Source organism: Paractinoplanes aksuensis (assembly GCF_024137025.1).
Classification (GTDB): Bacteria; Actinomycetota; Actinomycetes; order Mycobacteriales; family Micromonosporaceae; genus Actinoplanes; species Actinoplanes aksuensis.
On the sequence record NZ_JAMYJR010000023.1, the window covers coordinates 171,858 to 229,528 of the forward strand.

45 protein-coding genes, 1 pseudogene and 1 riboswitch (2 of these 47 cut by a window edge) are annotated in these 57,671 nt (G+C 72.1%); of the genes and pseudogenes, 17 read left to right on the plus strand and 29 right to left on the minus strand.

The annotated features are described in order from the left end of the window. On the minus strand, positions 1-554 hold the 5' portion of the coding sequence (locus M1L60_RS21625) for a ribose-phosphate diphosphokinase (protein WP_253239274.1). The gene continues 391 nt to the left of window position 1, outside the view; only the first 554 of its 945 coding nucleotides appear in the window; the start codon lies at positions 552-554; its stop codon lies off the left edge, out of view. Between the two features lie 67 nt (positions 555-621). Between M1L60_RS21625 and M1L60_RS21630 the strand changes: the two genes are divergently transcribed. From M1L60_RS21630 to M1L60_RS21640, 3 genes and pseudogenes are all read left to right on the plus strand, one after another. Further along, the gene (locus M1L60_RS21630; protein ID WP_253239275.1) at positions 622-1,464 is read left to right on the plus strand and encodes an ABC transporter ATP-binding protein; all 843 of its coding nucleotides are present in this window, start codon (positions 622-624) and stop codon (positions 1,462-1,464) included. 2 nt (positions 1,465-1,466) lie between these two features. Next, a pseudogene (locus M1L60_RS21635) lies at positions 1,467-1,744 on the plus strand (ATP-binding cassette domain-containing protein); the annotation flags it as partial. Between the two features lie 61 nt (positions 1,745-1,805). After that, a complete protein-coding gene (locus M1L60_RS21640; RefSeq protein WP_253239276.1) occupies positions 1,806-2,651 on the plus strand; it encodes a hypothetical protein in 846 nt (281 codons plus the stop codon). A 455-nt stretch (positions 2,652-3,106) separates the two neighbouring features. On the opposite strand, the gene M1L60_RS21645 is transcribed toward M1L60_RS21640, so the two are convergent. From M1L60_RS21645 to M1L60_RS21660, 4 genes are read right to left on the minus strand one after another with little or no spacing between them, the layout of a single operon-like run. Next, a complete protein-coding gene (locus tag M1L60_RS21645; RefSeq protein ID WP_253239277.1) occupies positions 3,107-3,760 on the minus strand; it encodes an ABC transporter ATP-binding protein in 654 nt (217 codons plus the stop codon). An 11-nt stretch (positions 3,761-3,771) separates the two neighbouring features. Beyond that, on the minus strand, positions 3,772-6,741 hold the full coding sequence (locus M1L60_RS21650; protein WP_253239278.1) for an ABC transporter permease family protein: 2,970 nt from the start codon (positions 6,739-6,741) through the stop codon (positions 3,772-3,774). Next, complete coding sequence (locus tag M1L60_RS21655; protein WP_253239279.1) at positions 6,738-9,758, minus strand: FtsX-like permease family protein; 3,021 nt, start codon at positions 9,756-9,758, stop codon at positions 6,738-6,740. Before M1L60_RS21655 ends, M1L60_RS21650 begins: the two co-directional genes overlap by 4 nt. A gap of 45 nt (positions 9,759-9,803) precedes the next feature. Beyond that, complete coding sequence (locus tag M1L60_RS21660) at positions 9,804-10,799, minus strand: magnesium transporter CorA family protein (RefSeq protein ID WP_253239280.1); 996 nt, start codon at positions 10,797-10,799, stop codon at positions 9,804-9,806. A gap of 40 nt (positions 10,800-10,839) precedes the next feature. Between M1L60_RS21660 and M1L60_RS21665 the strand changes: the two genes are divergently transcribed. Next, entirely contained in the window at positions 10,840-11,574 is a 735-nt protein-coding gene (locus M1L60_RS21665; RefSeq protein ID WP_253239281.1) for a nicotinamide mononucleotide transporter family protein, read from the plus strand. On the opposite strand, the gene M1L60_RS21670 is transcribed toward M1L60_RS21665, so the two are convergent. Beyond that, the gene (locus M1L60_RS21670; protein WP_253239282.1) at positions 11,550-11,798 is read right to left on the minus strand and encodes an SCO4226 family nickel-binding protein; all 249 of its coding nucleotides are present in this window, start codon (positions 11,796-11,798) and stop codon (positions 11,550-11,552) included. The genes M1L60_RS21665 and M1L60_RS21670 overlap by 25 nt on opposite strands. 84 nt (positions 11,799-11,882) lie before the next feature. Between M1L60_RS21670 and M1L60_RS21675 the strand changes: the two genes are divergently transcribed. After that, positions 11,883-14,690: an ATP-binding protein gene (locus M1L60_RS21675; RefSeq protein ID WP_253239283.1), complete on the plus strand. Its 2,808-nt coding sequence runs from the start codon at positions 11,883-11,885 to the stop codon at positions 14,688-14,690. Between the two features lie 339 nt (positions 14,691-15,029). On the opposite strand, the gene thrS is transcribed toward M1L60_RS21675, so the two are convergent. From thrS to M1L60_RS21700, 5 genes are all read right to left on the minus strand, one after another. Then, entirely contained in the window at positions 15,030-17,039 is a 2,010-nt protein-coding gene (gene thrS / locus M1L60_RS21680) for a threonine--tRNA ligase (protein WP_253239284.1), read from the minus strand. A gap of 89 nt (positions 17,040-17,128) precedes the next feature. After that, the gene (locus tag M1L60_RS21685) at positions 17,129-18,016 is read right to left on the minus strand and encodes a hypothetical protein (protein WP_253239285.1); all 888 of its coding nucleotides are present in this window, start codon (positions 18,014-18,016) and stop codon (positions 17,129-17,131) included. A gap of 4 nt (positions 18,017-18,020) precedes the next feature. Then, positions 18,021-18,335 carry a hypothetical protein gene (locus tag M1L60_RS21690; protein ID WP_253239286.1) on the minus strand — a complete coding sequence of 105 codons (315 nt, stop codon included), beginning with the start codon at positions 18,333-18,335 and terminating at the stop codon, positions 18,021-18,023. Between the two features lie 391 nt (positions 18,336-18,726). Beyond that, positions 18,727-20,124, minus strand: coding sequence for a gamma-glutamyltransferase (locus M1L60_RS21695; RefSeq protein ID WP_253239287.1), 1,398 nt, complete (start codon positions 20,122-20,124; stop codon positions 18,727-18,729). 9 nt (positions 20,125-20,133) lie between these two features. Next, positions 20,134-20,343, minus strand: a complete 210-nt coding sequence (locus tag M1L60_RS21700) for a hypothetical protein (protein ID WP_253239288.1) — start codon at positions 20,341-20,343, stop codon at positions 20,134-20,136. Positions 20,344-20,462: 119 nt separating this feature from the next. Here M1L60_RS21700 and M1L60_RS21705 point away from each other — a divergent pair, with 119 nt between their 5' ends. Further along, positions 20,463-20,987: a GNAT family N-acetyltransferase gene (locus M1L60_RS21705; RefSeq protein WP_253239289.1), complete on the plus strand. Its 525-nt coding sequence runs from the start codon at positions 20,463-20,465 to the stop codon at positions 20,985-20,987. Here M1L60_RS21705 and M1L60_RS21710 read toward each other — a convergent pair. The 4 genes from M1L60_RS21710 to M1L60_RS21725 all read right to left on the minus strand — a co-directional run bounded on the left by M1L60_RS21710 (position 20,977) and on the right by M1L60_RS21725 (position 25,480). Continuing rightward, positions 20,977-21,936 carry an NAD-dependent epimerase/dehydratase family protein gene (locus M1L60_RS21710; protein ID WP_253239290.1) on the minus strand — a complete coding sequence of 320 codons (960 nt, stop codon included), beginning with the start codon at positions 21,934-21,936 and terminating at the stop codon, positions 20,977-20,979. The two genes, M1L60_RS21705 and M1L60_RS21710, sit on opposite strands and share 11 nt — an antisense overlap. A 32-nt stretch (positions 21,937-21,968) precedes the next feature. Further along, positions 21,969-23,672 (minus strand): poly-gamma-glutamate hydrolase family protein, encoded by a 1,704-nt coding sequence (locus tag M1L60_RS21715; RefSeq protein WP_253239291.1) that lies wholly within the window; start codon positions 23,670-23,672, stop codon positions 21,969-21,971. A 4-nt stretch (positions 23,673-23,676) separates the two neighbouring features. Further along, positions 23,677-24,243, minus strand: a complete 567-nt coding sequence (locus M1L60_RS21720; RefSeq protein WP_253239292.1) for an HdeD family acid-resistance protein — start codon at positions 24,241-24,243, stop codon at positions 23,677-23,679. A 61-nt stretch (positions 24,244-24,304) separates the two neighbouring features. Continuing rightward, positions 24,305-25,480: an aminotransferase class V-fold PLP-dependent enzyme gene (locus M1L60_RS21725; RefSeq protein WP_253239293.1), complete on the minus strand. Its 1,176-nt coding sequence runs from the start codon at positions 25,478-25,480 to the stop codon at positions 24,305-24,307. Positions 25,481-25,496: 16 nt separating this feature from the next. Next, positions 25,497-25,613, minus strand: a riboswitch (SAM riboswitch). A gap of 60 nt (positions 25,614-25,673) precedes the next feature. Between M1L60_RS21725 and M1L60_RS21730 the strand changes: the two genes are divergently transcribed. From M1L60_RS21730 to M1L60_RS21745, 4 genes are read left to right on the plus strand one after another with little or no spacing between them, the layout of a single operon-like run. After that, positions 25,674-26,462: a DUF1684 domain-containing protein gene (locus tag M1L60_RS21730; RefSeq protein WP_253239294.1), complete on the plus strand. Its 789-nt coding sequence runs from the start codon at positions 25,674-25,676 to the stop codon at positions 26,460-26,462. Next, complete coding sequence (locus M1L60_RS21735; RefSeq protein ID WP_253239295.1) at positions 26,459-27,259, plus strand: LLM class flavin-dependent oxidoreductase; 801 nt, start codon at positions 26,459-26,461, stop codon at positions 27,257-27,259. The genes M1L60_RS21730 and M1L60_RS21735 overlap by 4 nt, the downstream gene beginning before the upstream one ends. Positions 27,260-27,261: 2 nt before the next feature. Continuing rightward, a complete protein-coding gene (locus M1L60_RS21740; protein WP_253239296.1) occupies positions 27,262-28,497 on the plus strand; it encodes an LLM class flavin-dependent oxidoreductase in 1,236 nt (411 codons plus the stop codon). Continuing rightward, entirely contained in the window at positions 28,494-29,564 is a 1,071-nt protein-coding gene (locus M1L60_RS21745) for an FAD-dependent oxidoreductase (protein ID WP_256516806.1), read from the plus strand. Before M1L60_RS21740 ends, M1L60_RS21745 begins: the two co-directional genes overlap by 4 nt. Here M1L60_RS21745 and M1L60_RS21750 read toward each other — a convergent pair. Further along, positions 29,542-30,384, minus strand: coding sequence for an NAD-dependent epimerase/dehydratase family protein (locus tag M1L60_RS21750; protein ID WP_253239297.1), 843 nt, complete (start codon positions 30,382-30,384; stop codon positions 29,542-29,544). The genes M1L60_RS21745 and M1L60_RS21750 overlap by 23 nt on opposite strands. Positions 30,385-30,394: 10 nt before the next feature. Continuing rightward, on the minus strand, positions 30,395-30,853 hold the full coding sequence (locus M1L60_RS21755) for a MarR family winged helix-turn-helix transcriptional regulator (RefSeq protein WP_253239298.1): 459 nt from the start codon (positions 30,851-30,853) through the stop codon (positions 30,395-30,397). Positions 30,854-30,926: 73 nt separating this feature from the next. Here M1L60_RS21755 and M1L60_RS21760 point away from each other — a divergent pair, with 73 nt between their 5' ends. Genes M1L60_RS21760 through M1L60_RS21770 form a run of 3 tightly spaced genes read left to right on the plus strand, consistent with a single transcriptional unit; the run spans position 30,927 to position 34,621 of the window. Continuing rightward, the gene (locus M1L60_RS21760; RefSeq protein ID WP_253239299.1) at positions 30,927-31,961 is read left to right on the plus strand and encodes an LLM class flavin-dependent oxidoreductase; all 1,035 of its coding nucleotides are present in this window, start codon (positions 30,927-30,929) and stop codon (positions 31,959-31,961) included. Next, positions 31,958-32,644 (plus strand): NADPH-dependent F420 reductase, encoded by a 687-nt coding sequence (locus M1L60_RS21765; RefSeq protein WP_253239300.1) that lies wholly within the window; start codon positions 31,958-31,960, stop codon positions 32,642-32,644. Before M1L60_RS21760 ends, M1L60_RS21765 begins: the two co-directional genes overlap by 4 nt. Positions 32,645-32,701: 57 nt before the next feature. Beyond that, the gene (locus M1L60_RS21770; protein ID WP_253239301.1) at positions 32,702-34,621 is read left to right on the plus strand and encodes a potassium transporter Kup; all 1,920 of its coding nucleotides are present in this window, start codon (positions 32,702-32,704) and stop codon (positions 34,619-34,621) included. Here the strand turns inward: M1L60_RS21770 and M1L60_RS21775 are convergent. From M1L60_RS21775 to M1L60_RS21800, 6 genes are all read right to left on the minus strand, one after another. Beyond that, complete coding sequence (locus M1L60_RS21775; RefSeq protein WP_253239302.1) at positions 34,596-35,207, minus strand: hypothetical protein; 612 nt, start codon at positions 35,205-35,207, stop codon at positions 34,596-34,598. The genes M1L60_RS21770 and M1L60_RS21775 overlap by 26 nt on opposite strands. A gap of 450 nt (positions 35,208-35,657) precedes the next feature. Continuing rightward, entirely contained in the window at positions 35,658-37,637 is a 1,980-nt protein-coding gene (locus M1L60_RS21780; RefSeq protein WP_253239303.1) for an SWIM zinc finger family protein, read from the minus strand. A gap of 212 nt (positions 37,638-37,849) precedes the next feature. Further along, on the minus strand, positions 37,850-41,362 hold the full coding sequence (locus M1L60_RS21785) for a DUF5682 family protein (protein WP_253239304.1): 3,513 nt from the start codon (positions 41,360-41,362) through the stop codon (positions 37,850-37,852). Next, positions 41,355-42,461, minus strand: coding sequence for an ATP-binding protein (locus M1L60_RS21790; protein WP_253239305.1), 1,107 nt, complete (start codon positions 42,459-42,461; stop codon positions 41,355-41,357). Before M1L60_RS21790 ends, M1L60_RS21785 begins: the two co-directional genes overlap by 8 nt. Beyond that, positions 42,458-47,164 carry a hypothetical protein gene (locus M1L60_RS21795; RefSeq protein ID WP_253239306.1) on the minus strand — a complete coding sequence of 1,569 codons (4,707 nt, stop codon included), beginning with the start codon at positions 47,162-47,164 and terminating at the stop codon, positions 42,458-42,460. The genes M1L60_RS21790 and M1L60_RS21795 overlap by 4 nt, the downstream gene beginning before the upstream one ends. Beyond that, a complete protein-coding gene (locus tag M1L60_RS21800) occupies positions 47,161-48,027 on the minus strand; it encodes a DUF4132 domain-containing protein (protein WP_253239307.1) in 867 nt (288 codons plus the stop codon). The genes M1L60_RS21795 and M1L60_RS21800 overlap by 4 nt, the downstream gene beginning before the upstream one ends. A gap of 168 nt (positions 48,028-48,195) precedes the next feature. On the opposite strand from M1L60_RS21800, the gene M1L60_RS21805 reads away from it, so the two are divergent. Then, positions 48,196-48,816: a hypothetical protein gene (locus M1L60_RS21805; protein ID WP_253239308.1), complete on the plus strand. Its 621-nt coding sequence runs from the start codon at positions 48,196-48,198 to the stop codon at positions 48,814-48,816. Beyond that, complete coding sequence (locus M1L60_RS21810) at positions 48,816-50,330, plus strand: glycosyltransferase family 2 protein (RefSeq protein ID WP_253239309.1); 1,515 nt, start codon at positions 48,816-48,818, stop codon at positions 50,328-50,330. The genes M1L60_RS21805 and M1L60_RS21810 overlap by 1 nt, the downstream gene beginning before the upstream one ends. Positions 50,331-50,381: 51 nt before the next feature. Here M1L60_RS21810 and M1L60_RS21815 read toward each other — a convergent pair whose 3' ends face one another. From M1L60_RS21815 to M1L60_RS21825, 3 genes are read right to left on the minus strand one after another with little or no spacing between them, the layout of a single operon-like run. Then, on the minus strand, positions 50,382-50,744 hold the full coding sequence (locus tag M1L60_RS21815; protein WP_253239310.1) for a hypothetical protein: 363 nt from the start codon (positions 50,742-50,744) through the stop codon (positions 50,382-50,384). A 9-nt stretch (positions 50,745-50,753) separates the two neighbouring features. Next, on the minus strand, positions 50,754-51,437 hold the full coding sequence (locus tag M1L60_RS21820; RefSeq protein ID WP_253239311.1) for a S1C family serine protease: 684 nt from the start codon (positions 51,435-51,437) through the stop codon (positions 50,754-50,756). A gap of 46 nt (positions 51,438-51,483) precedes the next feature. Next, positions 51,484-51,816 (minus strand): hypothetical protein, encoded by a 333-nt coding sequence (locus M1L60_RS21825; protein WP_253239312.1) that lies wholly within the window; start codon positions 51,814-51,816, stop codon positions 51,484-51,486. A gap of 181 nt (positions 51,817-51,997) precedes the next feature. Here M1L60_RS21825 and M1L60_RS21830 point away from each other — a divergent pair, with 181 nt between their 5' ends. Beyond that, on the plus strand, positions 51,998-52,627 hold the full coding sequence (locus tag M1L60_RS21830; RefSeq protein WP_253239313.1) for a DUF5701 family protein: 630 nt from the start codon (positions 51,998-52,000) through the stop codon (positions 52,625-52,627). Between the two features lie 27 nt (positions 52,628-52,654). Here M1L60_RS21830 and M1L60_RS21835 read toward each other — a convergent pair whose 3' ends face one another. The 3 genes from M1L60_RS21835 to M1L60_RS21845 all read right to left on the minus strand — a co-directional run bounded on the left by M1L60_RS21835 (position 52,655) and on the right by M1L60_RS21845 (position 55,415). After that, positions 52,655-53,464 (minus strand): hypothetical protein, encoded by an 810-nt coding sequence (locus M1L60_RS21835; protein ID WP_253239314.1) that lies wholly within the window; start codon positions 53,462-53,464, stop codon positions 52,655-52,657. Between the two features lie 283 nt (positions 53,465-53,747). Further along, positions 53,748-54,785: a helix-turn-helix transcriptional regulator gene (locus M1L60_RS21840; RefSeq protein WP_253239315.1), complete on the minus strand. Its 1,038-nt coding sequence runs from the start codon at positions 54,783-54,785 to the stop codon at positions 53,748-53,750. A gap of 72 nt (positions 54,786-54,857) precedes the next feature. Then, on the minus strand, positions 54,858-55,415 hold the full coding sequence (locus M1L60_RS21845) for a hypothetical protein (RefSeq protein ID WP_253239316.1): 558 nt from the start codon (positions 55,413-55,415) through the stop codon (positions 54,858-54,860). A 101-nt stretch (positions 55,416-55,516) separates the two neighbouring features. On the opposite strand from M1L60_RS21845, the gene M1L60_RS21850 reads away from it, so the two are divergent. Then, positions 55,517-57,671, plus strand: the 5' portion of a protein-coding gene (locus tag M1L60_RS21850; protein ID WP_253239317.1) for an ATP-binding protein. 512 nt of this gene lie beyond the right edge of the window; 2,155 of the gene's 2,667 nt are visible here — the first part of the coding sequence; it begins with the start codon at positions 55,517-55,519; its stop codon lies off the right edge, out of view.

The window sequence follows — 57,671 nt, forward strand, 5'->3', positions numbered from 1 at the left end:
ATGCCGAGCAGCCGGGCGAACGCCGCCGCCTCCTTGGCGTTGCCCAGGTCGGGTGAGACGACCACGGCGTTGCTCAGGTCGTAGCGGCGGAAGTGGCGGGCCAGCTCTTGCAGCGCGTGCAGGTGGTCGACCGGGATGTTGAAGAAGCCGTGCACCTGCGGCGAGTGCAGCGTCATGGCCAGCACCCGGTCGGCGCCGGCCGTGGTCAGCAGGTCGGCCACCAGGCGCCCGCCGATGCTGATGCGCGGCGCGTCCTTCTTGTCACTGCGGGCGTACGCGTAATGCGGCAGCACCACCGTGATGCGCCCGGCCGAAGCGCCGCGGGCCGCGTTCAGCATGAACAGCAGTTCGACCAGGTTCTCTTGCACGGGTGGGACGAGCGGCTGGATCAGGTAGACGTCCCGTTCGCGGCAGTTGGCCTGCAGTTGCACCTCGATGCAGTCGTTGGCGAAGCGGGAGGTGCGGATCGGCAGCAGCGGCACTCCGAGGTGGTCGCAGATCTCGGCGGCCAGGGCAGGATGGGCGGATCCGGAGAAAACGGCGATGTCGCGCACGGTCACACCCTAAAATGCCCGGCCCACGGGGACGAAACGCGGCCCCGGGAAACGCTAGGTTGGCACCATGAACGGACTCGCTGTCGCCTGCCGGCGCGTGGTGCACATCTACCGGGCCGAGGCGGGCGATGTGGTCGCGCTGGCCGGGGTCGACCTGTCGATCGCTCCGGGTGAGACCATCGCGCTGGTCGGCCCGTCCGGGTCGGGCAAGTCGACGCTGATCGCGTTGCTGGCCGGGCTGATGCGCCCGTCGGCCGGGCGGATCAACATCGGCACCTACGACATGGGCAAGCTCTCCGACGGCGAGATCTCCCGCCTGCGGGGTACGGAGATCGGGGTCGTCCTGCAGGGGGCGGCCCGCAACCTGCTGCCGTACGCGTCGCTGCACCGCAACATCTGGCTGGCCCAGCGCCGGGCGGCCCACACCCGCGGCATCACCCTCGATGACCCCGACCGCATCCTCGACCTGGTCGGCCTGCCCGGTCAGGGCCGTCAGCGCCTGGCCGACCTCACCCCCGGCGGCCGTCAGCGGGCCGCGCTGGCCGTCGGCATCGCCACCGGCCCCGGCCTGCTGCTGGTCGACGAGCCGACGAGCCGTCTCGACACCGCCGGCCGCGACGAGGTCCTCGCGGCGATGGAGACGGTCAACGCCGAACGCCAGACCACGATCGTGGTCGTCACCCACGACAACGAGGTCGGCGCCCGGCTGGGCCGCGCGGTGACCATCCGCGACGGCCGGGTCGGCGCCGAGGGCCGCGACGGGCAGGACTTCGCCGTGGTCGCCGGTGACGGCACTGTGCAGCTGCCGCCCGAAGTGCTCGGCTCGTACCCGCCGGGCACGCTGTTCACCGTGCAGCACATCGACGGCGAGGTCACCCTGGTGCCGGGCGGAACGGAATCCGTGGTCTGACCATGACGCCCGCCCTGCGCCTGACCGGCCTGCGCAAGGCCTTCGGCGACAGGGTCGCGGTCGACGACGTCGACCTGGTCGTGCCGCCGGGCTCGTTCTTCGGGCTGGTCGGGCCGAACGGCGCGGGCAAGACGACGGCCCTGTCGATGGCGGTGGGCCTGCTCCGCCCCGGCGGCGGCCGGTCCGAGGTGTACGGGCACGACGTGTGGTCCGATCCGGTCGGGCCAAGGCGTTGCTGGGTGTGCTGCCCGACGGCCTGGCCCTGCCCGAACGGCTCACTCGCTCGAGGCGACCTTCGTCCGGCTGGCCGGCGGTGACGCGCACACCCGGACGGGTCTGTCGTGGCTCTCGTCCTGATCCGGATGAAGCTGGCCGTCCTGAGCAACTCGATGACCGGCGGCCAGGCGGCCTGGATGGTCGTGGGCGCGGTCCTGGGCCTGGCCGCGGCGGCGGCGACGATCGGGCTGGCCTTCGCCGGTGACGCGGGCGATCTGCTGGCCGGCGCCGCAGTCTTGTGGCTGCTCGGCTGGGTCGCCTGCCCGCTGCTGGGCGGCTCGGCGGTGTTGCGCCCCGGCCATTTCGCCCTGCTGCCACTACCCCGGCGACGGCTGGCGGCCGGGCTGCTCGCGGTGGCCCTCGTCGGTGTCCCCGGGGTGGTCACGGCCGTCGCTTTCCTCGGCCTGGTCCCGTACGGGCTGAGGCTCGGGCCGGGGGCCGGGCTCACCGCCGTGCCGGCCGCGGCGCTCACGCTGATCCTCGTGGCGCTCGCATGGTGGCTGGGCCGCGCCGCCCACACCCGCCTCACCGCCCGTGGCCCCGAAATGCTGACCCACTTGCGTACGGGCAAAGCCCCCACCCCCACCACAGCGACGCCCCCGCCCGACACCCGCCCGTGGCCCCAGATCATCGTTTACCTGACCCTCGGCACGATCCTGCTGTTCCCGCAGGGCCTGGTGCCCACCATCTTCCTACTCACCGGAGTAGAAGCCCGAGTCTGGTTCCTGGCCATGTACCTGCCCACCGGCTGGGGCACCCCGGTCGCCGCCCTCTTCGTCGTGACCGGCGCCCTGATCTGGCTCAAGCCTTCCGCACAGCCCGAAGTTGAGGCATCCGACGCCGACGCAGCTCAGCCGATCGCGTGCTCGAGTTGCTGCGCCGGATCAGAGCGGCCGGCCCAGGACCTCTGACCGCTCCGATTGAGCGAGCAGACCCAGCATGGGTGAAACCTCGCGCATCTCGATCGCGTCGACGTTCAGACCAGTCAGGACTCGATGCAGTCCCGGCACGTCGCCGTCGTCGGTCAGGCGTTGCCAGCGGTCCAGATTTCGCGCGTGAGGCTGCCCACGCACGGCTTTCCGCAGGCGTGTTCCACCTCTTCCGTCCCGGACGTCACGCGGTCGGGCCCGGCCACGGAACAGATGAGGGCTGCCCCCGGCTCGCAGGCGCTATGAGTGGTCCGGGATCGGCCGATCGCGGCGATCCGAGGTCGAGTCCGCTGATGGAGGTCCGTCTCCCGGAGGCGGCGGCCACATCTCACCCCAATCCGGTGCGCGGGGTGGGGTTGATCGCGCTGGAAGCTCCAAGTCCACTCCGCCCAGCTGCGAGAACCGCTCGGCCAGCGCGGCGAACAGCTCGGGCCGCGTCACGGGCGGACCCAGGTGGCTTCGCCGTCGCCCAGGTGTAGTTCGCGGTCGCAGGCCGCTGCCGCTTCCGGGTCGTGGGTGGCGAAGACGACGGCGGCGCCGCGGGTCGCTTCGGCTCGTAGCAGTTCCATGACCTTCTGGCGGTTGGCTGCGTCGAGTTCGCTCGTGATCTCGTCGGCCAGCAGGATGTCGCCCTGCAGGGCCAGGCCGCGGGCGATCGCCGTGCGCTGCTGCTGGCCGCCCGACAGTTCCTCGATCAGCTGATTGGCCTGGCCGGACAGGCCCAGCGGTTCCAGCGCCTCGGCCGTGCGCCGCCGGGCCTCGGCCGCGGTGCCGCCGGTCGCGATGACCGCGACCGAGATGTTCTCGGCCGCGGTCAGGATCGCCGCCAGGCCGTTGTCTTGCGGGATCAGCACCACGCCCAGCTTCACCGCCTGGTCGCGGTCGGTCAGCTTCTCGCCGTCGACCAGCACCTCGCCCCGGGCCGGGGTGAGCAGGCCGGCCATCGCGCTGAGCAGCGTGGTCTTGCCCGCGCCGGACGTGCCGGTGACAGCCAGGATCTGGCCCGGCCGGGCCTCGACGGTGACGCCGCGCAGCACCGTCAGGTCGGCGTCCCAGGCCAGGTCGGCGTCCACAACGCTGAGTGTCTTCATGTGGTGATCCTTCATCGGGGCGTGATGCGACGGCGGAGGTCCCGGCCCGTGGCCAGGGCCACCGTGGCCAACAGTAGGAGGACGAGCACTGTCGTGCCGATCAGGACCAGCACCCGGGGCCAGGCCGGCAACGGCAGGTCGGCCGGGTTGACGCCGGCCAGCGGCAGCGCCCACCCGGTGGCCGCCCAGCCGACTACCGCGGTGGCCATGCCGGTGACGGCCGCGATGCCGACCAGGGCCGGATAGGTCCACAGGGTGGCCCGGCTCGTCGCCGCGCGGCGCAGGCCCTGCACGCGCAGGGCCGACAGGTCCTCGACCCGGCGGCTCCGGTCGACCGCGGCCGCCAGCACCAGCGCGAACGCGCCCAGCAGCACGGCCAGGCCGCCCGCGATCAGGTGGAACCACAGCGACAGAGCCGGGCCCTGCTCGTCGAGCTGGCGCCGCACCTGGTCGGCCCGGGAGTCGGCCCGGATGGTCAGGCCCTCGGCGGTCAGCCGCTCGGCGATGTCGGCGGGGGCGCGGTCGTTGAGCCACACCTCGGGCACCAGGGCCGGAGCGCCGTCGATGGCGAACCGGTCGGCGTATTCGAGGTCGACCAGCGTGGCGTTGCGCCCGACCCGCGGCACGGCGGGCAGCCCTTCGACCTCGGTCACCGACATGGGCTTGCCGTCGAGACCGGTGAGCACGGCCCCGGGCGAGGAGCTCCCGGCGTACGCGATGGGAAGGGGGTAGGGCGTGTCGAGCGGGTGGAGCCAGGCGCCCTCGGGCAAGCCGTTCGGCGCGTCCAGGGTGATGCGCAGGCCGTCGGGCGCCGAGCTGACCGTGCCGTACCGGGGCATGCGCCACAGGGTCGCGCCCAGCGACGAGACCGTTATCGAGCTCGTCACGCCGGTCACGTTGCCGTTGACCATCAGCTGCAAGCCGTTGATGCGGCAGCCCTCGGCGCATGCGGGGACCTTCTGCACGTAGTCGTGCCGGCCCTCCCCCAGGTCGCCCAGCTGCACCAGCGTGTCGCCGCGCCCGCCCAGCGACGACAGCGCAACGTTGAGCCGCACCTCCTTGCCCTTCACGACGCCGGTCGCGGTGGCCCGGACGGCCAGCTCCGACCCCTTGATCACCGGGGCCGGCGGCGCCTCGGGGCGCAGCGCCCGCACCACCGCAGCGACCGGCGGGGCGTCGTCGGGCCAGGTCGCGACGGCCGCGAGCCGGGTCGTGTCGGCGGCCAGGCCGAGCGGTTCGAGGCCGGTGCTGTTGCGCAGCCGCACGGTGGCCATCGCGAACTCGCCCTCGGGATCGACCTGCCGGACCACGTGCAGCAGGCGGCTGCGGTGGACCGGGGACACCTCGAGCACCCGGGCCGCGCCGACGCCGAGCTCGGCCTGCACGACCCGGCCCCGGGCGGCCACGTCGATCGCGCAGGCCGCGTAGCCGGCCACGGCCACGGTCGCGACCAGCAGGGCGAACAGCCGCTGGGCGCCGGGACGGCGGGAGAGCTGGAAGCCGGCCAGCGCCGGGGCGAGCCGGCCCGCGGCCAGGGCCCGGGACGCGTACCGGGTGACCAGCGGCAGCAAAGCGCGCGCGGCCAGCAGGGCGAGGGCGAGCATGACGAACGCGGGTGCGAGCAGGCCGACGCCGCTGAGCGATCCCCCCGAGACGGCCAGCTGCACCGCCGCCACGACGGCCAGCAGGATCACCACGGCCTCGACGGCGAGCGCGCGCGGCCCGTTGGCGGCCACCGGGTTGCGCCGCAGCAGGGTGGCGACCGGGCTGAGCAGCTGGCGGCGCTGGGCCAGCACGGCCGCACCGACGGCGGCCAGCGCGGCGAAGGGCGCGTACCGCAGGGAGGCCCAGCCCTCCTCGATGCCGACGCCGGGGAAGCGGGCCGCGGCCACCGCGTTGACCAGCAGTTGCCCGGCCAGGCAGCCGGCCACCGCACCGGCCAGGATGGCCACCAGGCTCTCGCCGGTCGCCAGCCACCAGCGGTTCCACCACCGCGAGCCGCGCAGGGCCACGATCGCGAGCTCGGACTGGCGGCCCTGGGTGCCGTAGCCGACGGCCAGGAAGATACTGAAGCAGGCCAGCAGCACCAGCGGCACCGCGAGCACCGGCACCAGCAGGTGGGCGGCCGCGCGGCCCGACTCGATCCGGTCGAGCAGGGCCGGGATGGCCGTGTCGACCTGCAGATTGGGGCCGATCTCGGTGGCCTTGCGGGTGAGCGCGAGCAGGCCGGTGCGCAACTCGTCGAGCCGGTCGGGGTTGAGCGCGCCCGGCCCGGCCAGCCCGTCGATGGACAGGTCGGTCAGCCCGTGCTCGATCGTCTCGAACGTGTTGGCGTCGGTGAAGACCGGCTCGGCCGGCCCCAGCCCGGCCAGCGACGTGAAGTAGCCGTGCGTGCCCCAGTAGACGTCAGCCGGGTCGTCGACCTCGTAGACGCCGGCCACGACCAGTCGCTCAGGGGCGCCGTCCTTCTTCCAGTACGGGTCGACCGGGTCGTCCTCCATCACCGCGTTCATCAGCGTGACCGGGTCGCCCGCCCGCACCCCGGCCCGCTCGGCCGTCCGCGCCCCGACGATGACGTCGTCCTCGCCGACCAGGCAGCGGCCGCTGACGATCCGCACGTGGGCGCAGACGTCCTGCCGGAACACGACCCGGCTGGGATAGGCGACGCTCTTCTCGAGCCCGATGACCGGGTACGACGAGCTGTAGACGTAGCTGAAGCCGGGCAGCTCGACCAGGGCCGCGCCGACGTCGGCGAAGCCGGGCCCGCCGGTCTGGATCCGGGCGTCCTGGGCGCCGGCGATGACCAGGCTGCGCTCGCCGGGAGTGGCCGTCTCGATCTGGCCCGCCGCGATGGCCCGGTCGGTCGCGGTCAGGTAGGCCGGCGAGGCGACGGCCGCGGCCACCGCGAACATCGCCAGCAGCGCGAGCGTGACGGCCTGCCCGCGCCTGGTCCACACCATGGCCAGCACCAGCGACATCATCGGGCGCTCACCCCGTCGCGCAGCCGGCGCACCAGCGGGAGCACCGAGAGCCAGCCGACCAGCCCGAGCACGATCAGCGCGACCAGCCCGGCCAGCCCGACCGCGGTCCAGCCCAGAGCGCCCGGCGGCGGCAGCACGTCCCACTTGTCGGTGAACCCGCGCACGGCCACCCGGGCCACCGGATTCGCGATCGCCGCCGCCATCAACCCGACGGCCGGCCCGGTCAGGATCAAGACCCAGGTTCCCGCGTACGCCGTCCCGACCGCAGCCTTCAGCGGCAGCCCCTGCAACCGCAGCGCCCGCAGTTGCTCGAGCCGCGCGCGCCGGTCGACGGCGCCCGCCACGGCGACGGTCGCGGCCGCCAGCAGCAGCCCGACCACGCCGCCGAGCAGCCCGAAGCGGGCGATCGCCGAGGGCGCCTGCTCGGCCAGCCGGGCCGATCGGCGGGCCGCGGAGTCCTCCCCGCTGACGACCAGCCCGGCCCCCCGCAGCGCGGTCACCACCTCGGGTCCGGCCTCGGGGGCCAGCCAGACCTGGAACTCGCCGGGCTGGTTGACGTCGCCGCCGATCCGGCGCGCGGTCTCGAGGTCGACGAGCACCCCGGCCCGGCCGATCACCGGCAGCACCGCGGTGGCGCCGTCGACCCGCACCGGGACCGGCTGACCGTCGAACGTGGTCAGCGCGGGCTCGCCGAACCGCCAGCCGGTCGGCGGCGACCCGGCCAGCACGACCGGCGGTGGCAGGGCGCTGTCCACGGCGTACACCTGGATGCCGATGTCGGGGGTGCCGGCCCTGTTCTCGTCGCGCGCGATGCGCAGGGCGCCGTCGGCGGCGACGATGTCGAGCGCCGCGCCGGTGGTCTCGGGCCGCCAGCGGGCGATGTCGCCGAGCTCGTCCGGCCCGAGCACGGCGGCCGCCGGGCTCTGCTGGGTCAGCCCGCGCAGGGTCACCGCGCTGCCGGCGTCGGCCGGGGGCAGGTAGCCGTTCGGCGCGGGCGGGCTGCTCAGCTGCCAGCGCAGGATGCGGCAGCCGGGTGCCTCGCTGCACCCGGTGACCGGCGCGGTGACGGTCTGCTCGCCCGCGCGCAACGGGCCGAACCGCACCTGGACCGGGGCGCCCGTGCCCTCGTGCTGCAGAGTTAGCCCGACCGCGACCGGGCGCCGGCTCTCGTTGCCCAGCCGCAGGCTGAGCCGCTCGCCGGTGATCGCGGGCGCGGGCTTCGGACCGGGGCTCTCGGCGGTGGCGGCGGCGAGCAACCCCACCGGCCCGTACGCGGGCTGCCAGCGCGCCACCGCGGCCAGCCGCGCGCTGTCGACCGCGAGCACGGGCGGATCACTCGACCGGTCGACGACCACGGCCATGGCCCGGCGGCCCTCGGGATCGGCCCGGCGGACGGCCGCGAGCAGCGTGGTGCGGTTGGCCGCCTGCACGCTGAGCACCCGCTCGGCCCCCAGCTCGGCCGTGCTGCGCTCGTTCCGGGCCCGGTTGTCGCCCAGGGTCAGGCCCAGGGTCGTGGTGAACAGGGCCACCGCCACCACGACCAGCGCGAACACCCGGTCGCTGCCGGGCTGCCGGGACACCTGCACCGCCGTGAGGCCGAGCCGCAACCGGCCCGTACGCAGGGCGGCACCCCCACCCCGGTCGGCCACCCGCCCCAGCAGCCGGGCCAGCAGCACCGCCACGGCCAGCGCGACCAGGGCCGGCGCGGCCGCCGCGAGTCCGCTGCCCGGGGCGCTCGACCGGGCCTGATAGACGGCGGCCACCGCGACCGCGATCAGCAGCAGGTCGGTCAGCCCGGCCCGCCAGTCCCCGCGGCCGGCGCCGACCGCGCGCAGCAACTCGGCCACCGGTCGGCGCAGGGCCACGGCCTCGATCGCGGCCAGCACGGCCAGCCCGCCCAGCAGCACCGCCCCGGCCGCCGCCAGCGACAACAGCAACGCCTCGCGCTGTTGCCCCTCGGCCTCGACCGGACCGGCCAGCCACCGGGCCAGCAGATACCCCGACGGCAGCCCGATCAGCGCGCCCACGGTCAACGGCAGCAGATGCTGGCCCCAGGCCAGGCGCAACATGGCGAACCGGGTGCTGCCGCGGAGCTTGAGCAGGGCGGCGTCGCCGCGCCGGTCGCGCCCGGTGTACCGGCCGGCCAGCCCGATCGCGAACCACGTCAGCACCAGCGTCTGCCCCATCGCCAGCACCACGCCGAGCCGGATCTCGGTGCGGTCGCGCTCGATGGCCGCCAGCAGCGGACCGGACGCGTTGACCAGGCGCAGGCCCGAGGCCGCGGCCTTGTATTGCGCCTCGCGCAGCACCGCGCCGAGCGGGAAACCGCCCTCGCCGCGCAGCAACTCGTCGGGCAGGATCAGGTCGAAGGTGGCGGTCGGCCGGGCCAGCGCCGCGGTCTCGAACGTCGCGAGCGGGGTGAAGGCCGGGTCGAGCCCGCGGTCGGCCCGGAAGAGCGCGTTGCTCCAGTACAGGCTGCTCGGGTCGGCGTACGTGAACAGCGCGACCACGGTCAGCGTCACCGGCGGCGAGTTCGGGGAATCGCGCAGGGTCAACCGGTCGCCGGGCCGCACACCGAGCTGCTCGGCCGCCGTGACGCTGATCGCGGTCTGCCCGGCCGTCGCGGGGCAGGGGCCGTCGAGGCGTACGTGGGCACAGAAGTCGTCGCGGAAGGCCACGCTCATGGTCGTGGCGACGCCGTCGGTGTCGACGGCGAGCGGCAGCGCGAGCCCGGTGACCGGGTCACCGACCGGCAGGGACAACTGGCCCCGCATCACCGCTTCGAGCTCGGCCAGGGCGCCCTGCGGGTCGCCGTCGGTGTCCGAGATCTGCTGCGCCGACACGGTGCGCTGGAAGGCCGGGGCGGCGGCCACGTCGGCCGCGGCGGCCCGGTTGATGCTCGCGTAGGCGAACCACGGCCCGGCCGCGGCCACCGCCGAGGCCAGCACGGTGAGCACCAGGACGGTCAGCACCTGGGCGGTGCGCGTCCGCACCGCACCCCAGATGAGCCCGATCATGCCGGGAGGTTACGCCATCGGCGGAGCCGCGCGATGCCCCGCCGGTCAGAGCCAGCCGCGTCGTTTCAGGTAGAGGTAGAGAAGTGCCGAGATCGCGAGGATGGCCGCGGTGCTGACGACGAAACCGGAGAACTTCTCGAAGCCCGGGTACGGCAGGTTCTGCCCGAAGTAACCGGTGATCGCGGTCGGCACGGCGACGATGGCGGCCCACGCGGCCAGCTTGCGGGTGGTGTCGTTGAGCACGTTGCCCTGCTCGGCCAGATCGGCCTGCAGCAGCGCGTCGATCCGGTCGCGCAGATGCTCGACCTCGTCGACGGTGTGGGTCGCGTGGTCCTCGACGTCGCGGTAGTAGGGACGCAGCTTCGCGTCGACCAGGCCGAGGTCGGCCCGCATGGCCTGGCCGACCAGTTCGGGCATGGGCCCGACGGCCCGCCGCAGCGCCGCCAGCAGCTTGCGCTGCTCGACGCCCTTCATGCGGACCGAGCGCGGCGCCCCGCCCTCCTCCAGCAGCTTGTCCTCGACCTTGTCCATCGCCGCGTCGAGCCGCTGGGCGACCGCGTACTGCCCGTCGACGACCACGTCGAGCAGCCCGTACAGCAGGAAGCCGACGCCGCCGCCGTCGAGCTGGGCGTCGACGTCCCAGCGTTCGACGAACTTGCTGGTGTCGCTGGGCGACTTGCGCACCGTGATCAGGGCCCGCGGCGTCACGAAGACACTGATCTCGGTCTTGCCGAACTTGGTGTGCGAGTCCTCGGTGGCGATGTCGACCGCGTACACGTTGAGGAAGACGTGGTGGGGGTAGCGGTCGAGCTTGGGGCGCTCGTGGTCGACCGTCGCGTCCTCGACGGCCAGCGGGTGCAGCTGGAACTCCCGGGCGACCAGGGTCAGGTCGTCCGCCGTGGGATGGAACAGGTCGAGCCAGAGCACCGCGCCGGGGTGCTGCTCGAGCAGGGGGGCCACCTGGTCGTACGGGAAATCCTGGGCGATCGCCTTCCCGTTCTCATAGAGGCGGGTCTCGATCGGGCAGGTGGGTTCGGTCACGGGAACCACTATGCCCCTCGGCCGCGCCCTACGATGAGTCGTGACCTGGGCCGACCAACTACTCTCCGCGTTCTACCACGCCAAGTGGCAGGTCACGGCCGACCAGGCGATCTATTACCGCGAGATCGTCGGCAACGCCTTCGGGCTGGGGTCAGCCCTGTTCGGCATGCGCCGCAACGTCTGGGCGTGGCCGGTCGGCATCGTCGGCAACGTGCTGCTGTTCACCGTCTTCGCCGGCCAGGCCATCGGCAACGACCAGGGCACGCCGCTGTTCGGGCAGGCCGCGCGCCAGGTCTTCTTCGTCGTGGCCAGCGTGTACGGCTGGTGGCGCTGGAACCAGAACCGCAAACGCAGCTCCGCCGGCGTGGCTGTCCAGCCGCACTGGGCCACCGCCCGCCAGCGCATCGTCTACGGCAGCCTGGCCCTGTTCGCGGTGGTCCTCTGCTTCTACGTGTTCCGGGCCGTCGGCGCCGGCTTCCCCGTCCCGTGGTGGTACTACCTGGCCGACTCCTGGATCTTCGTCGGCTCCATGCTGGCCACGTACGCGCTGGCCCGGGGCTGGGTCGAGTTCTGGCTCTGCTGGATAGCCGTCGACCTGGTCGGCGTGCCCGAACTGCTGCACTTCCGCTACTACCCGTCGGCCGTCCTCTACGGCGTCTACGCGGTGTTCGTCATCTGGGGCTTCGTGGTGTGGCTGCGCATCTCCCGAGCCGAATCGGGGCCGCCCGACGAACAGGCGGCCCCGGCCGCTCAGACCTCGGCCGTCAACTCGTAGATCTCGGTCGTGGGGTGACCCGCGCGCTCGTGGATCCGCATCACGGCCTCCTTGCTCGGCCCAGAACTGAGGCAGAACACCTTGCCCGACTCGGGGTCGAGCCACGCCCGCTCGAAGTGCACCCCCTCCTCGCCCTCGATCTTCAGATCGGCGTCGTGCGCGTCGGCCAGCTGCTCCGGGGTGACGCCGTGGAATCCGCTGTGTACGTCCATGAATTTCGCCATGACCCCAGCCTGGCCGCCGGGCTTGCGTCGGACATCGGTCAGAGCACCTACGGAGGCGCGCCGGGCTGACCTAAAGTCGCGGACGTGGTGCTGGGGTCTGTCCGGCCGTTGACGTGGGAGCGAGGCGAGGTCCAGATGGTGGCCAGCCCTGTTCTGGTCGGCCGCGAGGACCTGCTCGCCCTGGCCGACCGCCGTCTGAGTGCGCCCACCGGCGAGGCGCTGTTCCTCGCCGGCGAAGCCGGCATCGGCAAGACCCGTCTGCTCGGCGAGATCGTGGGCCGGGCCCGCTCATTGGGGTACGAGGTGCTGGCCGCGGGCGCCTCGCCCGGTGACACCGAGGTCGCGGGTGGACCGCTGGCCGACCTCGGGACTCAATTGCGCCGCCACCCCGGCACCGCCGCGGCCGGTGAACGCCTCGGCCAGCGCCTGCGCGAGCTCACCGACGGCGACGCCGCCAGCCAACGCCGCCTGCTCGTCGCCGACCTGACCGACCTGCTGGCCCACTCGTACGACCCGGCCCGGCCGCTGTTGATCACCATGGAAGACCTGCACTGGGCCGACGACCTCACCCTCGACGTGCTGGCCCGGCTCGCCCAGCACGCCCGGACGATCCGGCTCCTGGTGATCGGCACCTACCGCAGCGACGAGCTCTACCCGCGCATCCCGATGCGGCAGTGGCGCACCCGCCTGCTCACCCAGCGATTGGCCGAAGAAGTGCGGCTCCCCCGGCTGCGGCCGGACGAAACGGCAGTGATGGCCGCTGCCATCACCGGGGCCAGCCTGCCCACCGCGGCCTCCGAGGCGCTGCACGCCCGCAGCGACGGCATTCCGCTGCACGTGGAGGAGTTCCTGGCGACCCCGGCCGACCCGATGCTGGGCGCCGAGGGCGACCAGGTTCCGGACACACTGGCCGAGGCTGTACTCGCCCGCGCCGCCACGCTGACCACCCCGACGCGTGCCCTGGCCGAGGTGGCGTCGGTGCTGGGCCGCTCGTTCGACCTCGACCTGCTCACCACGATGACCGGTGACGAGCCGGCCGCCGTGGACGAGGCGCTGCGCGAGCTCACCGAGCAGTTCTTCGTGCGGCCCAGCCCCGACGGCGCCGGCTACACCTTCCGGCACGCGTTGATCCGCGACGCGCTGTACTCCGGAATCACCCCGCTGCGGCGGCGCGCCCTGCACGCCCGGGCTGCCGGCACCGGACTGCCCGACGCACTGGCCAGCGACCACTACGAGCGCGCGGGCCGGTTCGACGAGGCGTTCCGGCACGCCCGGGCCGCAGCCCGGGAGGCGTCGGCGCTGTCCGCGCACCGGGAAGCGGCCGAGCTCTACCGCCGGGCCCGGCGCACCTGGCCGTCCCGGCTGCCCCGCTCCGACTGGGCCGGGCTGCTCACCGCCCTGGCCTGCGAGCTGACCTCGATCGACGAGAACGAGGAGGCCGCGGCCTGCTACGCCGAGGCCTACGACGTACGGCTGGAACTGGACGACAAAGCGGGCGCGGCCGCCCTCGTCGGGGACTGGGTGGCCGTGCGCCACCTGCTCGGGGCCGATCTCGAGACCCGCACGGAAGCGCTGCGGGCGGCCCTGCCCCTGGCCGCCGACCACCCGCGCACGTGCGCCGAGCTGCACGCCGAACTGGCCGCCGCGTACATGCTCGACCGTCGCCTCGACGAAGCCCTGGCCAGCGGCGAACAGGCCCGGGCGCTGGGTGTGGAGGACCGCGCGCTCTGCCACGTCGACGCCACGGTCGGCTCGGTGCTGTTGTTCGCCGGCCGCACCGAGGAGGGCACCCGCCTGCTGCGCGACGCGATCACCCGCGCGACCGGTCTGCGGTACGAGGTCCAGGCCGCCCGGTCGTACCGGATGCTCGGCACGTCGATGTCGGTGCTGGTCGAATACGACGAGGCGGAACGGACGCTGCGCCCCGGCATCGCCTACGCCCAGCAGGTCGAGCTGTTCAACGACCGGCACTACATGGCGGCCCACCTGGCCCACGTCCAATGGGCCACCGGCGACTGGACGGCCGCCACCACGACGGCCCGCCAGGCGCTGGCCGACGGCGGCGGCATCACCACCGAGATCACCGCGCGGCATGTGCTCGGCTTTCTGGCGCTGGGCCGGGGTTCGTACGAGGAAGCCCTCGACCAACTCACCCGGGCCGAACGCCTCGGCTCGGGCATGCGCGAGCTGCAACGCCTCTCCCCCGCCTGGTGGGGCCTGGCCGAACTGGCCCTGGCCACCGGCGACACCGCCACGGCGATCGCCCGCTGCGACCAGGGCTTCGCCGCCTCGGCCGCGGTCGGCGACGCCGCCTACCTTTTTCCGTACGTGGTGACGGGCACCCGAGCCCATCTCGCGGCAACCGGCCCGACGGCGGCCCGGGCGTGGCTCACGCGCACCACGGATCTGCTGCGGTCGCGGGGCATTCCCGGAACGATGGGCGCACTCGACCACGCCAGGGGCTTGATCCAGCTACAAGAGGGACGGACCGGCAAAGCGCGGGACTCGCTGGCGGTCGCGGCCGCTTTCTGGAGGTCGCGGCGCCGCTTCTGGGAGGGCGCAGCCGTGCTTGTCGATCAGGCACGCTGCGCCCGCCGGTCGCGCCGCCCTGGGGAGTCCGCGGCGTTTGTGGAGGAAGCGACCCGGATGTATTCGGCCGCGGGCGCACCGACCCCGGCGGAAGTGCGGTCCGACGGAACTCCGGCACTGCTGTCCGCTCGGGAGATCGAGGTGGCACGACTGATCGCCGCCGGCCTGACCAATCGCGAGATCGCGGTGGCTTTGACCATCGCGCCCAAGACCGCCGCCGCTCACGCCGAACACATCCGCACCAAGCTCGGGGTGTCACGCCGGGCCCAGATCGCCACCTGGGTGACGACCACTATGGCGTAGTCGCCTCTCGATCGCCGGCTCGGACTCGATGGTTCGCCGCGTCGCCCGGTCGGCCAGGTTCTCGGTCATGGCCGGCATGGCGTGCATGGCCCGGGGATGGTCGTAGAGAAACCGCAGCCAGACCGGCCCGGGCAGATAGAGTGCCTCGACGTCGGAGGGCGATGATGCTGGCCATGCGAGCCAGGCCGCGGATGACGGCCATTTCCCCCACGATCTCCTCCGGCCCGCGGAACTCGAGGATCCGGGGTGGGCTACCGCGCATGACCTTGCCGAGTGCAAAAGGCGGCAATGCAGTGCCTCGGGGAGGCAGGCGAGCCGCCTCCCCGACGATTCCAGCGCCTAATCCGCAGTCGGTGCAGAGGGACCCACGTTTGTCCGGGACCGCACGACCTCGACCACGTGCGCAACCGCTTCGTCGATGGCCACGCCGTTGCGCTGGGAGCCGTCGCGGTAGCGGAAGGAGACCGTTCCGGCGGACACGTCGTCATCGCCGGCGATGGCCATGAACGGGATCTTCTGCTGCTGGGCGGTGCGGATCTTCTTCTGCATGCGGTCGTCCGAGTGGTCCACCTCGGCTCGGATGCCCTGCGCGCGCAGCTTGGCGACGAACTCTTCCAGGTAGGTCGCGTGATCGTCGCGGATCGGGATGCCTACGACCTGGACGGGGGCCAGCCAGGCCGGGAACGCTCCTGCGTAGTGTTCGACCAGGACGCCGAAGAAGCGTTCGATCGAGCCGAACTTCGCCGAGTGGATCATTACCGGCTCTTGGCGGGTGCCGTCGGCGGCCTGGAACTCGAGGCCGAAGCGGGCCGGCTGGTTGAAGTCGTACTGGATGGTCGACATCTGCCAGGTGCGGCCGATCGCGTCCTTGGCCTGGACGCTGATCTTCGGGCCGTAGAAGGCCGCGCCGCCCGGGTCGAGCACCAGCTCCAGGCCGGACTCGGTGGCCACGTCTTCCAGGACCTTTGTTGCGGCGGCCCACTGTTCGTCCGTGCCGATGAACTTGTCGCTCTTGGGGTCTCGGGTCGACAGTTCCAGGTAGTAGTCGTCGAGGCCGAAGTCGTCGAGCAGGGAGCGGACGAAGTTGAGCAGGTGCTTGATCTCGGCCGGGGCCTGTTCGGTGGTCACGTACGAGTGGGAGTCGTCCTGGGTCAGGCCGCGGACCCGGGTCAGGCCGTGGACCACTCCGCTCTTCTCGTAGCGGTAGACGGTGCCGAACTCGAAGAAGCGCAGCGGCAGCTCACGGTAGGACCGCCCGCGCGACCTGAAGATCAGGTTGTGCATGGGGCAGTTCATGGCCTTGAGGTAGTAGTCCGCGCCTTCGAGCTGCATGGGCGGGAACATCGTGTCCTTGTAGTACGGCAGGTGCCCGGAGGTCTGGAACAGCCCCTCCTTGGTGATGTGGGGCGAGCTGACGTACTGGAAACCCTCTTCGATGTGGCGGGCGCGGACGTAGTCCTCCATCTCGCGCTTGATGATGCCGCCCTTGGGGTGGAACACGACCAGACCGGAGCCGATCTCGTCGGGGAACGAGAACAGGTCGAGTTCGGTGCCGAGCTTGCGGTGGTCGCGGCGCTCGGCCTCGGCCAGGCGGTTCAGGTACGCCTTGAGCTCGTCGCGCGACGGCCAGGCCGTGCCGTAGATGCGCTGGAGCTGGGGGTTCTTCTCGGAACCGCGCCAGTAGGCGGCGGCCGAGCGCATCAGCTTGAACGCCGGGATGAGGCGGGTCGTGGGCAGGTGAGGGCCGCGGCACAGGTCACCCCAGACGCGCTTGCCCTCTTTGTCGAGGTTGTCGTAGTGGGTCAGGTCGCCCGCGCCGACCACGCTCAGCTCGGCGTCGTCGACGTCGCCCTTGATGTCGACCAGTTCCAGCTTGTAGGGCTCGTCGGCCAGCTCGACCTTGGCCTCGGCCAGCGACTTGTACTCGCGGCGGCGGAAGGTCTGGCCGGCCTTGACGATCTCTTGCATGCGCTTCTCGAGCTTGCCCAGATCTTCCGGCTGGAACGGCTTCGGCACGTCGAAGTCGTAGTAGAAGCCGTTCTCGATGGGCGGGCCGATGCCCAGCTTGGCCTCGGGGAACACGTCCTGCACGGCCTGGGCCAGCACGTGCGCGGCCGAGTGGCGCAGCACGTTCAGGCCGTCGGGCTCGTCGATCGAGACTGCGGTGGCGTCGGTGTCGAGCTCGGGACGCCAGTCGAGGTCGCGCAGGCGGCCGCCGGCGTCACGGACGACGACGATCGCCTTGGGGCCGGTCGTCGGCAGGCCGGCTGCGGCCACCGCATCGGCGGCCGTAGTCCCGGCCGGGACGACGAGAGGGTCGGCCACAGCGGGGGTACGGGTTGCGGACACGGTGATCTCCTTCTGGTACGGAAAAGCCCATCAGAACCTTGACGATGCTATCCGCCCGGAAATTCCCGCGGTCCCGCGCGACCCGGTTTTCACCGCCCCGCGAGCTCGGCCTCCTGTTCGAACCCCGGTTCGTACGAGATGAGGTGGCGCCCCTGCGACCGGCGTTCCAGGTCGGCGATGGTGGCCAGGCGCGCGTCGAGGTTGATCTGAGCCTGGTTCATGGCCCCGTCGTGGGCCTCGTCCTGGCGGGCCCGGGTGGCCAGCAGCTCGTCCTTGACCCGGTTCAGCCGCAGCCGGTTGGCAGCGTCCCTGTCCTGGGCGGGGAGGCCGCGGGCGTTGCCGATGATCGTCGGGAACTCGGCGATGGCCCGCTCCTGGTGCAGCGAGTGCAGGCCCTTCCAGTAGTCGGTCTGGCTCTCCGGCATCCAGTTGGCCAGAGCCATGATCGAGATGTCGTCGAACCGGGACTGCTCGGCGTCGGGCAGGACGTCCTCGCGGTAGGTGTGCTCGGCCAGGGCCTCGGTCGCCTCGCGGTCGGCGTTGTTGACGAAGGTCAGCACCTCGCCGATCTGCTGCGCGTACCCGTCGACGGTTCCCTGCGTGGCGGCGACCGCGATCGGCGCCGTGATCCGGCCGGCGGCCAGGTCGACCTGCAGTCCCGCCGCCCGCGCCTCGGCCACCAGCTCGTTCAGCCGGTACCGCCCCTGCTCCAGGTCGAGAGCGAAGTTCCGGATGATCCGGCCGACGGCGGCGCAATGCGTCTGCCCGTTGCCGACCCGCACGCGCAGCTCGGCCGCCTTGTCCTGGGCCGCCTGCGAGCTCGGCCCGGCCGGCCAGTGGTTCGGCATCTCCCGGGTGTCCCGGCCCAAGTCCTCAACGGCCAGATCCAGCGTACGGGCCAGCTTGTCCCAATGACGGGCCACCGCATCGAGCTGACCGGTGTCGGCGTCGAGCAACCCCTGCAACGTGATCGGCATCGCGTCATCCCGGTTTTCCGGCGACCTGGATGCGGTCGGCCGCGCTCTGATCGGTGGCCACGAAGTCCCCCGCGGCTGTCCGCAGCTCGCCGCCGTAGTCGCGGACGAGCCCACCCAGCCCGTCCAGGGTGACCTGCCAGTACATGGCGGTGAGCGACATCTGGTCGGCACACAGGGTGGAGCCGTCGACCGCGCGTTGCCCCTGGTACTCCCACCCGGGAATCACCGCGGCCGCCTCAGCGATCTGATCCCCGATCTCGGTCACTGCCACCCCCATGGCCCGCACCGCGGGCGCGTCGATGCTGGTCATGTCATCCATCGATCAACCGCCATCCCGTAGAGGACCGACTGCGCAACCTACACTCCGCAGCCACCCACCCCGGTTCACCGGTGCGCTTACGACTCGTCGGACGCGGACCAGGTTTCGTCGTCCGGTTGCGGCAGCACTTTGCCATCGAGGATCGGGACGAGCCGACGCAGGACACGATCCTCCGCGGTAGAGGTGGCAGCGTGAACGAGATCGGGAGTAGCGCCATCGACCGCTGACCGCAGAGTTTCGAAAACGCGATCGACCTCGGCCCGGAGACGCAACGACTCGTTCTCGTCGAGAGCGACTTGCTTGGACCAGCTGTCGAGCGCCGCGGCCGCACCGTTCCTCGTTCCCGGCGGCGACGCGGTAGCCCTCGAACCCGTCGAAACGGCCGGGGCTGTCAGGTTGCGATCACTGTGGCTGTGCCGTCGGCGCGGGGGTCGCTGCCTGCGTCGAGGGAGCCGGCGCGCAGGCGGGCGAGTTGGGCGTGGCCGGCATCGTCGTGGGGGCCGGCGGTCGTGGTGACGGTCAGGTCGTCCGTGTCGGGTGGTGGTGGGGTGCCGGGTTCGAGGATGAGGTCGTTGCCGCGCAGGATCCAGCGGGGGCGGGTCACCAGGGCGGCCGGGTCCGGGGCGGTCAGGACGTCGGGGGCGAGCTGGGCGAGGATCCACGGTTGGGCGCGACCGCCCTGGGCGCCGAGGGCGATCACCGCGTCGGGGCCGAGGGCGATCGTCGGGCAGAGGGTGTGTGGTGGGCGCAGGCCGGGGCCGAAGTGGGCGGGGTGGGACGGGTCGAGGCTGAACGAGGTGCCGCGGTTGTGCAGCAGGATGCCCGTGTCCGGGTCGAGCAGGCCGGCGCCGAAGCTTTCGAACACGCTCTGGATGATCGTCACCGCGTTGCCCTCGTCGTCGACGGCGGTGATGGCCACGGTGTCGCCGGTTGGTTTCGGGGGCTCGGGGGCAGGGTCCAAGGCTTCCCGCGTACGTAACAAGAGCCCGTCGATCGAGATCGGGCCCCCGCGGGGGTCGCCGAGCAATGCGTTGCGGGCGGCCTGGGCGCGCCGGCAGTCGGGCAGCAGGGACGGTGAGCCGGCGACGGCCAGGAACGTGGCGCCCTGCACGGGCGGCGGCGCGGCGTGCCAGACCAGGTTCCCGACCGTACGGCGCAGCGGCGCCACCACCTCGGCCGTGTGCGCGGCGAAGTCGGCCGTCGACAACGCGCTGCCCAGCGACTGCAGGCCGGCGACGAGGCGCTGGTTGAGGTGGCCGGAGTAGAACGTGCGCCAGTCGTGGCCGATCTCGGTCAGCGTCGCGGCGAGCGCGGGCTGCACCAGCGTGGGGCCGAGCATGGTGGCGGCCAGGCCGGGGTCGGCCCGGACGACTTCGAGGCCGTGGCTGATCGCCGTACGCAAGCCTTTGCTCTTGTCGACGCCGTCGGCCGCGAAACGGATGGCGGGGGCGAGCAACTCGCTCAGCGGCAGACGGGCGCCGAGTGATCGCACCGCGGCCCAGCCGGCAACGACTCCGGGCACGGTCACGGTCTGCGGGCCGCGCAACGGCATGCTCTCGACCCGGGCGTCGCGGGCGGCGGCGCCGATCGACAGCACCGTCCGTACGCCGGAATGGGCCGGGCGCACCATGGCCACCAGATCGCCGCCGACCGAGCACTGATGCGGATAGACGACGGCCAGCGCCCCGGCCGCGGCCAGCGCCGCGTCGAACGCGTTGCCGCCGACGGCCACGACTGCGCGGGCGGCCTCGACGGCAGCCGGGTGAGGGGCAGCTACCGCGACCGACATGGACCGACCCTACGGCCGCAGGCTCACTGCCGCCACGGAACGGGGCACCATGCCGCGGCCCGAGAACCGCCACTGGGCGAGCTGGACCCCGTCGACGGCGATGGTCGCGATCTGCTGCCGGCGGCGGGTCGCCACCCAGTCGATGATCCGATCAGGGGTGTGGATCGGGTCGGCGAAGTGCACGAGGTTGAGGATCCAGCTGCTCCGCGGAGGAGGCATCCGGGCGGAGTAGTGCTGAGAGTCCCCAGCGCGGGCCGCCCTCGACCGGCGAGGGCGCCTTCGAGATGCCGGTGCAGGTTGACGAGAGTCACCCGTGGACGCTGACCCACAATGGTCGGGTGACTTCGGTGCCCACCCTGACCACTGAGCGGCTCGTGTTGCGCGGATGGCGGGACGATGATCTGGACGGGCTGGCCGCGATCAACGCGGACCCCGAGGTGATGCGGTACATCCTGGACGGGGCGGTGCGGGATCGGGAGCAGAGTGCGGCCGGGCTGCAAAAGATGCGGCGGGACTGGGACAGCCAGGGCTTCGGGTTGTTCGCGGTCGAGCGGCAGGGTGAGCTGATCGGGTGGGCCGGGCTCGCGGTTCCGGCGTTTCTGCCCGAGGTGTTGCCGGCGGTCGAGATCGGGTGGCGGCTGGGCCGGCCGTTCTGGGGGTACGGGTATGCCACCGAGGCGGCCGCGGCGGCGCTCGCGTTCGGGTTCGAGGCGGCCGGGCTCGATCGGGTCATCAGCATCCGGCATGTGGAGAACGTGCGGTCGGCGCGGGTGATGGAGAAGCTGGGGATGGCGTACGACTTCGACACCGTCGTGCCCGGGGTCGGGCAGCCGGTGGCCGTGCACGTCGTGGCTAGACCGTGAGCGGGGTCGCGACGTCGAGTTGGTCGTGGTCGATGAGCCAGCGGACGGCCTCGAGGATGGCCTGTTCCGGTTCGTACGCGGGGCTGTAGCCGAGCAGGGCGCGCGCCTTGTCGATGCTGAAGTAGTGGTCGCGGATGAGGTGGTCCCAGCTGGCCTGGGCCGCGTCGTCGCCGGCCGTGCGGCGGAAGTCGACCCAGCTCACCGGGCGTAGCTGGGCGGTCCGGCCGAACCAGGACGCGGCGATCTGGGCGTAGCCGCGGACGTTGAGGGCGGACGGGGCGACGGCGCTGAAGTCCTCGCCGGACGCGGCGTCGCGGTGGGTGAGGGCGGCCTCGAAGAGCTGGGCGACGTCGTCGGCGTGCACGTGGTGCATGAACTCCGTGCCGATTCCCGGTACGTCGAGCGGCTCCCCGGCCGACAACGTGCGCCACACCGCGGGGTCGAGGTTGCCGAGCGGGCCGATCGGATGCCAGCCCGGGCCGACGATGTGACCGGGGTGCACCGACGTGGTGACCAGGCCGCCCGATCTGGTCTCGTCCTTGAGCATGCGGGCGATGGCGTCCTTGGCGATGCCGTACTCGCCCAGGGGCGGCGGGCCGTTCTCTTCGGTCAGCGGCAGTTTGAGGCTGGGGCCGGCCCGCCAGATGGAACCGCAGTGCAGCAGGTGGCCGGTGTGGCCGCGCAGCCGTTCGACCAGCGCCGTCGCCGAGTCGAGGGTGAAGCAGATCAGGTCGACCACGGCGTCGGGCTGCAGGCCGGCCACCGCCTCGGGGAACGCGGGGTCGTCGCGGTCGGCCGTCACGTGGCGGGCCTGGGACCAGGCCGGATCGTCCACGTAGCTGGAACGCTGCCCCCGGCTGACGGTCACCACCTCGTGGCCGGCGTGCACCAGCCGCGGAACGAGAAACGTGCCGATGTGCCCACTGCCGCCGACCACAACGATTCTCACCAGCTCAGGCTAACCCGTGGGCGGGCGCAACCTCATGCGGACAGGACCGCTCGGGTGGTGTCGACGAACGTCCAGAAGATCGGCTCGGTCGTGTTCTTGCGGCCCGCGCGCGTCTGGGTGCGGAAGAACTGCGTGCGGAACGGCGTGGTCATCTCGAGCTGCACGCCTGCCCTGGGCAGATTCAGGTTGACGATGTTGTCGGGATCGGTGCCGCTCAGCTGAGGTCTGGTGTTCGCGTCGATGGCGGTGAAACCCGCGCTTTGGTACGCCGAGAGCAGCGCCGCCTTGAGGCCGGCATCCCGGCCCCCGACCAGCACGGCGGCCGCGTTGTCGCCGAGCCCGGCCTCACCGGGTGAGCAGCCGTGCAGCGACAGCGTCCGCCGGCTGCCCGCGACCAGCGCCTCGGCCACCGGGTCGTCGCAGTGGGTGGACGTGACGTGCAGCGCCGCGTTGCCCGACGACCGGATGCCCTCGAACATCCAGTAGTCGTGGAGCGGCTCGCCCCGCACTCCCCCGGCCGGGTGGTAGCCGGCGATGGCCAGGCACAGTTCGGACGTGCCGGGCTCGATGCCGCCGCCGTGCAGCGCGAGGATCGCCGTGTCGGGGTAGCTGTCGCCGGGGCCGTCGCTGTCGTCGACGGCCGCGTGCCGCCGGAAACGGCGGGCGTAGTCGACCCCCTCAGTGTTCTGCGCATAGAGGTCGGTGTTCGACAGGTACTCATCGGCGGCCGCAACGGCCGGGCCGGGTGCGGCGGTGACCACGGCGGGAACCGCGGCTGCGCCGAACATGGCCAGAACGCTACGACGAGTGATCGAAGACATGCGCTGAGCATCGAGGAATTTGATGATCTCGTCGACCCCGGGGCGGTAGCCGTCGGTGGTGTCGACGTCCAATGTGGGCACATCGAGCCGCAGGCGGCCGAACGCCGTGGCCGGCTTCACTGGTCCGGCGTGAGGGCGGCGTTGCTGCACGCGCTGGAAGGCCGTTTCCGGGTCGATCCGGCACTGCACGATCCGGATGTCGGCCAGCTCGGCCAGGGGTTCGAGACGAGGCCGCCAGACCTCGTGCTGAAAGGCGGCCTCGGCCACCGTGGTGACCCCGGCCGCGAGCAGCACCCGCAAGACCTCGAAGAAAACCGGCAGCGTCCGCTGGTTCAAGTCGCCGGCCGTGTGCGCCATGCCTTCCTTGATCTGGTCGCGCGAGATCGCCGGGCCCCCGATCCGCGCGGCCAGCAGGGGCGCGAGCGTGCTCTTGCCGGCGCCGGGCGGCCCGCTGACCACGACCAGTGTCGGCCGCTGCAGCAGGCCGGCCAGCAGCGGGCGCAGGTCGGCCGGGAACAGATTCACCTCGTCGAATTCGTCGGCGGTGACCCAGTGCAGCTCGAAGCTGTTGTTCGGATTGTTCAGCTCGGCCTCGTCGCCGGACAGCATCGGCTCGCCGGTCACGTCTTTCACCAGGAAGTACGTGGCGGGCCGGCTGTTGTGCCGGCCGGTCCACAGTTGCCGGTCGACGGCGGCCCGCAGGGTGGTCTCCTCGTGGAGTTCGCGCAGCGCGGCGTTCTCGGCCGTCTCGCCCGGCTCGAGGCCGCCGCCCGGCAGTACCGCGTAGTGGTGGCCGGCGCAGGCGGTCGCGCCGGGCGGACACATGACGCACGAGTGCGGATCCAGCAGGTAGCGCTTGATGATCAGGACACGGCGACCGGAACGGACGACGGCGGCGGCACGGGGAATCGGCATGCCCTCAGGATGGTCGATGGCGGAAGACCAGGAGCAGTTGCATCGCGCCCATGACGACGAGCCAGATGCCGGTCAGCCAGACGATGGTGGCCAGGGACGGGCCGGGCCAGATCAGCACGACCAGGCCGCCCAGGACGGTGATCGCGCCGAGCAGGGCGACGACGAAGCGGCCGCCCGCCTCGTAGGTGCCGGTGAACGCGGCGACCAGCCCGGCGATGCCGCCGATCAGCCAGGAGAGGCCGATCAGGGTGGCCACCGCGACCAGCGACACGACCAGGTTACGCAGACAGATGACGCCGGCCACCAGGAACAGGACGCCGATCACCGCGGTCAGGGCGCGGGCGACGCCGTCCTCGCGGGTGGCGGTCACCGCCTGGACGAGGTTGATGACGCCGTGCACCAGCAGCCAGACGCCGAAGATGGCGGCCCCGACGTACAGGGTCTCGCCGGGCCAGGCCAGCGCCACGACACCGAGAATGATCGAGGTGGCGGCGCCGGCCGCGGCCAGCCACCACAGGGACCGCTCGGCCGATCGGACGAAGTTCGGAATCGGTGGATGCGAAATGGACACCGGATGCCTCCGGAGGGCCGCAGGGTTTCGCTGTCCGGCCGAATCTAACGCCGTTGCGGCCTCACGCGATAGAGGTGAGAGCGGTGGCCAGGCGGTCGAGGTCGTCGTGGGTGGTGCCCAGGCCCCAGCTGGCGCGCAGCAGGCCGCCGGTGTCGCACGTGCCGGCCCCGCCCAGGCGGCGTACCAGCGGGTGGGCGCAGAACAACCCGGCCCGTACGCCGATGCCGTGATCCTGGGCCAGCCGGTCGGCCACCCGAGCCGGGTCGGGGACGGCGAACGAGACGATGCCGACGCGGGGCGCGAGGCCGCCGAACAGGGAGACGCCGCCGTCGATGCTGCTGAGCAGGCTCTGTTCGTGTTCGAGCAGGGCCACGCGGTCGGCCCGCAGCAGCGCTTCGCACACGGCGGCCAGCGAGATCGCGCCGACCAGGTTGGGGGTGCCGCCCTCGTGCCGGGCCGGGCCGGTCGACCAGACGACGTCGCCCGGGGCGTCGCCGACGGAGGCGCTGGCGCCGCCGCCGCGCAGGTAGGGTTCGGCCGCGTCGAGCCAGTCGCTGCGGCCGGCCAGCACGCCCGCGCCGAACGGGGCGTACAGCTTGTGGCCGGACAGGGCGAGGTAGTCGGCGCCGAGGTCGGCCAGGTCGACCGGCACGTGGGGCGCGAGCTGGGCCGCGTCGACGAGCACGCGGGCCCCGTACTCGTGGGCGACGTCGGCCAGACGGCGGACCGGCCAGATCTCGCCCGTGACGTTGCTGGCGCCGGTCACGGCGAGCAGGGCCGGGCCGCGTACGGAGGAAAGCGCGGTTCGCACCGCCGCGACCGCCTCGTCGGGGGTGACCGGGGCCGGCAGGCGCACGGGCGCGGGCCAGGGCAGCAGGTTGGCGTGGTGCTCGCCGTCGAAGACGATCGTCGTGGTGCCCGCGGGCAGGGCCCGGGCCAGCAGGTTGAGCGCGTCGGTGGTGTTGCGGGTGAAGATCACCGAGTCGCCCGCGCGGGCGCCGACGAACTCGGCCACGGTCTCGCGGGCCCGCTCGTACTCGAAGGTCGAGCGCTGGGAGCGCAGGCCGGCGCCGCGGTGGACGCTGCCGTAGTACGGGAGCAGGTCGCGGACGGCGTCGGCCGCGGCCCGCACGGCGGGGGCGGAGGCGGCGTAGTCGAGGTGGGCGAACCGGACCTCGGCCCCGCTGGACAGGGTGGTGGTGAGGTCGGCGCCGACGATGTCGAGACGATCGGACATGGAGATGCCTCCGGCAGGCTCGCGCTTGCCTGCACCCGGGCGGGCACAGGCCAGGTCTTCACCCGGGGCACCCCATCGCGAACGCAAGGGTTGCCGGCCAGCGAGCCGGGGCTTGACGCTGGCACTCATGACCTTCGTGACGAACTCTAACATCCCCTATCGCCTATAGGCTAGGTAGGGATATGGTCGGGCCATGAGCAACCGGACCTGGGCCGAATGGCACGCCGAGCACGAGCGCACCCTCGCCGACCCGCACGGATTCCTGGCCATCACCAGCCTCAACTTCCTCGACGCGACACCCCGGCGCTTCCCCGACGCGCCCGGCGAATGGAGCACCGGCCCCGACGGCGTCGTGGTCGACCTGGCCCAGGGCGAGTCGCTGACCGTCGACGGGGCCGAGGTCACCGGGCGGCACAGCTTCGGCGTACTGCCCGAGCGGGGCGGGGTCTTCCCGGCCTTCGGCGACGCGGTGATCGAGGTGGCCAAACGCGGCGGCTTCGACATCATCCGGCCCCGCCACCCCTCGAACGAGCTGCGGCTGCGGTTCCGCGGCGTGCCGGCCTACGAACCGGCCGAGAAGTGGCAGCTGACCGGGCGGTACGTGCCGTTCGACGAGCCGCGCGACGTGACGGTGGGCGCGGCCGTCGAGGGGCTGGAGCACGTGTACGAGTCGCCGGGGCGGGTCGAGTTCGAAGCGCTGGGGACGCCGCTGGCGCTGACGGTCTTCAACGGGCGTACGCCGGGGTCGTTCTTCGCCCTGTTCACGGACGAGACGTCGGGCGTGACGACCTATGCGGCCAACCGCAGCCTGGCCATCGACGCGCCCGCGGCCGACGGCACGGTCACGCTCGACTTCAACCAGGCCACCAATCTGGTCTGCGCCTACACCGACTTCGCGACCTGCCCGCTGCCGCCGGCCGAGAACCGGTTGCCGGTCGCGGTCGAGGCGGGCGAAAAGATTCCGTACGAGCGTCAGCCGTGATCCACACCGCGCTCGAGCTGGGTTCTCTGGACGTCACGGCGGTGGAAGCGGCCGGCTTCGCTTTTGTGACGATCGCGAACGACGGGCCGGTCGAGGCGGGTGTGCTAGCCGCCCATCTTTCCCGCCGCACACAACGGATCGGACTCGCGCCGGAGCTGCACGTCACCGTCACCGAGCCGTTCCATCTGGCCACCCAGCTGGCGTCGCTCGACCACGCCTCGCTCGGGCGGGCCGGGTGGGTGGTCGGGGCGGTCAACACCGTTCCCGCGTACGCCGCCGTGGGCGGGACGCTGCTGGCCGAGGCCGACCTGCGGCGCGAGGTCGAGGACGTGATCGACGTGGCCCGCGCGCTCTGGACCTCGTGGGAGCCCGACGCCGTCATCCGCGATGTCGAAAGTGGACGCTTTCTCGACGCGGACCGGGTGCACCATGTGAACTTCGTCGGCGCCCGTTTCTCGGTGGTGGGCCCGCTCATCACCCCACGACCGCCGCAGGGCGAGGTGGTGGTGATCGGGGCCGACACGCTCGGCGTCACGAGCCGGCTCGATGTGGCGCTGATCGACGCGCCCTCTCTCGACGAGCTGTCCTCGCGCGCGGCGGTGGCCCGGGAAGCGGGGGCTTCGCTGGTCTTCGCCGACGTGCGCGACCCTGGGGCGCTGCGGCCCGACGAACTTGAAGGAGTCGTCGACGGCGTACGCCTGCATCCGTCTTCCTCCGACGACTTGGCGGCCGCGGTCGAAGCTCTCGGGCCGCTGCCACCCGTCGCCGCGACGCTCCGCGAAACGCTGGGGGTTTGACCGTGCTGCATCTCGGACTCTTCTTCACCGGTGTCGGGCCGCAACTGATCTGGACCGCACCGAACTTCGCGCCGCACACGCATATCGACACGTTCGTGGCCACGGCGAGGACGCTGGAGCGCGGGCTGTTCGACGCGTTCTTCCTGGGCGAAGGGCTGCGGGTGCGCGAGAACCGCGGGCGCGTCTACGACCTGGACGTGGCCGGGCGGCCTGACGCCATCACCCAGCTGGCTGCCCTGGCCGCGGAGACGACGCACCTCGGCCTGGTCGCCACGCAGAACACGACCTACAACTATCCGGCTGATCTGGCCCGGCGCCTGGCCAGCCTGGACGTGGTGTCGGGCGGACGGGCCGGCTGGAACATCGTGACGACCGACAACGCGTGGACGGGTGAGAACTTCCGCAACGGTGGGTGGTTGCCGCACTCTCTCCGCTACTCGCGCGCCAACGAATTCGTGACCGCGGCGAAAGCGCTGTGGTCCGGCTCCTCGTACTCGCTTCACAACGAGGTGATCGACATCGATGCACCGCCGACTGTCGCCGCGCGGCCGATGCTGTTCCAGGCCGGGGACTCGCCGGGTGGGCGTGATCTGGCGGCTCGGCACGCCGATGTCGTGTTCTCGGCCAACACCGATTACGACAAGGCCGTGGCGTACGCGGCCGACCTGCGGGCCCGGCTCGCCGGCTACGGCCGATCCCCCGATTCCGTACGCATCCTGCCCGGCGCCATGGTTGTGCTGGGCGACACGCCGGCTGCGGCCGCCGACAAGGCCGAGTGGATCCGGCGCGAGCAGACGACCGGCTCGCGCGCCATCGCGTTCCTCGAGCAGTACTGGGGCAAAGACCTTTCCGGGTACGACCCCGACGGCCCGCTGCCCGACATCGAGCCGGCCGAGGGCGAGCTCGACCCGTCCCGCGGCACGATCCCGATCGAGTTCCGCACCGGCAAGGCGGAACGCATCGCCGCGTGGCGTGAGCTGGGACTGTCCATCCGCGACACCGTGATCCAGGTGACCCCGCAGCACAACGCGTTCGTCGGCACCCCCGGCCAGATCGCCGACGAGTGGACGCGCTACCACGACAGCCACGCCGTCGACGGCTTCAACATCCTGCCCCAGGAACTGCCGGGCACGATCGAGGACATCGTCGACAAACTGGTGCCAGAACTGCAGGAGCGGGGCCTCTACCGCACCGCCTACACCGGCACCACGCTGCGCGAACACCTGGAACTGCCATGACCGACGTGATCGTCGTCGGCGGCGGGGCGATGGGCTCGGCCGCCGCCTGGTCCCTGGCCCGCCGCGGCGCCGACGTGGTGCTGCTGGAACGCTTCGCACCCGGCCACACCCACGGCGCCTCGCACGGGGCGTCGCGGATCTTCCGGTTGGCCTACGCCCAGCCGGACTACATCGCCCTGGCCCGCCGCGCCCTGGACCTGTGGCACAAACTCGAATCCGAGACCGGCCACCCGCTGCTCGACCTGACCGGCGGAGTCGACCACGGCCTGCTCGCCCCCATCGAAGACATCGCGGGCGCGCTGGCCGCTTCCGGCGTCCCCGGCCAGTGGATGGCCCTCGAAGAGGCGGCGGCCCGGTGGCCCGGGCTGCGCTTCACCGGCCCGGTCTTCTTCCATCCGTCGACCGGCCGCGTCCACGCCGACAACGCGGTGGCCGCCCTGCAGTCCGCCGCCATCACCCGCGGCGCGGTGGTGCGGCACGAGACCCCGGTGCTGTCGGTGACCGTCCGGGGTGACGACGACGTCGAGGTGGTCACGGCGGGCGAAACGCTGCGCGCCCGCCGCGTCGTGGTGGCCGCGGGCGCATGGACCCCGAAGCTGCTGCCCGGCCTGCTGCAGGTGCGGGTCACCCAGGAGCAACCGGCCCACTTCGCCCCGCTGGACCCGGCGGCCGAGTGGCCGAGCTTCATCCACCACCGCCCCGACCTGGGCGTCTACGGCCTGGCCACCCCCGGCGAGGGCATCAAGGCCGGCTTCCACGGCACCGGCCCCGAGGTAGACCCCGACCACCGCGACTACGCGGAAGAACCGCGGAGCGCGGCCCAGCTGCGCGACTACGCCCGCGAGTGGCTCCCCGGCGTCGACCCCGACGCCACCACTCCGATCAGCTGCACCTACACAACCACCCCGACCAGCGACTTCGTCATCGACCGCACCGGCCCGCTGGTCGTCCTGGCCGGCTTCTCGGGCCACGGCTTCAAATTCACCCCCGCCATCGGCGAACTCGCCGCCGACCTGGTGGGCGGGGCTCCGGCTGTCGCGCGCTTCAGACTTCCGTACGCCAGGTGAATTCGGGTTCGTAGTTGAGGAGGCGGCGGGCCTTGTCGATGCTGAGCAGGGTTTCGTGTTCGGCCAGGTCTTTGGTGAGGGGGAGGTCGGGGAAGACCTCGGCCGCCAGGGTGGCGCTGGAGCGGGTCATCACTGTGTCGGCGTTGGCGATCACGAAGATTTCGACGCCGGGCTCGTTGTAGGCCAGGGCCTTGCGGACGGCCTGGGCGCCGTCGCGGGCGTCGATGTAGCCCCACGCGTTCCAGCTGCGCAGGTGGGGGTCGGCGTCGTAGCCGGGGAAGGCCGCGTAGTCGTGGGGTTCCATGACGTTCGAGAAGCGCAGGCCGATCATCGTCAGGTCGGGGTCCCAGCGGCAGAACTGGGCCGCCATCTGTTCCTCGAGGTGTTTGCCCAGCGAGTACGCCGAGTTGGGGCGGGCCTCGTAGTTCTCATCGGCCGGCAGGTACGGCGGTGGGGTGCTCTCGAACGGCAGACCGAGCACGGTCTCGCTGGACGCCCAGACCACCGTTTTGATGCCGGCCACGCGGGCCGCCTCGAAGACGTTGTAGGTGGCGGGCACGTTGTTGTGGAAGATCGCGGCGTTGGGGCGCAGGCCGGGGGCCGGGACGGCGGCCAGGTGCACGACGGCGTCGATGCCGTCGTACCGGTCGTCGACCGCGGTCAGCGCGCCGACCACCTGGCCGAAGTCGGTGAGGTCGACCCGGACGTCGGGGCTGCCCCCGGTGTCGAGGTTGACCACCTGGTTGCCGTGGTCGAGCAGGTCCTGCACTACGGCGCGGCCGAGTTTGCCGCTGCCTCCGGTCACCGCGATACGAGCCATGACCACCTTTCTACTCCCGCGCCAGGTGCTCCCGCAGGGCGGCCATGATCTCGCCGGTCGCTTCGAGCTGGGCCGGAGTCAGCGCGTCGACGAAGATCTCGCGGATGTCGCGCAGGTGGGGGCGGTTGACCTGCTGAAAGATCTCCAGACCGGCCGGGGCGAGCACGGCCTCGGCGCCGCGGTTGTCGGTCAGGCACTCCTCGCGGCGGATCAGGCCGCGTTTCTCCATGCGGCCCAGGTGGTGGGAGAGACGGCTGCGCTCCCAGCCGACGGTGGCGGCGAGTTCGGACGACCGCAGCCGCCGGCCGGGGGCCTCGCTGAGGGCGAGAAGCACGGTGTAGTCGCCGCTGGAGAGCCCGTCCCGCTGCAGGCGGGCGGCCATGGCGGAGCGGACGGCCTCGCCGGTCTCGATGAAGTCGCGCCAGATCCGCAGTTCCTCGCGGGTCGGGAAGCGCCGGGTAGTGGTCACGGCCACACCTCCTGTAATTGACGTGTCAATCGTAGCGGGCATAATTGACACGTCAATCAGCTTGGAGGGGTACATGAGTGACATCACCTTCGGCCTCGACACGTTCGGAGACGTGCCGGAGGACGACAACGGCAATCTGCTCTCCTACGGCGCGACCTTGCGCCACGTCGTCGACGAGGCCGTGCTGGCCGACGAGCTCGGCGTCGATGTCATCGCGCTGGGCGAGCACCACCGCCCCGAATACGCGATCTCCTCGCCCGAGACCGTGCTGGCCGGCATCGCCGGCAAGACGAAGAACATCAAGCTCGCCTCGGGCGTGACGGTGCTCAGCTCCGACGACCCCGTGCGCGTGTTCCAGCGCTTCGCCACCCTCGACGGGCTGTCCGGCGGCCGGGCCCAGGTCATCCTGGGTCGCGGCTCGTTCACCGAGTCGTTCCCGCTGTTCGGCTACGACATGGCCGACTACGACGTGCTCTTCGAGGAGAAGATCGAGCTGTTCGCCGAGCTGCTCAAGGAGAAGCCGGTCACCTGGAGCGGCACCACCCGCCCGGCCCTGGTCGACGCCGATGTGTTCCCCAAGACCGACTCGGGTCACCTCGACACCTGGGTCGGCGTCGGCGGGTCCCCGCAGTCGGTCGTCCGCACGGCGCGGTACGGTCTGCCGCTGATGCTCGCGATCATCGGCGGCGCCCCCGACCGCTTCGCCCCGTACGTCGATCTCTATCGCCGTGCCGCCGACCAGCTCGGCACCGTGGCCCACCCGGTCGGCATGCACTCGCCGGGGTTCATCGCGGACACCGACGAGGAGGCCAAGGAAGTGTTCTACCCGAAGTACAAGGTGATGCGCGACCGCATCGGCAAGCTGCGCGGCTGGCCTCCGCTGCGCAAGGAGGAGTTCGACCACGAGGTGGCGAACGGCTCGCTCTACATCGGCTCGCCCGAGACGGTGGCGCGCAAGATGGCCAAGGCGATCAAGGCGCTCGGCGCCGGCCGCTTCGACCTGATCTACGGGGCCGGGTCGACGCCCACCAGCGCCCGGCTGCGCGCGGTCGAGCTGTTCGGCAGCAAGGTGCTCCCGATGACCCGCGACCTGCTGGCGACCTCGTGACGACCATCGGCATTCTCGGCGCCGGCAAGGTGGGCACCGTCCTGGCCCGGCTCGCGGTGGCGGCTGGGCACCGGGTGCTCATCGCCGGCTCCGGTGACGTCGCCAAGATCAAGCTGATCATCGGCGTGCTGGCGCCCGGGGCCGAGCCGGTCACCGCGGCCGAGGCGGCGGCCGGGGCCGACATCGTGGTGCTGGCGTTGCCGCTGGGCAAGCACCAGAGCATCCCGGTCGAGGCGCTGCGGGGCAAGCTCGTGGTCGACGCCATGAACTACTGGTGGGAGGTCGACGGCATCCGCGAGGATCTGACCGACCCGCGTACGTCGTCGAGCGAGATCGTGCAGGCCTTCCTGCCTGAATCGCGGGTGGTGAAGGCGTTCAACCACATGGGTTACCACGATCTCGAGGAGGGCGCGCTTCCGGCGGGCTCGCCCGGGCGCAAGGCGATCGCGGTGGCCGGTGACGGTGAGGCTGACGTCGCCGCGGTCGCGGCCCTCGTCGACCAGTTGGGCTTCGACCCGGTGATTGCCGGGTCGCTGTCCCAGGGCGTACGGCTGGAGCCTGGTTCGGAGACCTTCGGCGCCAACGTTCCGGCGGCCGAGTTACGGGCCATGATCGAACGTTTCCCCTCCTCGGAACGGGGCCGGATCGTGACCGAAGCCCGGCTAAACCCCGCGGAGCGGTAACGGGAGACACTCCGCGACACGCCTCCCGAACCGCTGATCGGGGCGCAGAATGAGCCGGTGAGCCCAGAAGCGCCCCATCACGGCCACCAGAAGCTGAAAGCCGCCATCGTGATCGGCGCGCTCGGCGTGGTGTTCGGCGACATCGGCACGAGCCCGATCTACACGATCCAGACCGTCTTCAACCCGGCCGACCCGCACCCGGTGCCGATCAGCGAGGGCAACATCCTCGGCGTCGTCTCGACGATCTTCTGGTCGGTCATGATCATCGTGACCCTCACCTACATCACGCTGGTCATGCGAGTGAACAACGACGGTGAGGGCGGCATCATGGCCCTCATCACGCTGTTGCGCCGCTGGGGTTCGTCCCACCGCCGGCGCAGCGCCGTGTTCCTGGCCGCGCTCGGCATCTTCGGCGCCTCGCTGTTCTTCGGCGACAGCATGATCACCCCGGCTATCTCGGTGCTGTCGGCGGTCGAGGGGCTGGAGACCGTGCGGCCCGGGCTCGAGAGCATCGTCGTGCCGCTGACCGCGGTGATCATCGTGATCCTGTTCGCCTTCCAGCGGCACGGCACGGCGGCGGTGGGCAAGTTCTTCGGCCCGGTGATGATCACCTGGTTCACTGCCATCGGCGCGGCCGGCATCTGGGGCATCAGCCAGGAGCCCCGCGTCCTCGAGGCGCTGTCACCGACGTACGCCATCGGGTTTCTGGCCGGGCATTTCCACATCGCGTTCTTCGCGCTGGCCGCGATCGTGCTCTCCGTGACCGGGGCCGAGGCGATCTACGCCGACATGGGGCACTTCGGGCGCAAGGCCATCGTGATCGGCTGGCTGAGCCTGGTGCTGCCGGCCAGCACGCTCAGCTACCTGGGCCAGGGCGCGCTCCTGCTGAACGACGAGAGCAAGTTCTCGAGCCCGTTCTTCCTGCTGGTGCCGGACTGGGCCCGGCTACCGCTGGTGATCCTGGCCACGGCGGCCACCGTGATCGCGGCCCAGGCGGTGATCACCGGCGCGTACTCGGTGGCGTCCCAGGCCGGTCAGCTCGGTTACCTTCCGCGACTGCGCGTCGTGCACACCTCGGACACGGCCATCGGCCAGATCTACGTACCGTGGATCAACTGGCTTCTCATGGTGTCGGTGCTGGTGCTGGTGTTCGCGTTCCGCAGCTCGGCCGCCCTGGCCTACGCGTTCGGCATGGCCGTCGTCGCCACCATCACCATCACCACGCTGCTCTTCTTCTATCTGGCCCGGGTGCGCTGGAAGACGCCGCTGTGGGTGGTGGTGATCGGGGGCGGTCTGCTGCTCGCCATCGACCTGCTGTTCGTCAGCGCCAACCTGACCAAGCTCGTGCACGGGGCGTGGCTGCCGCTGCTGATCGGGGTCATCGCGTTCACCGTGATGACCACGTGGCAGCGCGGCCGCGCGATCGTGACCGCGGAACGTGACCGCGCCGAGGGTTCGCTGCGGGAGTTCGTCGACACCATGCAGAACCGGAAGCGGCCGCTGAGCCGGGTCCCGGGCACGGCGATCTTCCTGAACCGGGGCAAGGCGACCGCCCCGCTCGCGCTGCGGGCCAACGTCGAGCACAACCACGTGCGGCACGAGCACGTGGTCGTGCTGTCGATCGACACCCTGCCCGTGCCGCGGCTGGCCGACGACGAGCGCATCGTGGTCGACCATCTGGGGTACGCGGGCGACGGCATCACCCACGTGACCGCGCGCTACGGCTACATGGAAACGCCGGACGTGCCGGCCCTGCTGCAGATGCTCGACGCCGAACTGACCGAGGGCCAGATCTCGGTCGACGAGGCGTCCTACTTCTTGTCGAAGATCGAGCTGACCCGCGGCTCGTCGCCGACCATGGCGCCGTGGCGCAAGCGCCTGTTCATCGCCACGTCCTACATCACGGCCGACGCCGCCGAGTACTTCAGCCTGCCGCGCGACCACACGGTGATCATGGGGTCGCGAATAGAGGTCTGAAATACCGGAGCGTCGCCTCCGTCTTAGTCACCTGAGGCTCGTCGTCCGGCACGATGCCGTGCGCCCGCAACGCGCTCGACGTCTGAGCCGCCACATCGGCCGCCTTGGCCGACAGGCAGCGCGTGGACAACTCGGCGATCGAAGAGCCGTCCGGGAACGTCCACTGCTCGGCCACCAGCGGATAGTCGGACGCGGCCAGATCGAACCGGCAGCGCCGCACCTCGACCGGGCCGAACGTCAGCAGACTGCCGAGAGGCACATTGGCGTACGCGGTGAGAAGCCGACGCTGACGGCCGGAGAGCAACCCGGCCAGCGGCTTGCGGGCCCGGACCGCCCGCTCCACGTCGTGCCGCCCGAGGGTGCGCTTGAGCGCGCCCGAACACGCGTAGTTGTCGGGCAACGCGTCGATCTCGACCGCGAACCCGTCGTCGTTGCGCAACCAAGCCGGAAGCGCCTTGGGCAGCACCGGCCGCAACTTCACGACGGCGTCGCCGGCCCGCCCCTTGGTGCTGCGGAGCCGGACGATGAGACCGTGCTGCTGGAGGGCGAGGTCGGCGGTGTCGAGGAAATAGATTCGGCGGGTCATTCCGCTTTTCAGATCGACACCGAGGGAACGGAGGTCGGCGGATTTCACCGCCACTTTCAGCTCGACCTTAGGGACCTGCTTGCTCATCGGAGGTTGCCAGAAACACCTGGTCATTACTGCTTCAGTCACTGCACGCCCGCGTTTCCGGTGGTCCGACAGGCCGACCCGCATTGCCCGAATCGGCGAAACAAAACCTACCTCTTCCCGTGATCGACGGCCCGTTAACGATTTGTAGAAAAGTCAGCTCGTTAACCTGCCGTTCACCTAAGAACCCCTCCGAGTTCACCGCAGCGGCCATCATACCCTCAACCCGCGCGAGCGCCGTTTTGCCCGATTTCTCACCGCGAGTCGTCGGACCCCTGCATACCCCGTCACGGCCGGGCGCACTCCCGGCGCGGTCGTCCGCCGCTCGACCCATGGATCCCCGGCAAAGCCGGGCCGTGGCCGGGGTCACCGCCACGCTTGGCGCGTCGCTTCGGCGGCGGCTGCTTGTTCGTAGGCCGCGGCCGTGAGCCAGGCTTCCGCGAGCAGTTGGGCGTCGTGCGGGTCGAGCCGCCCGAAGACATCTCTGGTGCGGCGGACCCCGGCCGCCTCCAGCGCGGCGACCACCGCGGACGCTGTGCCCAGGTGAGCGTCAGCAAGACGCCGGACGTCGTTGTCCACGCCTGAAAGCAAGGCCGTCCGCCCGGCGGCCACAACCCGTTCCAACTGGTGACGCACCAGATGCAGCGGCGGCGACGGCCGTTCGGCCGGCACGCCGGGCGACTCGGCCCCGCCCGGCACGTCCGCCCGGGTCAGCCGCTGCGCACCGAGGTCGACATGGCCGCCGTACCGTTCCGGCAGCCACCGAGCGGCCAGCGCCAGCGCCTCGACCCGCCCGGGCCCCGCGAACCGGCCGATCATCCGCACCCGCTGCCCCACCGCGTGCTCCGCGAGCAGCCGCAGATTCCCGACATAGGCCAGCGCCGGATCCTCGTGCGGCACGCCCACCGCAACCGTCAACCCACTCCCCACCACCGGCCGGGACGGCTGCGAACCATCTGAAGGCAATGCCGCTGCCGGGGAAGCCGGGAACGAGCCATACCCGGCGCTGTTAGTGGGCGGATGGTCGAGTGCCAGCAGCAGACCGCGGCGGTCGGCGCCGAGGATGGTGCCGTCGAGGAAGGCCAGGTCGTGGGCGTGGGAACGTTCGTGGGGTGGTTGCGCGGTCGCAGCCAGCCAGCGGTCGACCTGGGCGGCGAGGGGTTGCTGCCAGAGGGCGCCCAGTGGGGTGTCGAACCAGGTCGCGCCCGAGGCGGTGATGGCCTGGCGCTGCCGGCCGTGGCTGAGGCGGCCCGAGGCGGCGGCGTGGGCGTTGACCGCTCGCAGGCCGCCGCGAGAGAGGTCGTGGTGGCTCAGCCGCACTTCGCCCAGGTCGACCGAGGCCCGCGTGGCGGTGAGGGCAACCGACGGGTCGGCCGGCTTCACGTCGGACACCGCCCAGATACGAGCCTGGGTATCAGCCAGATACGTGATCGCGCCGGCGTGCCCGGTCGTCGCCCGGATGGGTTCGCAGAACAGGCCGAACAGGCGCAGATCGCCGACAGGCTGGTAGTCCCGCCGGGACACGCCAACGGCGCAGGCGTCACCGCGCTCGAGGCGGTGGCAGGTGATTAGCAGCTCGCGCAGGTCCGAGGCGAGGTCGGCCCGGTGGAAGGCCGGATCCTCGCGCCGCGCCGCTCGCAGGTGCTCCACCACCCGGACGGCCGCCGCGGCCGCCGTATGCAGCCCGGCCACACGCCCTTGATGGGCGACCCGCAACAATTCGGCCTGGGCCACCGCGCCCGCACCGGAAATCCCGGCCGTCAAAACTTCGGCGGCCACCACCCAGAGCCCCGCCGCCGCCTCCCGCTGCGCACGACTCACGCCGGACGCCGCTGCCCGACCACCAGCACGCGAAGCAGTTGAGACGTCGGGGGAATCCGCGTGCCCCGCCGGCGCGGCGTCTCCCGATGCCGGCTCACCACCGCCGTCAACGGCCGGGCCGCTCGACTCGGGCGGCACCGAGCCAGCCGGCCGAGAAAAGACAGGGCCGACAATCGGATCGCTCGACTCGAACGACGCCGAACCTCCCGGCCGAGGAGGAACCCGGCCGGCGGACAGGTCAACCGGCTCGAACGACGCCGAGCCTTCTGGCTGAGGAGACACCGCGCCGACAAACGGATCGCTCGACTCGGGCGGAGTCGTCTGGGAGGAATCCGGCCCGACAGACAGGTTGCTCGGCTCGGCCCGAGCCAGGCCATCAGGTTGAGGAGAGACGAGGCCGGCGTCCGCGGCGGCGGGCGGTGGGCTGTCGTCGGTCAGGATGGGGGCCGCGCTCAGGACTGCGGCCCGGTGCAGGCAGCGGGGTGACAGCAGGCAGCTGCAGGTGGCGTCGTCCGGCTCGCGCACGGGGACGGCGAGGGTGACGGTGATGTTGTCGTCGGGCCGGACCGTGACCGTGTCGCCGGTGCGAAGGGCCGGCCAGCCGAGCGCCTGCGTCACCGCCGCGTCCAGCCGGTTGCGCAGACGGGCGGGCAGCACCGCGACCGCATCGGCGGTGACCACGGCCGCTACCGGGGGCAACGTCATCGGGTCCGGCTGGGTGGGGCCGAAGGACGCAGTCATCGGACCTGGGCTCCGATCCAGCCGGCCAGTTCGGTGGGGCTCAGGGCGGCGACCGGCATTCCGGCCGCGACCAACTGGGCGGCGACGCCGGTGCTGTAGCGGGGCCGGCCGCGGTCGTCGAGGCTGGCGCAGCCGAGCAGGGTCATGCCGTCGTCGATCAGGGCTCGGGTGGCGCCCAGCAGGTCGCCCAAGGGGTAGCCCTCCTCGAAGTCGCTGATGGTGATGACCATCGTGCGGGCGGGGACGACGCTGATCTGGCGGGCGTAGCGCAGGCCCGCGGCGATGTGGGTGCCGCCGCCGACGCGGATCTCCAGGAGCAGGGAGAGGGGGTCGGTCACGCGGTCGGTGAGGTCGACGACCTCGGTCGAGAACGTCACGAAGTGGGTGCGCAGCGCGGGCACGCCGGCCAGCACCGAGGCAGTCAGCGCGGCCCAGATGGTCGATTCCTCCATCGAGCCGGAGACATCGACCAGCAGGATCACCTGCCAGTCGACGCTGCGGCGGCCGGGGCTGCGGAAGATCGGCTGCTCGGGGATGATCTGCGCCCGGCCGTCGGGGGTGGGGCGCACGGTGTGCAGGTTCCGGCGGACGGTGGCGGCCAGGTCGAGCCGGCCGGTCGGCCGACGGGTCGGGCGGGGTGTGCCGAGACCGGTGAGGGCGGGCCGGATCCGCCGGGCCAGCTGGGCGGTGAGGTCGGCGGTGAGGCGGGCGACCAGCGGGCGCAGCTTGGCCAGCCGGGCTTCGGGCAGGCCGCCGGCCATCGACAGCACGGCGTGCAGCAGGTCGATCGACGGGCGGACACGTGCCGGGTCGGCCGCGAGCAGCGCGTCGGCGCGGCCCCGCTCGGCCGCCCGGGCCAGCACCTCGTCGCGGACGTCGGCTCCGAACAGCGCTTCCACGTCGGCCAGCCAATCCCGCACTTCCGGGTACGCCGTCTCGCGCCCACCGCCTCCGCCGCCCACCGTGTAAGCGCCTTCGCCCCGCCCGGCCCCGTAGAGCTCGTCCAACGCGGTGGCCAAACGACGCTGCTCGGCCGGCAGTCGCTCGCTTTCCCGCCCGAGCAGAAGTTGCCACCGTTGCACCGCCGCAATCGCGCTCTTCCGCTGCGTTTCCGGCGAGTCCACGATCGGCCGGGAGTCCCTCGCCTGCTGCCGCACATCCGTGGCTGAGTTCAGCCCAGCCGAAGGATCGGGCGGGACGTCGGTGGCGACGGCCGCGCCGACCGGTAACGGCGTCGAAGTGCTGCCGGGCGGCCCGGACGGAAGGTCCAGCGCCGCGATCGCCGCCAGCCCGGCCCGGTCAGCGGCCACCCACGTCGCCACGGAAGCGGCGTCGGCCGCCAGCTCGTGCGAGAACGCGCCGTGGCGGTCGGTCACTGTCTGCAGCAGACGGTCGCGGTCGGCCGGGCTCAGCGCGTCGAAGCCACCGCGCAGGGCGGGCAGCCGGCGGACGAAGTCGTCGTCGGGCAAATCGTCGACAGCGTCGAGCAACGGGTCCAGCGCCTCGCCGCCCGCCTCCAGCAACGCCCCGGCCACGCTGAGCGCGCCCCGCAACCGGTCGGTGGCCTCAGCTCCGGCCAAATCAGTCCAGGAGGCCAGCCGTACGCCGAATTCGCGCGCCTCCTCATGGCCGAGCAGCACGCCGACGGCCCCGGCGGCCCCGCGCATCAGCGGCGACCCGTCGCGGGCCAGTGTGCGCACGGCGCGCCCGAGACGCAGCCGCCGCCCCGCTTCGTCGGCCGACGCGACCAGGTCGTGCAGGGCCCGCGCGTCCTCGACCCGGGTCGACCCGGCCAGCCCGGTCACGGCCGCGACCGCCGCCGCGTGGACGTCGTCGCGCACCTCGGCGATGCCATCGAGCGGATCACCCAAGTGTCCGCGCTCGAGGCGGCCCAGCAGGCGCAGCGCGGCCACGATCTGCTCGATCGTGCCGCCCTGCCCGACGGCCTGCCGCACATCGGCCAGGCGGTGCGCAGCCAGCACCGGCAGCGCGCACGCCGCGGCCTCGTCGAGCCCGGCCAGCGCCTGTTCGGCCGTGGGACCGCCGTCCCGCTGCTCGCGGCGGCGCCGGTTGGCCAGCATGCCCTCGGCCGCCTGGGCCAGCGTGACCCCGTGCAGCCCGGCGATGGCCAGGGCGGCGTCGGCGGCCGGCGTCCACTCCACCCGCCACGTGGTCGTCACGGCCTCGCCACCGAGCGCCGGTCCGGCCGTACCGGGACTGCCGTAGGGCGCCCCGCACGCCGCGAGCCGCCGGATGGCCAGCTCGCGGGCCCGATCGGTCGGCGAGCGCAGCGGGTCGAGCCGCACCCGCTGGTATTTGTCGCCGGGCCCGGGCAGCTTGAGCCGGGCCAACTCGTCCGCGACATACGGCCGCAGCCCGGTGACCGGCGCTCCCTCCGGCAGCCGCCCGCGCCGACGCCCGACCAGCACCTCTTCCATCGCGCGAGCCACCCCACGGCCCACGCCGACCGGCGCCCCTTGCGCGAGCACGGTCTGCAACGCCTCGACCAGTTCCCCGCGACCGGGCGCGGGCAGCCCCCGCAACGCGGCCAGATCCGAGGCCAGCCGCGCGACCTCGGCCGACTCCCCCGGCCCGGCCGGCTGCCCCTGCCCGCGCAGCTCCCGCGAGACCTCGACCGCGAACCGATCCGCCGCTGCCCGAATCCCGTCCGGCTCGGCCCCAGCATCATGAACCGCCTGCTGCCACCGAGGATCCCGGATCCCCGCCGGATAGCCGGACCGAGCATCCAGCAGATCGAACGTATAGGGAACCAGCGAAATCACCGCTGCCCCGCCGTCCCCGGACGGATCAGGCCCGGCGTCACCGGAGCGGCCGCCATCCGATGTGGTCAGCAGAGCCGGCGCATGGAAGGCGCCGACCACGGCCGACACGCGGCCCTCCGTACGGGAAAGGACATCTCGCATCCAAGCCTCGCGACGCAGGTCGATCGATTCCACGCCCGTCCGCGAAGCGTCGTGGCGCAGCGCCCAACCGGCCGCCAGCGCCGCCCGCCGAACGGCCTCGGGCGTGCTGCCCGGCGCCCCCGCCTCGACCCATCGGTCCCACAGGTCGTCCCCTGCGCGGCCGGACAACCTCGCGTACACAGTGGCACTCAGCGTCGGCCCCGTGGCCGCACCGGACTCACCGGACCGCTCCTGCCAGGCCGGCGACGCCAGCGGCAGATCGCAGCACACCACCGGCACGTCGTTCCGGCGCGCCCACCGCACAGCGGCCAGCTCAGGACTGAAGTCGGCGAACGGGTAGAACGCCAGCGGCCCGTCCTCCACCGCCGCCGCCAGCGCGACCGGCGCCGTCGTACCCGGGTCACCGAGCCAGCGCACCCACGGCTGCATCTCGGACGGCAACTCGACCAGCACCGTCCCCGGTGCGAACGCGTCCAGCAGCGCCGGCACCGCCACCGCCAGCACCGGCGAGTGGTGCCGGACGCCGATCAGCTGCACCCGTGGGTCGGCGGCCAGCCGGTCGATCTGCCGCCGGGGGTCAGTCACGCAGCACGTCCCGGTGTTCCCACAGCTGGCGCCACATGCGCGACCCGGCCTCGGCCCGCCGTCGCAGCGCGCCGTCCCAATAGGCCAGCAACCGTTCGGCGTCGGCCGGGTCGTCCTTGCGCACCACGCCGAGCAGGTGCCCGGGCAGCAGCGACAGCGGGTCGGGCCCCGGCAGGTAGGCCGCGGACAGCCCGATGGACGCCGCCACCGCCACCGCCTCGGCCGTGCTCATCACCGACGACGGCCGCTCCACCTCCCAGCCCTCGGCGCTGGTGCCGGTGCGCAGGTCGCGGAAGGCCGTGACCAGCGTGTCGAGCACCGCCTCGTCGACCGCGAACGTCGCCCCGCCCCGCTCCACAGCGGCCCGCGCCTGCCGGGTGACCAGGGCGATCTCGGCGTCGAGGTCGGCGATCGGCGGCACCACCTCGAAGTTGAACCGCCGTTTGAGCGCGGCCGACATCTCGGACACCCCGCGGTCGCGCAGGTTGGCCGTGGCGATCAGGCAGAAGCCGGGCACGGCGTAGCTGGTGGCGCCGTCCTGCCCGGCCAGCTCGGGGACGCTGACCCGGCGCTCCGACATGATCGAGACCAGCGCGTCCTGCACCTCGGGCAGGCAGCGGGTGATCTCTTCGACCCGGGCCACGGCGCCGATCTGCATGGCGGTCAGGATCGGCGAGGGCACCAGCGACTCCGGCGACGGGCCCTTGGCCAGCAGCAGGGCGTAATTCCAGCCGTACCGGAGCTGGTCTTCACTGGTTCCGGCGGTGCCCTGCACGGCCAACGCGCTGGTGCCGCAGATCGCGGCCGCGAGCAGCTCGGACAGCATCGACTTGGCCGTGCCGGGCTCACCCACCAGCAGCAGACCGCGCTCGCCGGCCAGCGTGACCACACAGCGTTCGACCAGCGCCCGCTCGCCGACGAACTTGGGCTCGATGATCCGGCCCTCGACCGGCACGCCGCCCGAGCCGGCCACGAACGTGACCACCGCGCGCGGGGTCAGCCGCCAGCCCGGCGGGCGCACCCCGTTGTCGGCCGCGGCCAGGAAGGCCAGCTCGTCGGCGTGGCGCAGCTCGGGCGGGTCGATCTGGCGGACGGTCACGGCTTCTCCTCGAGGTCTCGGTAGCGCGGCCCGTCACCGGCGACGATCCGCGCCCAGGCCGTGGCGAACAGCTCGGGCAGCGGGCGGGTGACCAGCTGCGGCCGGCCGTCGGCCGGGTAGAACTGCTCTTTCCAGCTCTCCATGGGCAGTTGCGGGGCGCGGGCGGCCCGCCAGCCGCCGGGCAGGAAGACCGGCCGCCCGGCCCTTTCCCGTTTGGCCTCGACGACCAGCCCGGCCGCGACGAGCGCCTGCTGCGCCCGGCGGACGGCGGCCACCTTCCATCCGTTGAAACCCTGCACAGCCTTGTCGGTGGGGTCGGGCAACGCCAGCAGCTGCAGGTAGTAGGCCGCGGCGTCGGCCTCGAGCTCGAAGCGCTCGGCCACCGCGGCCACCAGCTCGGGGGCGCTGACCCGGGGATCGCGCGGGTCACCGGCCGCACCCTCCGGTGTGGACACCACCGCGTCGATCCAGCCCGAGAGCAGGATCCGCAGCGACGAGGCGGCCTCGTGGTCGACGAAGCCCAGGGCCGGGTCGTCGGAGCCGGTCAGCTTGGCCGGCGCGATGTGGCAGGCGGCCCAGAACGCCTCACTGGCCCCGTCGACCAGAGCGGGCCCCGCTTCGGGCCGCTGGCCCGGCTCGAACATCCCGGTGCCGACGAGCAGGGCCGGATTGGCCAGCCGGGCCCGGACCAGCCGCAGCGCCTCGGGCAGGGCCGGCCGCAGCGGATCGTCCCAGTGCAGCCGGTAGGCCAGCCAGGGCAGGGCGTCGGCCACCGCCTTCAGGTGCTGCTCGTCGAAGGGCGTGCCGTCGTCGGCGAGGGTTCGCACGTGGTGGTAGCTGAGGGCCTCGCTGCGGCCGTCGGTGGTGAGCCAGTCGCCCGGGCGCGGGCCGGCGATCGCCTGCAGCACGGCGGCGGCCAGGCGCGACTCGACCACCCGGGCCAGTTCGGCCACGAGGTCGTCGGGCACGGCGAGGCGGCGGCCCCGCAACCGGATCCACTCGGCAGCGACCGCGGCCACGTCGGGGCCGTGCTGCCACAGGTCGGCCGGGTCGACCGGCATCGCCGCGTCGAGCAGGGCCAGCCGCTGCGGGCCGGTGAGCTGACCCAGCGCGGCCTTGGCCACCTTGGCGTGGCCGGCGGTCAGACCGAGCGTGGCCCGCTGCTCGGCGGTGAGGAAGTTGGCCTCCCAGACCGCGATGCCGGGCAGGCCGGCCAGCAGCAGGATCGCCTCGGCCCGGGTCATGCCGGTGGCCGCGGCCAGGGCCTCGGCCGCCTCGGGCCGCCACGGCGCCGGGCCGCGCTCCGCGAGCAGGGCGCCGAAGGCCCGCAGCCTGTCCGCGGTCATACGGCCGCTGGGGCGGAACTCGTCGCCCACAGTGGAATCGGCGGGGACGGTGAAGGAGCCGATCTGCACGACGTCGCGGAGCCAAATCCATTTACCGTCGACGAAGTTCTGGCCGGGTGGGAACAACACCGTGGTTCCCTGGTCATCCTGCTGGACCTCGACCTTGCCGCCGACACCCATGTGGGGCTGGGTCACGCCGAACACCCGCAGCGGCACCGAGTCACCGGTCAGCGGGCCGGCGGCGACCTCGGCCAGGAACACGGCCAGGGCCTCGCGGTCGGCGTCGCCGGTGGTGGCGGCAGCCGCGCGCAGGGCGACGGCGCCCAGCCCGGCCAGCAGCGCCGGCCAGTTCGAGCTGATGGCCGGGATCTCACCGGGCACCGCGCCGTCGCGCAACAGCGTGCTGACCAGACTGACCTGTTCGAGAATCTGGTGGCGGGCGCCCGACGAGCCGCTGTAGTACGAGCGGTGGCTGCTGACCGTGAGGCCCTCCCACGCCTTGTCGAGAGCGTCGTCGGTGACCGTGATGGAGACCGGGGGCGGGGCGGGCACGGTTTCGAGATGGGCCGGGATCTCGGCCAGCCGGCGGTTCAGGCGGACCGCCCGCACGACGATCTCGGCCAGGCCCGAGCGCAGCATGCCGTCGGTGACCTCGGGCAGGTGGGCCTCGACGTTGGCCGTGACCGCCTTCTTGAGCGCGACGGTGCCGGTGACCGACTCGTCGATGGCGAGCAGCCGGGCCGCGATCTGGTCGTCGACCTTGCGCAGTGCGGCCGAGCCCGCCTCGTCACGGGTGGTCAGCGCGTGCCACCAGGCCAGCGGCGGCATGGTCATGGTGCCCTCGCTGACCTCGGCCAGCAGGTGCTCACCGTCGGCCGTCCAGATCCGGACGCGCGCCCGCGGGTAGCCGTCGACCTGGGTGACCGGCAGGTCGTCGGCCGAGCCGGGCAACCGGATCGCGGCCACCAGGTTGTCCGAGGTGCTGCGCCCGACCCGCTGCAGCGTGGCGTCGGACAGCGTGACCCGGCGGCCGTCGAGGCCCACGCCGATCCGACGGCCGCCGGCCGTTGCCGACCGCCAGCCCCACATGCCTTCGTGTACGCCGAGGGGCGAGGCCGGGAAGTCGGCCGGGCGCAGTTGACAGACCTCGGGGACCAGTGCCTCGCCCGGCCCGAGCTCGGCCAGGAAGGCGGGGAGGCTGACCCGGCCGGTGTCGCCGGTGAGCGGGTCGAACTCGCGCCAGCGCCACACGTACGAGCCGGAGTCGCCCTGGACCCACTCGCAGCGCCAGAACGCCTGCCCGTCGGTGGCCAGCGGATAGAGCTCGCCCGGGCCCCGGCTGTCGCCCGCGTGCAGCGGCCGGACGCCGGTGGTGAGCCCGCCGCCCGGCGCCGGCAGCGGGAACGCCGGCACGTGCCAGCCCACGTGGTGCAGGTTGAAATCGGCCTCGATCACGTCATCGGGCCGCGACGCCCAGTAGGCGGCCGGGCCGTTCTCACCGGCCCACGACACGAGCAGGTCACCCCCGGCGGCGACCACGGTGGTGTGGGTCCAGTGGGTGCGGGCGGCGCGGTGCCCGGCCGGCGGGAAGCGGAAGACGTGTTCGACCGGCTGCCCGCCCGGCGCGATGACGTGAGCGGACTGGTCGTCGTGCACGACGATCTCGGGCCACGACGTGCCGCTCCGGACGTTCTTGAGCTGCCCGGCCGCCTCTTCGTAGGCGCCCCAGCCCAGCTCGGCCGGCGACCCGGCGCGCAGGCTGCGGGCCAGCGTGGCCGCCACGTCGAGCCCGTGCAGCTGCCGGAAGCCGTCGGCGGCCAGCGCCATGCCGCTCGGCGACCACAGCGCGGCCAGCTCGGTCAGCGACGAGTCGAGCCCGGCGATCGTGGTGGCGCCGGCGTGGTCGGTCTGGTCGCGGACGACCTCGGCCAGCACCTCGCGCACGCCGGCCGCGCCGAAGACCTGTTCCAGCGTACGCACGGGAAGGGCCGGACTGGTCAGCGACGAGCCCTCGCGCAGCTGGCCCATGGCCTCGCGCACGCCGAACCGCAGCATCGGGCGCAGGACCGGGTCGGCGGCCAGCGCGGTCAGGTCGCGCCGGCCCGGCTTCTGGTCGCGGGCCCACTCGGCGACGTTGAAACCGCCGTCGGACCGCGGGTTGCCGATGCGGGCGTCGACGCCATGAGCCAGGCAGACGTCGAGCACGTCGAGCTCGACCCGCCACGGCTCGGGCGCCACGACAACCGGGCCGCCGGCGGCCAGCGCGGGCGCCATGCGTTCGACCAGCGACAACAGCTTCTCGGTGCGGGTGTCGCTGCCCCGGCTCGACCGCCGGCTCGCGAGCAGGCGTTCGAGCCAGCGGCCGGGCGCGGCCCCGGCGATCAGGTCGGCCGCGGCGCCGGACGCCTCGAGCAGCTCGAGCCACTGGTCGGAGATGTCGACATCCCACCCCGGAGGCTCGGGGAAGATCTCGAGCAGGCGGGCCCGCACCGCGGCGTCGCGCTTGCCTAGCCGGACCAGGCTCTTGCGGTACGCCTTCCAGACCGACGGGTGGGAACGCACGAGGGCGGGACAGGTGAGCAGGTGGGTCACGACCTCGTCGGCCTGGGCCTCGGCGTCGAGCCCGGCCGCCTTGGCCAGCCGGGCCAGGTCGGGCGCCATGGACGCGTGCGGCGGCAACCCGCCGGCCACCCGCCGCAGGGCCAAGGTCTTGACCAGCTCGTAGGCCTCGGCGGCGCCGCGCCGGCCGACCACTCCGCGCGCGTACTCGGCCAGCATGGCCGCGGTGAGCGCCCCGGCGAAGGCGAACTCGAGGTGGACGTCGCGTACCCGGTCCTCGTCGACGGTCAGGCCGTGCACCTGTTCGGCCCGGCGGGCCTCGGCGAAGCACGTGCCGGCCATCCGCTGGTTGTCGGCGGCCAGGAAGGCCCGGCCGGCCTGTTCCCAGAAGGTCGGCAGGAACTGCGGGGCGGCCTCGCCGAGCCGACCGGCCAGACCGTCGTAGCCGTCTTTGGCGTTGCCGGGCTTGCTGCGAGCCACCCGGGCCAGTCGTTCCATGTCTTTGACCAGGGCCAGCGCGTGCCGCCCGTGGGCCGGGTCGTGCACGAGGGCCCAGGCCGGGAAGCCGAGCGCCTGCCGCAGCGCGTGGCCGACCGGCACCGGCTCAGCGGCCGGCGCGAAACCGAGGAACTCCATCGTGATGTCCTCGGCCGGGCCGACCGTGGCCCCGACCAGCCGGACGACGGTGCGCCCGTCGAGGACCGGGTGCTCGTAGGACCGGGCGGTGACCGTGTCGAACCCGGCGGCGGTCGACGAACCGGGCAGGACGGCGCCGGCCTCGAGCAGCGACTCGCTCATCGGGCGTTCTCCTCCTCGACGACGCGGGCGGCGTGCAGGGTGGCTGCCATGCGCAGGCCCTCGGACCAGGCCACGGGCGGCACGTCGGCCGCCGGGACCGGCTCACCGGCGGCATCGGTGAAGCTCACGCCGGACAGTGAGGTCTCGTAACTCGGGTCGCCGTCGCCGATCCAGACCGAGGCGACAACGGTGGCGCCGCCCTCCCACACGCGGCAGACGGCCGTGCCGCCCTGCACGCGATAGCCGGACGACGTGGCCCTCGACTGCACGTGACGAAGCTCCTTGAAGTAGGCGCCGGCGTAGCGGTCCAGCTCGCGGCGCTGATCGGCCTCGGCCGCGGGCTTGCGCCAGATCTCGCGGAAGAGCTGCAGCAGGCCCTGTTCGACCCCCAGGTCGGCCGCGAACTCACGCAGGTCGTCGAGCTCGGGCAGCAGGACGGGGTGGGGGATCACGACGGTCGGGGCGGTGATCCGAGCCGACTCGCCGTCGAGGTCGACCACGCCGAGGTCGGCGCCGGCATCACGCAGCAGGCCCGCGAAGGCCGGCTCGAGCGAGCCGTCGGCGGCGACCGGGACGACCACGACATCGCGCAGCACGGCCCGCCACGCCTCGTCGGCCCAGACCTCGGCGATCAGACGGGCCGGCACGGGCAGCGACCGGATCATCCAGCGCTCGGCCTCGGCCCGGCACGACGCCTCGTGGCGGCGCAACCACTCGATCAGCTGGCGCAGGCCGACCACGGCCTCGTGCTCCTTCAGGGCCTTGGGCAGGGCCTTCAGCGGTTTGCCGTGGGCGGTGCGCGCCACGACCTTGCCCTTGTCGACGCTGACCTCGTAGTCGGCGCCGGCCGGTACCCACCCCATCGCTTTCCCCCATCGCTGAACGTGTCGCGGATTGTGCCACCGCCCCCCGACATTTTTGAGCGGTTCGAGCTACCGAAAAGAACCCGGGCCGAAACCTTCAACCACGAGGACCGGGCAACCGATGAGGAGTCGAGCAAGCCCGGTCGAAGAAGCGAAGGGTCCCCCCACGTGCGCCTCCCCCGAAGCGTGGCCGCCGGTCTGGCCGCCGCCGTCCTGTGCGGCAGCCTGACCGGCTGCAGCAACCTCAAAGAGCTCACCAGCAGCAGCAAACCCCTGCCCGGCGCGAACTCCCCCAGCGCGTCGCCCACCCCGTCGGCGTCCCCCAGCGCCGTCGCGGTCAAGCTCCCGGTCCGGGCCAGCGGCCCGCTCGACACCGGAACGGCCACCCACAGCCTCAAGCAGGGCGCCTTCTCGGTGAAGCTGACCTACTGGACGTCGGACAACGCCAAGCTCTACAGCGCCGACACGCTCAAGACGATCAACGTCGCGGCCCACGTCGAGGACGCCGACAACACCCACCAGATCACCATCAGCACGTTCCAGGTGATCCAGGACGACGGCACCAAGCGGGTCACCGCCGCCACCGACAACGGCAAGTTCGACGTCACCCCGCCGTACCCCTACAACACCGTGGTGACGCTGCCCGCGGCGACGGCAGGAGCAACGACGCTCACGCTCACGATCCGGCTGGACCTGCTGGTCGAGACCGCCCCCAAGTCGGGCAGCTACTACCGCTCGACCGCCCTCGACACCCTCACTCTGCCGCTGCTCACGAATGGTGCCAACTGATGACCGAGTCCAGTCCCGGACTGCGCCGGGCCACCGACCGCCAGATCCTGCTGCCCCGCAGTTCCAAGGCCGGGCCGCTGGCGCTGCCGCCGGCCGTGCCGCAGCTGCACGAGCTGGAGGCGGTCGAGACGATCTCCGGTGAGATCGCCGCCGCGGCCACCAGCGCGACGCCGCGCAACGCCACCATCAGCTGCATCATCCCCTGCTACAACGAGCAGGACACGATCGCCGAGGTGCTGAAGAGCCTGCTGGCCCAGACCCGGCTGCCGGACATCATCCACGTCATCATCAACAACACCGACGACGACACCCCCGAGATCGCCCGCCAGTTCGAGGGCGTCCATACCCGTACGGTGAAGGGTGAGGAGTTCGTCACCAGCGTCCACGTGCATGACATGGGCGTGAACCCCGACAAGAAGGTCGGCGCGCTCAACTACGGCTACTTCCTGTCGCGCGGTTACGACTACATCCTGGGCGTCGACGGCGACACCACGCTGGCCCGCGACGCCGTCGAGCGGCTCGAGCTCGAGATGACCGACGACCCGCGCATCGGTGGTCTGAGCGCCATCTACAGCATCGACAAGAACCGCAAGGGCCTGATGGCGCGGTTCCTGGTGGCCGGTCAGCGCGCGCAGTTCGCCGCCTTCAACATGGACAACCTGCTGCGCGGCCGCAACATGGCCGTGCTGGGCGGTCAGTGCTCGCTGTTCAACATGCGAGCCCTCGAGACGGTCATGGTCAAGCACTACCAGCAGGCGCCGTGGGTCCGCGACAGCGAGGTCGAGGACTCGAAGCTGTCGCTGCAGATCAAGGACGCCGGCTTCAGCACGAAGATCAGCGCCACCGCCCGCGCCTACGTGGGCCCGATGACCAACCTCCGCGCGCTGCACGGCCAGCAGGTCAAGTGGAACTTCGGCGCCATCGACCTGTTCTGGCCGGGTCAGCGTGGTGACAGCAAGGGCCAGCCGCTGCACCCCAACCTGCGCCTGCGCTGGTTCGAGAACATCTCGATGGCGTTCAACATCATCTCGCGGCTGGGCTTCCTGCTCCTGCTGGTGGCCGCGCTGTCGATCGACGCCTTCGTGTTCAACCCGATCTGGCTCATCCCGCCGGCCATCGCCATGCTGCTGAACCTGCGGCTTGCGTTGTCCATGAAGGACAAGAGCGCTTCCGACATTCTCTATGCCGCGCTCTTCATTCCGGCCGAGCTCTACATGTTCGTGCGGATGGGGCACTTCGTGTCGGCGTGGGCGCAGTTCCTGGCCAAGACCGACCAGGACAACTGGGCGGCCCAGGCCAATGCCGAGAAGGGCAAGGGCTCGGCCTACGTCATGCCGCTGGTCGTGCTGCTCGCCGTCGTCGCCGGGGCGACCTTCGCCTGGACCCAGCAGAGCGTGGGCGTGCAGTCGGCGATCCTCTCGCTCGGCTGGCCGATGCTCTACATCGCCACGATCGCGCAGTCGGTCTTCATGCTGCGCAAGCTGGTGCGCCGGCACCGCGGTTTCGCGGTCTGAGAATTGCGTACGGAGTGAAGGGCGCCGGCCGACAAAGGCCGGCGCCCTTTCTCACAGGGCGGCCTGGACGAGATCGGTGAACCCGTTGGCCAGCAGGATCACGGCGATCGAGGTCAGCAGGATGCCGGCCACCCGATCGAGAATCGAACTGATCCGGGGCGACACCCGTCGTTCGACATGCCCCGAGATCCAGAGCGTCACGCCGGTCTGGAACACAAAGGCCAGCATCAGCATCCCGGCGCCGGCGATCACCCACGCGATGATCGAACCGAGCACCGCCGTCTCCTGCGCGAAGCGCCGCGGCAGCGAGAAGACGCCGGCGCCCACCATCGACCCGACGACCATCGCGGTCATGGTCATCAGGGTCAGCTTCTGCGGCGTGCTGATCGCCGGTCTGGTGTCGGTCGCGCCCAAGACCCCTCCTCAGATCGCCGTGACCGGGACGGACGCTGTCTGCGACTGGCCGTCCCGTACGTACGCCACCTCGACCGGCTGCCCCGGCCCGTGCCCCCGGACGGCGACCAGCATCTCGTCGACGCTGCCGACCGCTGTCCCGCCGATCCCGGTCAGGACGTCGCCCTCGCGCAGCCCGGCCCGGGCCGCGCCCATCGCCGGCAGCACCTGGTCGACCAATGCGCCCCGGGGTAGTCCGGTGGCCTGGGCCATCTCGTCGGTCACGGTCACGGCGAGCACCCCGATGCTGGGGTGGGTGACCTTCCCGGTCCGGATGATCTGGTCGGCGACCGAGCGCGCGAAGTCCATCGGGATGGCGAAGTTGAGCCCGATGCTGCCGCCCCCGCCCCCGGGCACCTGGGCTCCCGCCGAGTTGACGCCGACCTGCCGCCCGTCGCAGTCCACGAGTGGCCCGCCGCTGTTGCCCGGGTTGATCGCGGCGTCGGTCTGCACGGCATTGACCAGAGCGCTCGGCCGGCCGCCCTGCCCCACATCGACGTACCGGTTGAGGGCGCTGACCACTCCGGCCGTGATCGTGCTGTTCAGGCCCAGCGGTGACCCCGCGGCCACCACCGGTTGCCCGATGACCAGGGCCGACGAGTCACCGGCGGCGATCGGCGTCAACGTGGCGGCGTCGGGCGGCACGCGCAGCACGGCCAGGTCGGTGCCGGGGTCACGCCCGACGATCGTGGCCGGGACCTCACCCTTCCCGCGGGGCGAAGTCGACGACGATCCGGCCCCCGGCGGCGGCCGACGCGATGACGTGGTCGTTGGTGAGAATGTGGCCGTCCCGGTCGAGCACCGACCCGGATCCCAGACCCGAGCCTTCGGCCCCCGCCACCTGAATGGTCACCAGCGAGGGAAAGACCCGCTGGGCCACACCGGTCACGTCGCAGGCGGCCGCCGCCGGACCATTGACCGCCGCCGCCTTCTCACCCGGGCTCCACCATGCGCCGAGCAGACCCCCAGCGACGCCGGAGGCCACGCACAGCGCGGCCGCCCCGGCGATCAGCGTCTTGCTCTCCCTGCGCATATCGGCGACCGTCCCGCACGGCGCCGGGCCCGGACATCACCCGTGGCGGATGAACAGACCCGGCCGGGGCCCTGATCCCCACGCCGGAGCTACCCCGTGAGGTGTACGGTGTTGAGCGGGCGGAATTTCCGTATGCCATACGGAGTTGGCGACCATGTCCCATCGATCACCAGGAGGGCCCATGAGCCTGACGCAACAGCTGGACCGGCTGCTCGAAGCGGGCCTGGCCGAAGTCACCGGCGCCAGTCCGGCCGAACTCGCCGCCCACGTCGCCGCCCTGCCCGACGAACCCGACAGCGTGCTCGCCGTGCACCCGGCGCTGGCCACCGCGCGCCAGTTGGCCCTGATGCTGCGCCGCCACGACAAGCCCGGCTTCGTCGTGCACGACATGACTGACCTCGAACAGTTCACGCCCATCGAAGGCGTGGTGCTACCTGACGGCCCGCTCTATCTCCTCCACGAACTCGACCGCGGCGACGACATGCGCAATTGGAGCCCCGACGAGGCGCTGCCGGCCATCCGCGAACGGGGGCGAAGCCCGCTCACCGTCCACGAGGGCATCAGCTGGCTGCTGCAAGACCCGAAGGTGCTCGAACCCAACCACTGCTTCATGACCATCGCCTCCCGCAAACCCAAGGGCAAAACCCTCGACGCCCGAACCCCGGCCCTCTGGATCAGCGGCGGCACCGGCCACGACGGCCCCGCCAACCGAGGAGCCCCCAAGCTCGGCTGGTGCTGGGCCGGCAACCGCCACACCTGGCTCGGCTTCGCCTCCGCCCGGCAGCGCACCTCATCCCCCGGTGCGGCCTGACCGAGGGTCGGCCGCACCGGGCGGTGGTCAGAACTTGCCGGCGGCGACATCCGCGAGCGTCACCCGGGTCACCGTGTAGGTGGTGGTCACGAAGGTGGTGGTGTACTTGACCGGCATGCCGCTCCCAGCGTCGACGATCACACTTTCGGGGCTGTCGACGGCCGGGGCGCCGGCGGTCAGGGTGAGCACCCTGCGGCCCTCGAGGGCGCCCTCCTCGACCTTGATCTCGGGCATCTGGTCGAGCAGCCGCAACACACCGGCCCGGACGGCCGGGTCGCCGGCGCCGTCGCGCAGCGCGTCGACCGAGGTGTTCCACACCCAGTTGTCGGTGTAGTTGCCCGCGACCGCCTTGGTGCCGGTGGCCTTCGCCTTGATCTTGGCCGCCTCCGACAGCGGCTTGACGGCGCCCGGCGCCTCGATCGGAGGCGGGTTGTCGCCTGTGAAGAAGGCCCGCGCCATCCGTTTGCGGGCCTCGTTCAGGTCACCCCGGGCCGCCAGCTTGGCCGCGGCGACGGCCCGCTCGCGGCCGGCCTCGTCCGCCGGGTCGAGCTGCGACCGGCCCTTCTCGACCCGGGCCGGGAGTCCGGCCCGCGTCCGGGCGAAGAAGTAGTCGCCGTTGTCGGCGTGCAGGTCCCAGACGTCGACCTTCTTGCCGTCGGTGTAGGCCTGGCTGCGCGAGATCAGCGTGGCGTCGCCCTCGGGCTGCTGGAGCGTGGTGAGGTGGCCGACCAGGCGCACCACCGGGGACTGTTCGGTGGTCGCGGACGAGCCGGGGGCGGCGAGGCCGGGCGCCGGCGACCGGGCCGGGACGCCGGCGCCACCGGCGGCGAGAGCCACCGCCGTCACTGCGGCCGCGGCAAGGGTGCCACCGGCCGTGACACGCCAGGCGATCCGGCGACGGCTCAGCCGCTTGCAGCTCGCGGGTACGGACAGGTCCTGCTCGGTGTCAACAAGTCCAACAAGAGTGCCCGCGACCTTTATCTGCAGCTCGGGTACACGGTGCCGGCCGAGCCCGAGCTACACGACCTCAGGACGACCGGACAGCCCGGCGACGCCTACGACATCTTGGTCGCCGACCTCGACCGCCCGGTCCCGGAGTCAACCTTGATCGCTGACCGCGTCACTGGATAGCAGCACCGCCGGAACGGTCACGCTCAACCTCCGGCCACTCGTGCAGACGGATGTCGTCCACAGTCCAGTCGGGAACGACGACCTCGTTGGCGACGATCTTTACACGGCAAACGATGCTGTAAGTGTCGGCGCCGCGAAACCTGCGGTCGACGTAGGTCGCGTTCCGTCTGTGAATTTCGGGGTCAGTGAGGGCCCGGACCACACCGTAGCTACCCCGGCTGTACATACCGTTGAAGAAGCTCAGTGTCCGCTCCCGGTTGTAGGGATTCGGGGCCCGCAGGTATTGGGCCACGTCCTCTCGAAGAGAGGTGCCGTGCTGGTCGGGGAGCAGCTTAGGGACGAACTCGGAGCGCCGACCGTCCGCCCAGGCCACCGAGAACGCACCTGTGTCCTGGAAGGTCGCCCGCCGAAGCTGCTTCACCGGCACATGGCTGAGGTCATCCATGACGGCCTCAGTCACCTCGTTGAAGTCGACCCCACCGAGCACGATCAAATGAGCGGCCGTCAGGTCGTCGGTCGACAACTCGCGCGGCACGCCCACCAAGGTCGGGTTTGAGGGGTTCATGCCGCGAACGAACGACAACAGTTCGATCAGCGCGTCGAGGTCGGCGTACTTGTACGCGTCGACGTAGTCGGGCCCCTGTGGCTTGGACACGTCACCGAACTGCTCACGGATGAAGCCCGGCAGTTCGGACGAGACGATCGTGATCGCTTGCCCCGGCGGGAAGCGCAGTGGATGCGGCACTTCCGGCTCGTCCTCGACGCTGCCGCGCAACCTGTTCAAGTCCCGGCGCAATTTCTCGTAAGCCTGGTGCTCGTCGCCGCTCAACTCGCCCAGGCGTGGAAGCTTCGGACCCGGCTTGGCCTGGGCGAAGTAGCGCGCGTAGTCATTCAACCGCTCCGGCGGCGGCACCGCCCCGCGTTCCCACGAGGAGATCAACGGGACGCTCACCCCCAGGACGCGGCCCAGCGCCAGCTGGGTGAGCTGACCGCGCAGCTCCCTCAACCGCTCGGCCAGCGTGGACACCCTGGGCATCGGCGCCGCCCCTCAGACCAACTTCAATGCCCGGGTTGAAGGCCCGACGACTAACCATAACGCTCAGTCCTCGCGGCAGGTCCACTTCACGGTGCCGTCGACGGCTTCGCCGGGGAGGCCGCCGGGGGCGGTGGTGGCCAGTTTCTTGAATGTCCAGGTGCCGCCGCCTTTGGCGTCGGTGGTCACCTTGCTGCTGGTGGACTCGGGCCACGTACCGAAAATGGTGTTGTCGATGGCGATGCTCGGGCGGGAACCGGGGGCCACCAGCTGGTCCTTCGGGTAGGTGCCGGGGCCGGCGTAGTCGTCGATCCAGAGTTCCAGCGTTACCTTCTTGCCGTCGACCGGGCCGTCGTACAAGCCTCCGATCGCGTACAGGGTCTTGCCATCGTCCTTCTTGGTGCCCTTGGCGTAGTCGGCGCAGCTCTTGGCGAAGCTGCCGTCGAGCATGGGCGCCAGGGCTGTCTGCTTGCCCTTCAGGCCCTCGGCGCCGGTGAGGTCGAACGTGACGGTCACCTGGGGGCCGAGCGAGAAGTCGTCGGCCGAGGAGGCCGAAGAATCCGACGTAGCCGGATCAAATGATCCGCACGCGGTCAGTGTCGCCAACACGATCGTGGTCAGCATGGCCGTACCTGCTGTTTTTGCGCTTAGCATGTGCTCACTCCCTGTCCGACCTGTGCGGGAAGCCTGACCGGCGCCGCCAAAAAACCACCAAAGAGGCGCGGGTGCGGTTCGAGGTTCTGGGGCCGGTGCGGGTGTGTACGAGCGACGGCGAGGCGGCGACCCTCGCCCCGAAGCCGCGGGCGCTGCTGGCCGTGCTGCTGGCCGCGAAGGGGCGACCGGTCACGGCCGAGCGGCTGCTGGGTGAGTTGTGGCCCGAGGGCGCGCCGTCGACGGCCACCGCCACCCTGCAGATGCACGTGTCGGCGCTGCGCAAGGTGGTCGGCGACCGGGTCGGCACGGCCCCGGGCGGCTACCGGCTCGACCTGGCCGGGGCGTCCTTCGACGCGGCCGAGTTCGAGTCCGGCGGCGACCTGGGTCTGTGGCGGGGGGACGCGTACGAGGGTGTGGCCGCCGGTCCGGCCGTCTCGGCCGCGGCCGCGCGTCTGACCGAGCTGCGTCTCGCGGCCCGCCACGACTGGGCGCAGCGGACCCTGGCCGACGGGCGGCCCGTCGACGCCGCGACCGAGCTGGCCGGGTGGGTGGCCGAGCAACCGGCCGCCGAGGGCCTGGTCAAGCAGCTCATGCTCGCTCTTTACCGCTCGGGCCGGGCCGGGGACGCCCTTTCCGCGTACGACCGGACCGCCGCCGCCCTGGACAGCCTGGGCGCCCGCCCCGGGCCCGACCTGGACGCGCTGGCCGCCGCCGTCCGCCGCCAGGACCCGACGCTCGACCGGCCCGCCCCGGGCGTGCCGGCCCAGCGCAACCGGTTCATCGGCCGCCGGGCCGAGCTCGACCGGGCCATCCATCTGCTCGGCACGGCCCGCCTGCTCACGGTGGTCGGCCCGGGTGGCGCCGGCAAGACCCGGCTCAGCCTGGAGCTGGCCCGCGAGGTGGCCGCCGACCACGACGCCGTGCACATTGTCGAGCTGGCCGAGCACCGCGACGGGCCGCTCGACGCCCGGCTGGCCGCGGCCGTCGGCATCCGCGAGGAGCCGGGCATGCCTGTCCTCGAGACCGTGACCCGCCAGCTCACCGGCCGGGTGCTGCTGGTCCTGGACAACTGCGAGCACGTCCGGCCGCAGGCCACCGAGTTGGCTCACACTCTGCTGGCCGTCTGCCCGGGCGTACGGGTCGTGGCGACCAGCCGCGAGCAGCTGGGCCTGAGCGGCGAGGTGATTTTCGCGCTGGGCGGCCTGGCCACCCCGGCCCCGGGTGCGGCCGACCCGCACACCGACGCCGTGCGGCTGCTGGCCGACCGGGTCGCGGCCGCCCGCGGCGGAACCGGGCTGGCCCCGGCCGAACTGGTCGTGGCGGCCGAGCTGTGCCGCCGGCTGGACGGGCTGCCGCTGGCCATCGAGCTGGCCGCGGCCCGGCTGCGCGCGCTGCCCCTGGCCGAGATCGTGTCCCGCCTCGACCGCCGTCTCGACCTGCTGACCGGCACCTCGCCGGTGCTGCGCCACCAGACCATGCGGGCCGCCATCGACTGGGGGTACGAGCTACTCGACGTGCCCCAGCAAGAGCTGCTGCGCCGGCTCGGGGTCTTCGCCGGCGGGTTCGACCTGGCCGCGGCGGGCGAGGTGGCCGGGGCCGACCCGCTCGACCCGCTGACCCAGCTGGTCGACCGGTCGATGGTGGAGTGGCGCGACGGGCGCTACCGGCTGATCGAGACGATCCGCGAGTACGCCCGGGAGCGGCTGGGACCGGCCGAGCGGGCCGAGGCGTTCGGGCGGCTGGTCGCGTACTGGACCCGGCGGCTGGCCGAGCCGCCGCCGGTGGACGGGCCCGCGCACACCGAATGGCTGGCCGCGACGGCGGCCGAGCACGACACGATCATGGCTGCGGCCGACTGGTCGCTGCGCGAGGGCGACCCGGCCGACGGCCTGCGGATCGCCGCCGCCATGTGGTGGTTCTGGTGGGTCGCGGGCCGGATGGCCGAGGGGCTGACCTGGCTCGACAAGGCGCTGGCGGCCTCGGCCGAGCCGTCCGCGCTGCGGGCCCGGGCCCTGCGGGCGGCGGCCGCGCTGGCCCGCAACTCGGGCGATCTGGTCGCGGCCCGGCGCCTCGGGGAGGAGGGCCTGGCTGTCTTCCGGGGGCTCGACGACCGTACGGGAATGGTTGCTGCTCTCAACAACCTGCTGATCACGGCCCAGGCCCAGGAGGACTACCCGGCCTCGCTCGCGTTCGGCCACGAGGCGCTGAAGCTGGCCGAGCAGGCCG

Bases quoted from the DNA above. Each gene is read 5' to 3' on its own strand.
- M1L60_RS21750 (WP_253239297.1), bottom strand. From the start codon at position 30,384: ATGGCTCGTATCGCGGTGACCGGAGGCAGCGGCAAACTCGGCCGCGCC.
- M1L60_RS21700 (WP_253239288.1), bottom strand. From the start codon at position 20,343: ATGCCTCCTCCGCGGAGCAGCTGGATCCTCAACCTCGTGCACTTCGCC.
- M1L60_RS21845 (WP_253239316.1), bottom strand. From the start codon at position 55,415: ATGCTGACCACGATCGTGTTGGCGACACTGACCGCGTGCGGATCATTT.
- M1L60_RS21690 (WP_253239286.1), bottom strand. From the start codon at position 18,335: ATGGATGACATGACCAGCATCGACGCGCCCGCGGTGCGGGCCATGGGG.
- M1L60_RS21775 (WP_253239302.1), bottom strand. From the start codon at position 35,207: ATGACCCGCCGAATCTATTTCCTCGACACCGCCGACCTCGCCCTCCAG.
- M1L60_RS21730 (WP_253239294.1), top strand. From the start codon at position 25,674: ATGAGCAACCGGACCTGGGCCGAATGGCACGCCGAGCACGAGCGCACC.
- M1L60_RS21830 (WP_253239313.1), top strand. From the start codon at position 51,998: ATGAGCCTGACGCAACAGCTGGACCGGCTGCTCGAAGCGGGCCTGGCC.
- M1L60_RS21745 (WP_256516806.1), top strand. From the start codon at position 28,494: ATGACCGACGTGATCGTCGTCGGCGGCGGGGCGATGGGCTCGGCCGCC.
- M1L60_RS21760 (WP_253239299.1), top strand. From the start codon at position 30,927: ATGAGTGACATCACCTTCGGCCTCGACACGTTCGGAGACGTGCCGGAG.
- M1L60_RS21825 (WP_253239312.1), bottom strand. From the start codon at position 51,816: ATGCGCAGGGAGAGCAAGACGCTGATCGCCGGGGCGGCCGCGCTGTGC.
- M1L60_RS21795 (WP_253239306.1), bottom strand. From the start codon at position 47,164: ATGAGCGAGTCGCTGCTCGAGGCCGGCGCCGTCCTGCCCGGTTCGTCG.
- M1L60_RS21655 (WP_253239279.1), bottom strand. From the start codon at position 9,758: ATGATCGGGCTCATCTGGGGTGCGGTGCGGACGCGCACCGCCCAGGTG.
- M1L60_RS21810 (WP_253239309.1), top strand. From the start codon at position 48,816: ATGACCGAGTCCAGTCCCGGACTGCGCCGGGCCACCGACCGCCAGATC.
- M1L60_RS21695 (WP_253239287.1), bottom strand. From the start codon at position 20,124: ATGTCGGTCGCGGTAGCTGCCCCTCACCCGGCTGCCGTCGAGGCCGCC.
- M1L60_RS21715 (WP_253239291.1), bottom strand. From the start codon at position 23,672: ATGCCGATTCCCCGTGCCGCCGCCGTCGTCCGTTCCGGTCGCCGTGTC.
- M1L60_RS21650 (WP_253239278.1), bottom strand. From the start codon at position 6,741: ATGATGTCGCTGGTGCTGGCCATGGTGTGGACCAGGCGCGGGCAGGCC.
- M1L60_RS21725 (WP_253239293.1), bottom strand. From the start codon at position 25,480: ATGTCCGATCGTCTCGACATCGTCGGCGCCGACCTCACCACCACCCTG.
- M1L60_RS21685 (WP_253239285.1), bottom strand. From the start codon at position 18,016: ATGCCGATCACGTTGCAGGGGTTGCTCGACGCCGACACCGGTCAGCTC.
- M1L60_RS21800 (WP_253239307.1), bottom strand. From the start codon at position 48,027: ATGGGGTGGGTACCGGCCGGCGCCGACTACGAGGTCAGCGTCGACAAG.
- M1L60_RS21630 (WP_253239275.1), top strand. From the start codon at position 622: ATGAACGGACTCGCTGTCGCCTGCCGGCGCGTGGTGCACATCTACCGG.
- M1L60_RS21670 (WP_253239282.1), bottom strand. From the start codon at position 11,798: ATGGCGAAATTCATGGACGTACACAGCGGATTCCACGGCGTCACCCCG.
- M1L60_RS21645 (WP_253239277.1), bottom strand. From the start codon at position 3,760: ATGAAGACACTCAGCGTTGTGGACGCCGACCTGGCCTGGGACGCCGAC.